The sequence below is a fragment of the Paraburkholderia sp. GAS199 genome, from assembly GCF_050436585.1.
Taxonomy (GTDB): domain Bacteria; phylum Pseudomonadota; class Gammaproteobacteria; order Burkholderiales; family Burkholderiaceae; genus Paraburkholderia.
Genome location: NZ_JBNDMM010000012.1, coordinates 57,319 through 114,989, shown reverse-complemented (window position 1 = coordinate 114,989; position 57,671 = coordinate 57,319). Strand labels below are relative to the sequence as shown.

Sequence of the window (57,671 nt, the reverse complement as noted above, 5' to 3'; positions counted from 1 at the left end):
TGCTGGCGGATATCCTGAAGACTGTCGGCGCGCGCGGCAACGAGGTCGAGATCCATACGCTCGACGATTACACCTATACCGTGCCCGTCTCCGACTGCGATCGCTATGGCGTGATCGTGGCCTACAGCATGAACGGCCGGCGCCTGAAGATCAGCGACTTCGGGCCGCTGTTTCTCATCTATCCGCGCGACGCGTTCCCTGACGAACTCAGCGGCGCGTCGAGCGATTCGAAATTCGTATGGCAGATCAAGGCCCTCATCGTCAAATAGCGCGCCATCCGTGGCGTCGCGCGTTGTACGTGCTGATCTGGCTGACGGCGCTCGCCGCGCCGGTCGGGGCGATCGGCTATCTGCTCTACGCCAACCTGCTCAATCCACGTGCGACCGGCGAGTTGACCGGCACCTACGACGGCTTTTACTGGGACGCCGCGCAGTTGCAGATTGCCTACGCGCGTTTCGAGAACCAGCTGCTGCTGTATCAGTCCGGTGTGGACGACGACTACCCGCGTCTCACCTTGCGTTTCCAGTTGCTGCAATCGAAGCTGAACGTCATGGCCGGTTCGACGCGCCGCCTGACCACGCAGATCGCACTGCTGCAACGCCAGATCGACGAGATCGATACGCTGAATCATCTGCTCGGCGACGTGGAGCCCGAAGTCGGCGCCTTGCCGGCCAATCCGCGCCGCGCCGCGCAGATCGTCGCGCAATTGCGCCAGCACTGGAACGAGGTCAACGATCTGGCGCTGAGCCGCCGCCTGACCGACGTGGCCGATCGCGAAGCCATGAACCGCGACTTCATCGATAAGCGCCGCATGCTGTTCGCCGGTGGTCTGATGCTGCTGCTACTGTCCGCGGCCGCGACCACGCTGCTGGTGTTCAACGGCCGGCGCCGCACGCGTCTGATGCGTCAGCAGCACGCCGCGCTGGAAGCCGAGCATCAGGCGAGCCGCGCGGCGCGCGAGGCAAGTCTCGCCAAGGACGCGTTTCTCGGCATGATCAGCCACGAATTGCGCACGCCATTGCACGCCATCGTGTCGTCGATCGAACTGCTGGGTTTCAACTTTCAGTCCGAGGCCGACCGCAAGGTGATCCAGCGGCTCGACACCGCCGCGCGGCATCTCGAAGCGCAAATGAAGGACCTCACCGACTACGCGCGCCTTGGCGCCGGCAAGCTCGAATTGCGCCACGAACAGTTCGAGCCGCGCGATCTGCTCGCCTCGATCGTGGACGAACACGCCATGTCGGCGGCGGCGCGCGGCCTGGCACTGGAGAGCGAGGTCAGCGGCGTGAGCGGTCCGGTCGAGTCGGACCCGCATCGCATCCGCCAGATCGTCAATAACCTCGTGACCAACGCGATCCGCTACACCGAAACCGGCACCGTGCGGGTGGCGTTGCGGCAGGAGCCGGCGCTGCTGGTGTTCGTCGTCAGCGATACCGGGCCCGGTGTGCCGCGCGGACAGATTCCGCTGATCTTCCAGGAGTTCACGCAACTGGATTCGTCGCGCACGCGACGCTTTGAGGGCGCGGGCATGGGCCTCGCCATCGTGCAGGGACTCGTCAAGCTGTTCGGCGGCACGGTCGACGTCGCGAGCAAGGTGGGCGAGGGCACCACGTTTACGGTGACCATTCCGGTGGCCGCCGTCGCGGTCGCGGCGACGCCGGATGTCGCGGTGCGGGCCGGCGCGGGTGACGTGCGCCCCAGCGTGCTGATCGTCGACGACAATCCGCTGATGCGCGAGTCGCTCGGCGAAATGGTCGCGCACATGGAGTTCGATGCGCACGCAGTCTCCAACGCCGACGACGCGCTCGCCTGGCTCGACACGCGGCGTTGCGACGTGGTGCTGCTCGATCTGCACATGCCCGAGCGCGACGGCTACGCGTTTCTCGCGGACTTCGCCGCGCGTCGCGGTCCATCGGCAGGTGTGCCGGTGATCGTGGTCAGCGCTTATGCGCCCGAGGCGGGCGCGGAGGGAATGGCCGGAGCCGGAGAAGAGGATCGCGCACCGCCGTTCTTCGAGGCGCTTCTGAAGCCGGTGCATTACGAGGACTTGCGCCATGCGCTGCAGCGCGCGCTGGCTTCGCGGCACATGGCGTGACGCGCCATGCCGGATCAGGCGAAGTGCAGAAACGGTGGGCATCGGACCGAGCACGCACCTTTTCATGCAGCCTGAAGATTTTGCCGGCTTGCTCAATGCAGGCTCGGCAGGCTCGGCAGGGTTGGCGCTTACGGCCGGTTCAGCCGTTTGGACAGATCGGCGACCAGAATCGCCATGCGCGCGGGCTTTTCGTAGCACGCGACGTCGTAATTGCGGATCACCTGGCTGATTTCCGACTCGCTGGCCTTGCCGGTGAGCAACTCGCCGGTGAGCACGAAAATCGGCGCATCCGGATTCTCCGACGCGCGCACCGCGCGGATCGCCGCCGCCGAGGTTTGCGAGCCGAATAGCCAGTCGATCACCACGCCGTCGAACACCTGGCTTTGCAACTGCTCCGCGAAGGCCGCGAGGCCGTAGATCGCCACCGCGGCAAAACCGCTGCGCTCCAGATAGTCGCGCAGGTTGTCGGCCGAGGCCTGATCGTCGTCGACCACCGCAATGGTCGGTTTGTCGGTTTCGGGGCGACGCGGATAAATTTCGATCTTATGGACTTCGTAAGCGCTCTGATACAGCGCGCCGTCGTGACGCGCCACGCGCCATTGGCCGAGTTTCGAATACGCCACGAATTCCGGACGGCTGCCCGGTTCGAGCGCCGCGCCGACCCAGGCCGTGCAGGGCAACTCGAGCGCGCCGACGCTGAACACGGCTTCCTGGGCGATCGCGCCGACCATGCCCGGATCGAGCGACTGCGCGCCGAACAGCTGCGCGGCCGGCTCGCCGAACACTTCGGCAACCTTTTTGATCTGCGAGAGAGTCCAGGGACTATTGCCGCGCAGCTTGCGGTGCCCCTGCGAAAAACTGAGGTCGAGGATGCGGCACAGCTCGGTGGTTTGCTGGCGTTTGCCGATGCCGTGCCGGCTCATCAACTCGCGCACGCGCTCGGCGACTGCGATGGAGTCGGGTGAGTTCGTTTCGTTCGCCATACTGCGTGAAAATCCGCCTCTTGAAGATGCTGGTGGGGCCGCGATACGGTGTGCGGCAACGCCGCCGCGCCCGTCCGCCGGGCACGGACGGCGGCTGCGGGGGACAGCCAATGTACCGTAAAACCTATCGCGGTCTGTATTTTTATGTGACCGCTTCCAAGCCCGCCGGTGCAAGGAAAATGCAGGCTATCGAAGCGGTGAATCAACCTTTGTCGCACAATTTGTATGCATTTTGCATCGGGTCTATTTTACCGATTAATTCCCAGTTAGCTGTAAGAAATATATCAGGCGGGCTGAGGCAGCCGATACTCTTTGACTCGTGCATTGCCGCCATTCGCGCCGCCTTTTCGGGCGGGGCGGGGGCGAGGTGGTGCTCACAGCGGCGGCATCTTCTCGAGCCTGGCCGCCGAGCTTTGCAGTCCTGCGAAAATCCGCTCGGCCACCCTGGCGGGAAAGCGCTCGGGCAGTTCGGACGAGACCTGCGCAATGACCGACGGCGTGCGCTCGATGAGCCGCTGGATCAGCGGTTCGGCGTCCGCGCCGTGGGAGCACTTGAGCGCCATCGCGTTGAAGTGGCGACGCTGGACGTCGCGGAACGCATCGTGTTTGCTGCGCGACCACATGCCCATGGCCAGCTTCGCCTTGAACCACGACCACTGGTTCGGGCCGTTGCCTTCCACCGGCCAGATCGACATCACGTCGTACAGCGGCGTAAGGCGGTACTGACCACCGGCGAGCAGGCGAATGCTGAAGTTTTTGGCGTGGCCGTCGGGTGCCGCGAGCATCCAGAACAGGATCTGGCTCGCCAGCAGCGTTTCGATGTCTTCACGCGCCGCCACCGACTGCTGAAGAATCCGCGCGAGATCGACCACACCCGGGCCGCCTTCGTTTTCGTATTTGCGATGCGAGGGCACGCCGTAGACCTGGCAAAAGTCTTCCTGCGGCAGGCGCAGCCACCATTGCCCGCTCGAATGCAATTGCCGGTCGAAGCGCGCTACGCTCAACACGCGTGCCTTGCCGAACGTGAGCATTTCGGACTCGGCGACCGGCAGCCCATAAGCGCGCAGAATTCGCAGACACAGCCATTCGTTTTCGACCGACGTGCTGAGGTCGGCCAGCCGGTTGCCGACCAGCCCGAGTGGCAACTTGAGGATGTGCGTGGTGGGCGTGGCGCCGTGCGGCCGATGCCACTTGCCGTCGTGCCACAGGAGCGCGGTTTTCTCCTGCGCGCCGGCGAGCGAAATGCGGAAGTTGTCCGCATCGAGGTCCGTCTGATCGCGCGCCCCGAGCGCCGACGAGCCCGCTGTGCGCGCCAGCATGGCTTCGATCTCGCTCTCTGACACAGGCGTACCGTCGATCCGGTCTACGCCATCGGGCGTCTCGTCTTCCGCGAGGAGTTGCACGGCGCCGACGCAATCGCGACCGATGGCTTGCAGAAGGTCGAACGCCTCGAGCGTGTCCGTTCGATAGCGCTGGGCAATGCGTTTTCTGATTGCTTCGCTGTCCGGCAACAGGTTGTCGAAATAATTGAGCACCCGCGACCCTTTGTGCGCCATGTTGCTCGGCGTGAACGGCAGCGAGAGCGAGAGCGGACGAGCGGCCGGCGAGCCAAGCCACGCGGGATCGTACGAGAATTCCATTGGCCCGCGCGTGGGTGTGCGCCAGACGCCGATGCGTTCGCCGTTGGCCCATACCGACAACGCCCGCGAGTGAGTAAGTCGGCCCATGCTCACCACTCGACTGAAGGTGCCGGCGGCGCGGCGACCGGCTGATGTTTGTCGAGCACGTGCAATTGCAGCCTGTATATGCCGCAGAGCGCGAGTAGTTGCGCGAGCGTGAGCGCAGAGGCGTCGGTCTCGAGCGCCGAGATGCGGCTTTGGCTGATCCCGAGGCGCGCGGCGGCTTCCGCCTGGGTGAAGCCCGCCTGGCGCCGCCCGGCCGTCAGGAGTTGAGCCATCTGGTCTGGTGTCGCGACGAGGTGGAGCATGATAAATATCCGTGAGACGAATAAAATCACTTTATTCGTGTGGCGAATATTTGTCAAATATGCGTGAGACGAATAAAAGCCAAATATCTGTCTGGCGAATAAACGCCAAATATTCGTGTAACGAATATTTGTACTGAAACTCGCCGCGCCACACCTTCCACCGGCCCAGCATTGCGGTGCGCCGGCCCGCCTGCGAAGATGACGGCCACGCTTAAAACCCGTCCGTCCAAAGAGCCGATGACCACGACTTACCCGCTGCACGCAAGCTTCACCTCCGCCGATCAGGTCTTCCCCCGCCACGCCGATGTCGTGATTGCCGGCGCCGGCATCATGGGCTGCGCGGCGGCCTACTATCTCGCCCGCCGCGGTCTCTCGGTGGTCGTGCTCGACAAGTCGCGCATCGCCGGCCAGCAGTCGTCGCGCGCCTGGGGTTTCGTGCGTCAGCAGGGGCGCGAGGCCGCCGAAGTGCCGCTGATGATGGCGGGCATCGGCCTGTGGAAAGAGCTGGAGCGCGAGCTGAACTTCGATCTGGAATGGCGCCAGGGCGGCTGCCTTTACGTGGCGTCCAAAGAAGAAGACTGGGCGTCGTTCCAGCAATGGATGGACGTCGCGCGCCAGCACGGGCTCGACACGCGCACGCTCGATCGCCGGCAGATCGACACCGTGGTGACCGGCATGCAAGGTCCGGCGCTCGGCGGCCTCTACACGCCGAGCGACGGTCAGGCCGAACCTCGTCGCGCCGCCGCCGCGTTTGCTGCGCGGGCAGCGGAAGCCGGCGCGCTGTTTTTCGAAGGCTGCGGCGTGGTGGGCGTGGAGCGGGCGGGCGGTGCGATTGCCGGCGTCGTCACCGAGCGCGGCAGCATTCGCACGTCGCGCTTCATTTGCGCGGCCGGCGCAAGCAGCTGGCGTTTGCTGAAAACGCTCGGGCTGGAGTTGCCGCAACAGGCGGTACGCGGCACCTGCATGCGCACCAACGCGCTGCCGCGCATCACGGCCTCGACCTTCTGGGGACACGGCCTCGGCGTGCGGCAACGCGCCAACGGCACGATCAATCTCGCCGACGACATGCAGGTCGACGTCGACATGACGCTCGGTCATTTCCGCGCACTCAAATGGTTTCTGCCGGAATTGTGGGCGCAGCGCGAGAAGTTCAGCTTTCATCTGAACGGCGCCTGTCTGGGCGATCTGCGTGCGCGTCTGCCGGGCGGCGTGTCGCAGGCGGAGCGCGTGCTGCATCCGCGCGACCCGCATCCGCAGCCAAACGTAAGCCACGCGCCGCGCGCGTTGAAGAAGCTGCGCGCGCTCTTTCCCGCGTTGAAGGATGCGCAGGTGGTCGAATCGTGGGCCGGTCTGATCGACGTGTTGCCCGACGGCATTCCGGTGATCGACGCGCCGGCACAGGTCAGCGGTCTGACCATCGCCACCGGCTTTTGCGGCCACGGTTTCGCGATGGGACCGATCGTCGGCAAGCTGCTCGCCGAGCTGAACGATGGCGGCACACCGTCGCTCGATCTCTCCGCGTTCCGGCTGCAGCGTTTCTTCGACGGCACGATGCAGCGGCCGCGCAGCATGCTCTGACGCATGCGCGCAGCTTCCCGTCCCGAGTCAGCTTTCACGCAATCCATGAGCGAACCGATCTTGCGCCACGCCGACGTGCCGTACTACACGCAATGGGGCAGTCCCGACTGGGTGCGCCCGATCGTCGAGGAGCGGCGCGATCCGTGCGACGATCCCGCGTGGCAGCGCAGCGGCTTTACCGATCCCGAGCGCTATCGCTTCTGGGCCAAACGCCTGTGCGGACTCACTTGCCTCGAGTCCGTGCTGGACTACTGGCGCATCGCTCACGCGTCGCGCGCGGCCTTGCTCGACGAAGCGTTGCAGCACGGTGTCTACCGGCTGCGCGAGGACGGCGGCGTCGACGGCCTGATTTATCGGCCGTTCGCGCAGTGGGTCGGCGCGGCCTTCGGTATCGACGTCGACGTTCTGCCGCAGGCGACGCTTGAAGAACTCGCGACGCGTATCGACCACGACACGTTCGTCATCGCCTCGGTGAGTCCGGAGATCCGCTATCCGGATCGTCCCAACGAGCGCCGTGGCGGTCATCTGGTGCTGCTGCACGGGCGCGATCGGGAAGGCGTATGGTTTCACAATCCGTCGGGTATCGCGCCGCATCAGGCGGATGCGTATCTGCCGCTCGCCACCATGGCGCGCTTTTACGCGGGACGCGGCATGGTCCTTACGCGGACGGCGCGCTGACGGGCCGCGCGCCGGTGAAGGCCGACGCGCTGATCGGGCCCGTTTTCTGCTGGGTGCTGTGCTGTCATACCGACCTTAGCGATACGGGAATCGAACATGAAACAGACATACTTCCTGCTTGCCGCCAGCGTCATCACGCTCGGCGCGCTCAATTCGTTCAGCTCGGCGAACGCGGCCACCGAGGACGAACAGGCGCACGCCTGCCGCGGCGACGCGATGCATTTCTGTTCCGCGGAGATTCCGAACAAGGAAAAAATCAAGGCGTGCATGAAGCAGCACATGGACGAGTTGAGTCCGGGCTGCCGCGCGATGTTCAAGGACGGCAAGAAGGGCGACGCGAAAAGCAATTCGCAATGAGCGGCGGGGCGTCGCGCGGCTGACTTGCCCAGTGCAGGGTTTATCGACAGTTGGCGGTGCGCCTGTTTTGACGCAAGGCGCAGTTGTGGCACGCTTGCGTCATCGGGTCTGAAGAATCTGCCGAGGTTCGGCAGGAATCCGCAGACCCGCCGTGCGTGACTCATCAACGATAAACCTCGCCAGGAGTTGAACGAAACGCCTATGACGCCGCTTACGACCCCGCTTACGACGCCGCCCACCGTCCGCCCGACCACGCCTGTTTTCGACGCCGCCGCCACCGCGCGTCTGATTCCGTACGCAACGCTGGTCGACGCGCTGCGACGCGCGAGCGTCGACTACGCGGAGCAGCGCATCGTCAGTCCCGAACGACTTGTCGTGCCGCTCAACGCAGGCGGCATCATGCTGTCGATGCCGGCCACCGCGCCCGATCTGGCGATCCACAAGCTGGTCAACGTGTGCGCGAGCAACGGCGCGCGCGATCTGCCGACGATCCACGGTCAGGTCATGGCGTTCGACGCCGACACGGGCGAGACGCTGTTCATCCTCGACGGACCGACGGTCACGGGACGCCGCACGGCGGCGATGTCGATGTTGGGCGTCAGCACTTTCAGCACGTTCGCCGGCGCCGCGCCGCGCGAATTCCTGCTGATCGGCACCGGAACACAGGCCGCCAATCATCTGGAAGCGATCGGCGAGTTGTATCCCGAGGCGCGCGTCTGGGTGAAGGGGCGCACGCCCGCGCGGGCGGAAGCGTTCTGCGCCGCGCATCGCGGCAAGCTGGCCGGCTTGCGTCCGCTGATGGCTGAGGCCGCGAGCGTGCCCGACGCGGTCGACGTGGTGATCGCGCTCACCACCAGCCGGCAGGCGGTCTACGACGAGCCTGCGCGGGCCGGACGCCTCGTCATCGGCGTCGGCGCGTTCACGCCGCACATGGTCGAAATCGGCACGCAGACGCTCGCGGGCAGTGCGCTTTTCGTCGACGACGAAGCGGGCGCGAAGCACGAAGCCGGCGACTTCATTCAGGCCGGCGTGGACTGGTCGCAGGTTCGCGGCATTGCCGCGGTGCTAAAACAGACGGCCGCGTTGCCTGACGGCCAGCCGGTGGTGTTCAAAAGCGTCGGTTGCGCCGCATGGGATCTCGCAGCGTGCCGCGTCGCGCGGGAAGCGTTGTCGGCCGGCTGATTTCGCCCGTGCCGTCAGACGGCCGGAATGGCCCGCGGGAGCGCGGCGGCAAGGGCCGCGCGCGGGCCGGGTTGGCATATTGCGCCAACCTGAGGCACATGTTGCCGTGCAAACAATCTCAAAACGTTGCACCATAGGCGTTTGCCAGAAAAAAGTGCCGTTCATCCGGCACCGATACTGGCTTCCGCCCCAGGCTCTCCGCCTGTTCATCACGACGCTGCGACCGCGCTATGACGACCCAACACGCATCTGCCACTCCCGACCTGCCGCTCGACATGATCATTTTCGGCGGCACCGGCGACCTGTCGTTCCGCAAATTGCTGCCGGCGCTTTACATGGCGCATCTGCACTGCAATCTGCCGCCGGACACCCGCATTCTCACGATTGGCCGCAAGCCGTGGTCGCGTGAGGAGTACATCAACGAATTCATGGAGTTGAAGGCCAAGCCCTTCATCGAAAAGAAGGCGTTCGACGCCGCCGCCTGGGACAAATTCCTTGCGCTGTTCGAGTACGTGCGGATGGACGTCGACTCGGTGGAAGACTATCAGCGTCTGAAGGAAGTCTCGCGCCCCGACGTGCGCCGCGTGTTCTATCTGGCGACCTCGCCGGACCTGTTCACCAACATCTGCGAGAACCTCTCGGCCGCCGGTCTGGTGGACGGCAATTCGCGTGTCGTGCTGGAAAAGCCGCTCGGTCACGATCTGGCTTCCGCGCAGGAAATCAACACGCAGGTCGGCAAGCATTTCAGCGAAGCGCAGATCTACCGCATCGACCACTACCTCGGCAAGGAAACGGTGCAGAACCTGATGGTGCTGCGCTTCGGCAATCCGATTTTCGGACCGCTGTGGCAGGCTCCGTACATCAAGAGCGTGCAGATCACGGTCGCGGAAACCGTCGGCGTGGGCACGCGCGCGGGTTTCTACGACAAGACTGGCGCCTTGCGCGACATGGTGCAGAACCACCTGCTGCAACTGCTGTGCATCGTCGCCATGGAACCGCCGGTTTCGCTCGATCCGGATGCGGTGCGCGATGAAAAGCTGAAGGTGCTGCGCTCGCTGCGTCCCATGACACCCGAAGATATCGTGCGCGACACCGTGCGCGGTCAGTACACGGCAGGCGCGGTGAGCGGCGAGGCCGTCAAGGGCTACCTCGAAGAAGAGAACGTGCCGGCCAACAGCCGCGCGGAAACCTTCGTCGCACTGCGCGCGCATATCAACAACTGGCGCTGGGCGCACGTGCCGTTCTTCCTGCGCACCGGCAAGCGCATGCAGAAGAAAGTGTCGGAGATCGTGATCGAGTTTTCCGATCTGCCGTTCTCGATCATTCCGAGCGGTGGACGCAATTACGGCAACCGTCTCGTGATCCAGTTGCAGCCGGAAGAGTCGATCCAGTTGCAGGTGCTCGCCAAGGAACCGGGCAGCGGCATGCACATGTTGCCGGTGAATCTGAACCTCGACCTGCAGCAGGCCTTCACGGAGCGTCGCGCGGAAGCTTACGAGCGTCTGCTGATCGACGTGATTCGCGGACGCCTCACGCACTTCATGCGCCGCGACGAACTCGAAGCGGCGTGGGCGTGGGCCGAGCCGATTCTGGAAGGCTGGGCCAAGTCGGGCGACAAGCCGCGCGGCTATTCCGCGGGCACGTTCGGACCGGCGGCATCCACGGCACTGATGGCGCGTGAAAACGCGGTGTGGGCCGAAGAGTCGCAGTGATCCGCGGGCGTCGACAAGCCGCTTCGCCATGAAAAAAGCCCGCGTTTTCGCGGGCTTTTTTACTTTTTGCAACTGGTTGCTCTGCGTCGCGCGGCGTTTTCGCGCGGCGTTTTTCTCTGCGCCGAAGCTGGGCGCGATTACGGCAACGAGATGGTCAACGTGGCGGATTGCGGGCCGAGTTTGACCACCTGCGAATACGGCGCGAGCGTGCGCAAGGTTTGATCGCGCAGATACGTGTTCAGCCCGAGGAAGGCCAGCAGTCCAACCAGCGCGAACACTGCGCCGATCGACCACAGCGGCACCTCGCGTTTCAGACGGTGCGCGACCTGATCGGGCAGCGGCCAGTGCGGCGCGAACGGTGCCCGTTTGCCTTTCAGATGCGCGATTTCGTCGCCGATACGAGCCGTGAGATACGCGAGCTTTTCCGGTCCTTCGAGCAGATACTTGCCCTGAAAACCGAGCAGCAGGCACATGTGAAACACCTCCAGCGACTGCAGGCGCGCCGCGCCCTGCGCACGGCATTCCTCCAGATACTGAAAGAACTTTTCGCCCGCCAGCTGTTCGCCGAACAGCACTAGTTGCAGCGGACGGCGCTCCCATTCGCCGCGTATCCGGAACGTGGACGACAACACCGATTCGTCGATGGCCGCGCAGAACGCAAACTTGGACGCGTACACGTCTTCCGCCGACGCATTCAGCTTTTTCGCGCCGCGTTCGAAGTCGCCGAGAAACTGCTGGATACGCTGACTGAATTCCTGCGCGTCGCCGGGCTCGCGGCCGTTCTTCAGCAGGAACAGCATGAAAAAGCCGTCGTACAGCAGATCGAGCAGCGAGCGGACCTGATAGCTCGGCTCGACCATCGGTGCGGGTGCTGCGGCAGGCGTGCTGCCGCCAAACAGGGAAGGCGCGTAGCTCATGATGTGACGGCGATCAGTTCGAGTTGAAGATCGTTGATGCCCGACGGCGCGTAAATCATGGCCGACTGGGCCTGCAACATGCGCTCGTACAGCGCGCCACGCGCTTCGCACGAGAAGTAGCACGCGCCGGGTCGCACCGGAATGGCGGGCGGCACCTGCGGCGTGTAGACGAGGCGCACGCCCGGCATGGCCGAGAGCACCAGTTTGTCGACGTCGTCCGGCGCGCCGACCTTGAAGCGCGCGGGCACCGCTTCGACCAGTTCCGCCGTGGGCATGTCGGCCGACACGGCGATGTAGAACAGCGTTTTGTCGTCGATCTTGCCGGAGTCGAGACGACCCGCGTGGAACGACGGCCGCACTTCTTCGAGCGAGATCGCGAAGTAGCGCGTGGAGATGACGGTTTCGAGCAGATCGCGCAGGATCGTGTCGAGGCGCGCGAAACCCGGACCCGGATCGTCGTGCCGGTAGGCCGGCAGATCGGAAAGCGCATAGCCCTTCGAAAAGGTCATCAACTGACCGGCCAGGCGCAGCAATTCCTGGAACAGCCGCTCCGGATGCAAGGCCGAATGCTGGTACAGATGCGCGAGCGCGGCGAACGCGGCGCTTGCCGTATGCAGCAGCCAGAACGAGGCGATGTCGCCCGAGCGGAACTCGATGATGTTCTTGGTCGGCTCGCGGTGAAAACCATAGAGCGCGTTGACTTTGGCCTGCAGGGCGTCGATCAGTTGACGCAGCCGCTGATGCAGGATTGCCGAAGCGTCGATGGCGAGGCAGGGCGGCACGAAGGTGTCGTCGAGTTCGAAACCGGAGGTGGCCGTGCGGCGCACGCGCACGAGCGGCACCGACAGCAGCTGGTCGCGCGGCTCGCTATGCGCGATGAGCTTGACGCTGGTTTTGAGGAACGTGATGTCGGCTTCGGCGGCGTCGGTGAAATGGTCGGCCACCGGCGTCTGCGCGCTCACGTAACGCGAGGCGAAATTCGCGTCGCTTTCCTGCGAGTAATTCGCGCCGGTTTCGCGCAGCGGATGCAGCGCGAGATAGAACGTGAACTCGTTGACGCCGTCGGGCAACGTATCGAGCGCGACCGGCGGCGGCAGGTCGTCTGCCTGCGGCGCGGAATAGAGTGCGCCGTCGGGAAACACCAGCGAAAGCTCGCTCACGCGCAGCACGTTGCTGCCGAGCGCATCGCGGTCTATGCGTACCGAGCGCACGCCCCAGTTGTACGGCTGGATCGCCTGGATCGATTCGAACAGGCGCGCCTCGTGATAGGCGTCCTGACGCTGAAAATGCTGCGGCCTCAGAAACAGGCCTTCCCCCCAGAGCACTTTTGCGGAATAACTCATCTCAAACCTGTTATATGCGTTCAGCGTGTGGCATGCCCGGAATAAAACGATTCAGGGCGCCGCATTGTTAATTCTTTAAATATTGTTAAATCGTATCTGGTGCGCATCTTTAGCCGCAACTCACCGTGGAAAGCATATTCAGCGGTTGCGCCGGCAATCCCTGTTCGGGCGGGATCACCGTGCCGTTGGTCACCGTCATTGCACAGTTATGCAGGCCAATCATTATGCCGGATTTCTCCGACTTCGCCGGATCGAAAGCAAATTTCCAGCGTTGCATTGCCGGATCGCGGAATAGGGCGACAATACCGAATGCCTGCGCTTCACGCGAGACTTTTTCGGTAACAACGTAACGTTGACCAGGGATCAGCGTGACTTCGCGCACACCCAGCAAATCCCCGCCGAGTATGGTTTTCTCCTTCGCCGGATCGGTAAATGAATCGAATGGCGCCTGCTGGAATGAAGTGGGGTCTTTCAGCACATAAAGCCGCACCACCAGTGCCAATGGACGTTTGTCATTGGCGGCATTCAGATTCGGCGCGGCATATAAGGTGAGCCCGACATTGAGCGGCGGCTTTTGCGCATCCGGCAGATCGGGTTTGCCGAGCCCGGTTGCCTGCAAAGCCGCGTTGGCCGCCGCGCCCAGCATGGGCACGGCGGCCGCGCAGCCGCCCAGAGCCGCGCAGACAGCTGCACCGCTAATCAATAGCGATGCATAACGAATAATGTGCCCGTTCATATACACCGATCGGCTCGACGCCGTCCCCCGTCAATACGCCCATAACGAATTCAAGGCAGCAAACCCGCGTTAAAGCTTTAGCAACGTAACGCCACAGGCTGCCGCTTAATGCAAACCGCATTGCATTGCCGCTACTGATCAATGCTTTACGGCACATATGGAAAGTTTTTCCGTTTTTCTGATTGTCGCTAATAAAACAGGAAACAATTTCTACATGTTTCGTTTAAATGAACCGCATACATTTTTTTCGTGCAATGCTTCTTCACACGAAAGTTGAATTATCGAAAATTGGCCTGTACTATACCCGCGCAGTTCAGGCAAAGCAAAACTCCGGTTTCTCCACGAATTAAAAAAATCGCACGTCGGTGAAAAACGATGAATGAGCGTCTGTTAGTTAAACTATCTGGGGTTGTGTTGGCGTGCGGCGTGATTGCCGGATGCGCGACACAGAGTAACAATACAGTGGCTACGCCCGAGGCTTTTAATAAGCAACTCGCGGACGCCGATACCGTCGCCAAGGGCGGAGATCAGGATCGCGCAATCGCGCTTTATCAGCAGCTTTCCAAAACCGATCCGACGCGCGAAGAGCCGTGGTCGCGCATTGCGCAGATCCAGTTCACGCAGGGTCACTACGGTCAGGCTATCGTGGCCGCGCAGGAAGCGCTGCAGCGCGACCAGACCGACCGTCAGGCGAAGAGCGTGCTGGCGGTCGCCGGTTTGCGCGTCGCCACGCAATCGCTCGGCGAATTGCGTCAGGACGCCTCGCTCGCGGGCGACGCGAAGTCGGACGCCCAGGCGCTGGCCAAACAGTTGCGCGACACGCTAGGCGAAGCCACCTTGTTCCCGCCCGACCCGAGCGACAAACCCGCGCCCAAGAAAAAGCGCGTGGTTCGCCACGTCACGAAGGCCAAGCCCGCCGACGCACCGGAGGCCGCCGCGCCGGCCGCGCCGTCGCCAACGGCCGCTGCCCCGGCCGCTCCCGCAGCACCGGCCGCGCCTGCGCCCGCAGCGCCCGCCAAGGCCGCGCAAAGCGGTGGTGCGTCCGACCCGTTCAGTGCGCTGCGCTGAGCCAACGTGTAATCCACACGCCTGATCCATCTGCACCGGGAGCCGACCATGGCGAAAAAAGAAAGTATCCAGAAACGCTTGCAAAAAGTGCGGCCGCCGCGCGTTCAACTCACTTACGAAGTCGAACGCGGCGATGCGATCGAGGTCAAGGAGTTGCCGTTCGTGGTCGGCGTGGTGGCCGATCTGGCGGGGCAGTCCGAGGTGGAACAGCCGAAGCTGCGCGATCGCAAGTTCGTCAACATCGACCGCGACAACTTCGACGACGTGATGAAGGCGATCGAGCCGCGCGCGGCGTTTCAGGTCGAGAACCGGTTGAGCGAGGCGGGCGGCAAGTTCGCTGTGGATCTGCGGTTCAAGTCGATGGCCGACTTCAATCCGGACGAAGTGGTCGCGCAGATCGAACCGCTCGCGCGTCTGCTCGAAGCGCGTTCCAAGCTCGCGGATCTGCGCAACAAGCTCGCCGGCAACGACAAGCTCGAAGACCTGCTGAGCGAAGTGCTCAACAACACGCAGCAGTTGCAAACGCTGGCAAAAGACCAGGGCGCCACTGACCAGCACGGCGGCTCGCCGGATCACGACAAGCAGGGCGAATAAGCACGGGGTGTGAGATGAACCAGCAAACGGCAGCAGCCCACCTTGCCATCGCGCAAGAAGGTACGCAATCCACGCTGCTCGACGAGATCGTCGAGAAGAGCCGCGTGGCGAAGTCCGATTCCGAACATGCGCGCGCGAAAGACCTGATCGGCGAACTCGTGCATCAGGTGCTCGACGGCACGGTGGTGGTGTCCGACAACCTGTCGGCCACGATCGACGCACGCGTGGCCGAACTCGACCGCCTGATCTCCGCGCAACTTAGCGCGGTGATGCACGCACCCGAATTCCAGCGCATGGAAAGCACGTGGCGCGGTCTGGATTACCTGTGCAAGGAAAGCAATACGGGCGCCACGGTCAAGATCAAGGCGCTGCACGCGCCCAAGCGCGACCTGGTGCGCGACTTCAAGACCGCGATCGAATTCGACCAGAGCGCGCTCTTCAAGAAGGTCTACGAAGAAGAGTTCGGCACGTTCGGCGGCTCGCCGTTCGGCACGATCATCGGTGACTTCGAAGTGACGCGTCAGCCCGAAGACGTGTACTTCATCGAACAGATGTCGCACGTGGCCGCGGCCGCGCACGCGCCGTTCATCGCGTCGGCCTCGCCGGAACTGCTGGGCCTCGAAAGTTTCGCCGATCTCGGCAAGCCGCGCGATCTGGGCAAAGTGTTCGACACCGTCGAATACGCGAAGTGGAAGTCGTTCCGCGACGCGGAAGATTCGCGCTATGTCGGCCTGACCTTGCCGCGTTTTCTGGGCCGTCTGCCGTTCAATCCGAAAGACGGCGCCACGGCGGAGGGCTTCAATTTCGTCGAAGACGTGGACGGCACCGATCACAGCAAGTACCTGTGGTGTAACGCGGCCTGGGCTTTTGCCGCCCGCCTGACCGCCGCATTCGACGACTTCGGCTGGTGCGCCGCGATTCGCGGCGTGGAAGGCGGTGGGCTGGTCGAAGATCTGCCCACGCACACCTTCAAGACCGACGACGGCGAAGTGGCGCTCAAATGCCCGACCGAAATCGCCATCACCGACCGCCGCGAAAAAGAACTCAGCGACCTCGGTTTCATTCCGCTCGTGCACTGCAAGAACTCGGACTACGCCGCGTTCTTCGCCGCGCAGTCGGTGCAGAAGCCCAAGAAATACAGCACCGACAGCGCGAATGCGAACGCCGTGCTGTCCGCGCAACTGCAGTACATCTTCTCGGTATCGCGCGTGGCGCACTACCTGAAGGCGATGATGCGCGACAAGATCGGCAGCTTCGCGTCGGCGCAGAACGTCGAAGTGTTCCTGAACCGCTGGATCTCGCAGTACGTGCTGCTGGACGACAACGCTACTCAGGAGCAGAAAGCGCAGTTTCCGCTGCGTGAGGCGTCCATCCAGGTGTCGGAGATTCCGGGCAAGCCGGGTGCGTACCGTTCGGTCGCTTTCCTGCGTCCGCACTTCCAGCTGGACGAACTGTCGATCTCTCTGCGGCTCGTCGCCGATCTGCCTAAGCCGGCCAATTCCTGATACTAGTCAGAAAAGCCCGCGCTGGCCGCGCGGGTTAGCTGTTAATAACCACCTCTTTGGGGAGTCGATGAGTTATGAAGGACATCTATTTAAAATTCGGCAATCCGGCGATCAAAGGCGAGTCTGCCGATAAAGATCACGCTGGCTGGATCGAAATCGATTCGTGGAGCCACTCGATCACGCAACCGCGTTCGGCCACGGCTTCCACGGCGGGCGGTCATACGTCCGAGCGTTGCGAACACGCTGACATGCTGTTCACCAAAGATATCGACGTGGTGAGCCCGCTGATCTATCAACACGCGTCGGGCGGCACCACGTTCGACGAAGTCACGATCGACTTCATGCGTTCCGACGGCGAAGGCAATCGCATCAAGTACCTGGAAGTGAAGCTCAAGTACGTGATCATTTCCAGCGCAACGCCGAGCGTGGTGGGCGAAGGTCTGCCGACCGAACAGTTCTCGCTGAAGTATGCCGCCGTGCAGTGGAAGTACACGCAGCAGAAAATCGGCGGCAACCAGGGCGGCAACGCGCAAGGCGCGTGGAGCCTCACGAAGAACGACAAGACCTACGCGGTCTGATGCCTTCGCGCACGCGGCCGGCAACGCGCAGTCATTGCGCGAAGGCCGGTCGCGTGCGCCTGGCATCGAGCCCGTTCTTCGGACGCTGATGAAACGATTCGAACCCAGCTTTCTCGACAAGCTGTTCGACGACGAACCTCATCTGCCGGCTTCCCCGGCGATGCGGCAATTGTCGCTGGAAGAGCTGAAAGGCACCGTCGCGCGCGACGTCGAGGCCATCCTGAACACCCGGATCGCCTTGACCGAGCACGAACTGGCGGCGCTGCCCGAATGCCAGCGGTCGGTCCTCACGTACGGTCTGAACGACTTCGCGGGCCTGAGCCTCGCCAGTCACTACGACCGCACGTTCATCTGCAAGTCGATCCAGCAGGCCATCGCGCGGCACGAGCCGCGATTGCAGCAGGTGGCGGTCACGCTCGAACTGAACGAGCAGTCCACCAATGCGCTGAATTTTGCGATTCAGGCCTTGCTGGTGGTGCATCCGGCGGAAGAGCCGGTGAGTTTCGACGCCATGCTGCAGCCGTCCACGCTGCAGTATTCGGTCACGCGCGCACGCGCGAAGCTTTAGCAGCAAACGTAGTTCAGTACCGCTTCGCCGCTGCCGTCACGCGCAACGGTGGCGAGCGATCAGGCGGCGTGGTGTCAGGTCCGGGGATAGATCGATGGAAGAATTGCTGCCGTATTACGAGCGCGAACTGTCATTTTTGCGGCGCTATTCGCGCGATTTCGCCGAACGCTACCCGAAAATCGCGGCACGTCTGGCCATGTCCGGCGAGCATTGCGAAGATCCGCACGTGGAGCGGATGATCGAATCGTTCGCGCTGCTCGGTGCGCGCATCAACAAGAAACTCGACGACGACTACCCCGAATTCACCGAAGCACTGCTCGAAGTGCTTTACCCGCACTACCTGCGGCCGTTTCCTTCCTGCTCGATTGCGCAACTGGGTACGTCGGCGGCGCTCAGTCACCTGACCGAACCGGTCCGCGTGGAGCGGGGCACCGAACTGAAGTCGCGCCCCATTCGCGGCGTGCAATGCCGTTTTCGCACCGCGTACGACGTCACGCTCGCGCCGGTGCGAATTTCCGAGGCGAAATACACGTCGGTAGCCACGGCGCCGAGCGCGACCGTGCTGCCTGGCAATGCGACGGCCGTGGTGTCCATCACGTTCGAATCGACCGCCGCGCAACTCGATCTGTCGGCGTTGAAGGTCGATACGTTGCGCGCGCATCTGCACGGCGAGCAGTCGTTCATCGCGGCGCTGGCCGATTGCCTGTTCGTCAACGGCATGGCCGCTTATGTGGAAGCGGACCGCCGCGGCGTGTGGAAGCCGTTGCGCGAACTTGCCGTAACGCAGGCCGGTTTCGACGAAGACGACGCGCTGATCGACTATCCCGCCAAATCGCACCCGGCCTATCGGCTATTGACCGAGTATTTCGCGTTCCCGGAAAAATTCAATTTCGCCGATTTCGATCTGGCGGCGATGACGCGCGCCAGCGGTCGATGCCAGCGTCTCACCTTGCATATCGTGCTCAAGGACGTGCGCAGCGATTCGCATGTCGCGCGGCTGCTCGATTCGTTGTCCGCGCATCACTTCCGGTTGTTCTGTACACCGGTGGTCAATCTGTTCGAACAGCACGGCGAGCCGATCCGCGTCAGCCATCAGGCGATTTCCTATCCGGTCATTGCAGAAGCGCGCCGCGCCTTCGCCTACGAGGTCTATTCGATCGACTCGGTGAAGCTCGTCAGGCAGCAGGCGCACGACGAGTCCGTGATCGAATTCCGGCCGTTCTATTCGCTGCATCACGGTGAGGCGGCACGCGCGGGTCACTACTGGTTCGCGCGGCGCAACGACTGGGTGGCGCAAAAGAGCCCCGGCTACGAAACCGAAATTTCGATCGTCGATATCGACTTCGAACCCGCCGCGCCGCAGACGGACACGCTGAGTCTCGATCTGACCTGCACCAATCGCGATCTGCCGTCCGGTCTCGCGGTCGGGCTGGAAGGCGGCGATCTGTTTCTCGAAGGCGGCTCGCTCACCGGCAGCATTTCAATGCTGCGACGGCCCACGCCGAGCGTCCGGTTCGAGCGCGGGCGCGCTTCGCACTGGCGGCTGATCTCGCATCTCGCGCTCAACCATGTTTCGCTCGCGAATAGCGGCCTTGCGGCGCTCAAGGAAATGCTGGTGCTCTACGATTTGCGGCGCACGGCGGTCTCGGCGCGGCATATCGACGGACTGGTCGGCATCGAGCAGCGCGCCGCGGTGCAATGGCTACCAGGCAAACCGTTCGCCACGTTCGTGCGCGGCATCGAGATTCGCCTGACGATCGACGAAGAACATTTCGTCGGCACGAGTCTCGCCTCGTTCGTGCGCGTGATCGATACCTTCTTTGGGCTGTATGTGCATCTGAACAGCTTTGTGCAACTGGTCGTGGTGTCGAAGCGCACCGGCGAGGAGATTCTGCGATGCAAACCGCGAAGCGGCGAATCGATCCTGGCGTAGTCGAGCAGCTTCTCGACGAGCCGCATCGCTTCGAATTTTTTCAGGCGGTGCGGATACTCGAGAAGTGGTTCGCGCAACAGGCGCCGGCACATCCGGACCGCACGGGCCGCACCGGCGATATCGTCGCGCAGCGCATTGCCTTTCGCAATTCGCTGTCGATTTCGTTTCCGCCGAGCGAGATTCACGGCGCGCAGTCTTATGGCGCGGACGGCGCGGCGCTCACCGACAAACCACAGCGCAGTGCCGCGCTCGAAGACGGCTCGCTCGACAAAATCGATATTACGCCGGCGTTTTTCGGCTTGCTCGGCGGGCAGGGCGCTTTGCCTTTGCACTACACGGAACAGATCGTCGCGCGTGAACAGATCAAGCGCGACCGCGCCGCGCGTGAGTTCTTCGACGTGTTTTCGAATCGCGCGACGGCCCTGTTCTATGCCGCGTGGAAAAAGTACCGCCTGCCGTTCCATTACGAACTCGATCGCGACGAACGTTATCTGCCGCTGCTGCTGGCGCTCGCCGGCGTGGCCGACGATGACACGCGCACGAGTCTGCAAAGCGGCGAGGGCGCGCTCTTTGACGAAGCCATCGCGGGCTATGCGCTCGCCGCGCGGCATCGGCCGGTGTCCGCGGCCTATTTGCAGCGCACGCTCTCGGAGTACTTCAAGGTGCGCGTGCGCGTCGAGCAGTTCGTCGGCAAATGGTACGACGTGCCGCGCGATCAGCTCACCGTGCTCGGCGGCGTCAACGCGACACTCGGCGCCACCGCGCTCGCGGGTGAACGCGTCTGGCAGCGCGACATGCGGGCGCGTCTCGTGATCGGTCCGCTGAACAAGGCGGACTACGAAGCGTTCCTGCCGGGCGCGGACCGCGCGGTGGCGCTCGAACGCATGCTGACCTTGCTGGCGGGCGTGACGCTCGAATACGAAGTGTCGCTGGTGCTGCGCCGCGAAGAGGTCGGGCCGAGCTTGCTGAGTCAGGGCGCGCGGCTCGGCTGGGACGCTTTCCTCTGCACGAAACCGGCCGCGCGCGATCGCGCCGACGCCCGTTACGAACTGCACGTGATTCACTGACCATAACGATAAAACCCGGACCCGGATCGCACGACATGAGCACGTCCCTCAATACCCTGATCGCCAAACTGAATCCCACCTGCCGTCAGGCGGCTTTGCTCGCGGCGAACAACTGTCTCGCGCGCGGTCACTACGAGGTCGACCTCGAACATCTGCTGCTGGCGCTGCTCGACGAACTGGCGAGTGACGTGGCGGTCGTGTTGCGCGCCAGCAGGATCGACGCCCATGCGCTGCGAGCCGATATCGAGCGCGAATTGCAGCGCCTGAAAACCGGCAACACGCGCACGCCGGTGTTTTCGAAGCACCTGATCGAGTTGCTCGAACAGGCGTGGCTGATTGCGTCGCTCGATTCGCAGATCGGACGCATCCGTTCGGGGCATCTGCTGCTTGCGTTGCTGACGGCGCCCGATCTGGCGCAATTCGCCGAGCGCATGTCCTCGCGTCTGCGCGATGTGCGCGTGACGGACCTGAAGCACAAGTTCGACGAACTGACCGAAGGCTCGCGCGAAACCGAACGCAGCAACGGCAGCAACGGTGACGCGGCCGGCAATGCGGGCGCCGAAGAAAACACCGGCGCGCTCGATGCGGCGCGCGGCGCGCCATCGGCGACACCCGCGCTCGACACCTATACCAGCAATCTCACGCAACGCGCGCGCGAGGGCAAGATCGATCCGGTGATCGGCCGTGAAGGCGAAATTCGCCAGACCATCGACATCCTGATGCGGCGCCGCCAGAACAATCCGATCATGACGGGCGAGGCTGGTGTCGGCAAAACCGCCGTGGTCGAAGGACTCGCCTTGCGCATCGCGGCCGACGACGTGCCCGCGCCGCTGAAAGGCGTGGCCCTGCATGTGCTCGACATGGGACTGTTGCAGGCCGGCGCGAGCGTCAAGGGCGAATTCGAGAATCGCCTGAAGAACGTCATCGACGAGGTGAAGAAGAGTCCGCACCCGATCATTCTGTTCATCGACGAAGCGCATACGATCATCGGCGCGGGTGGTCAGGCGGGTCAGAACGACGCGGCCAATCTGTTGAAGCCGGCGCTGGCGCGCGGTGAGTTGCGCACCATTGCAGCCACCACGTGGAGTGAATACAAGAAGTACTTCGAGAAAGACGCGGCGCTCGCGCGGCGCTTTCAGGTGGTGAAGATCGAGGAGCCCAATGAAGCGCTGGCCGCCGCCATGTTGCGCGGCATGGCTGCGTTGATGGAAAAGCATTTCAACGTGCGCGTGCTGGACGACGCGATCACCGAGGCCGTGCGTCTGTCGCATCGCTATATCAGCGGACGGCAACTGCCGGACAAGGCGATCAGCGTACTGGACACCGCCTGCGCGAAGGTCGCGCTCGCGCACAGCTCGACGCCCGCTGCCATCGACGACACGAAAAAGCGGCTCGAACGTATCGACGCCGAAATCGCCGCGCTCGAACGCGAAGTCGCGAGTGGCGCCTTGCACGACGAACGCCTTGCGGCGTTGCGTGAGCTACGCGAGGAAGACCTGAACGATCTCGCCGAAGACGAAGCCCGCTACGACCGCGAGCGCGCACTGGTGACGGAGATCGTCGGCTTGCGCGCGGACATCGACGCGGCGCGCGTGAACAGCGCCGACGTCGATCCGGCTGCGCAAACCCGCAAGGCCGATCAGGCGCGCGAAACGCTCGGCGCACGCGTGGCCGAATTGCAGGCATTGCAGGGTGCTCAACCCATGGTGCCCTTGCAGGTGGACGGCCATGTGGTGGCGGAAATCGTCGCCTCGTGGACCGGCATTCCGCTTGGCCGCATGGTGAAGGACGAGCTTCAGACCGTATTGAATCTGCAGCCTTTGCTCGCCGCGCGTGTGATCGGACAGGATCATGCGCTCGACGCCATCGCGCAGCGCGTACGCACCGCCAGTGCCAGCCTCGAAGATCCGAACAAACCGCGCGGCGTGTTTATGTTCGTCGGGCCGTCGGGCGTCGGTAAAACCGAAACCGCGCTCGCGCTCGCCGACGTGCTGTATGGCGGCGAACGCAAGATGGTCACGATCAACATGAGCGAATATCAGGAAGCGCACAGCGTCTCGGGCCTGAAGGGTTCGCCGCCGGGTTATGTCGGCTACGGCGAGGGCGGTGTGCTGACCGAAGCGGTGCGGCGCAATCCGTATTCGGTGGTGCTGCTCGACGAGGTGGAAAAAGCGCATCCGGACGTGCTGGAAATGTTCTTTCAGGTCTTCGACAAAGGCACGATGGACGACGCCGAGGGTCGCGAGATCGATTTCCGCAATACGCTCATCATTCTCACCTCGAACGTCGGCTCGCAGGCGGTCATGCAGGCCTGTCTCAACAAAGGCGCCGAAGAATTGCCCGACGCCGATGCGCTCGCGGAAACCTTGCGTCCGCAACTGTACAAAGCGTTCAAGCCCGCGTTCCTCGGCCGTATGAAAGTGGTGCCGTACTACCCGATTTCCGACGACGTGCTCGCCGAGATCATCGAGCTCAAGCTGGAGCGCATTCGCCGGCGCATCGAGTCGAATCACAAGGCGGTGTTCGAGTGGGACGAGTCGCTGGTGGACGCCGTGCTCGCGCGCTGCACCGAAGTGGATTCCGGCGCACGCAACGTTGACCACATTCTGAACGGCAGCCTGCTGCCCGAAGTCGCACAGCAGGTGCTGGAGCGCATGGCGAACGGCGCCGCCATCGAACGCATTGCCGTGCGCGCGACGGACGCGGGCGAATTCGATTACACGGTAGTGTGAGCGTCGCCGTGCACGTCGTATGCACCTTGTTTTAATGCCGTATTTTTCTGCTTGCCAACATGTCGACCGATCTGAACACGCTGCTCGCGCCGCTCAATGAAACCTCGCCCTGCGGCGAAGATTTGCTGTTTTCCGCCGACTTCGACGCGATCCAGCACGCACGCCGTTTCGACGACCCGTCGCTCGACCAGGGAGAATGGGTCACCGAAATCAAGGAGGCCGACTGGCCGTTCGTGGTGGAGCGCACCAGCAGTCTGCTGAAAACGCAGACCAAGGACTTGCGCCTCGCGGTCTGGCTGACCGAAGCGCTCGCCATCGAAGAAGGCGTGACCGGGCTCACGCAAGGTTATGCCCTGCTGGCCGGCTTGTGCGAACGTTACTGGGAACAGGTGCATCCGTTGCCGGAAGGCGACGACACCGAGTATCGGCTCGGCAACGTCGCGTGGCTGGTCGGGCGCACCGGCGACCTGCTGCGCGCGATGCCGCTCACGTCGGCGCAGGGCAATGCGTACAGCACGATCGACTGGGACGTGGCGACGCACGTCGCGCAAGCGGTCAAGCGCGATCCCGATCACGCGAACGACATCGCGCGCGGCAAGCCGTCGATCGAGCAGATCGAGGCGTCGAAGCGCGCCACGGCGCCGGCTTTCTATTCGACCTTGCTGGCCGATCTGAAAGCGTTCGAAGTGGCGATGCTCGCGCTGGAACAGGAACTCGACCGCCGCGCGGCCGACTCCGCGCCGAGTTTCCGTCAGGTGAAAGACGCCTACGAAAGCGTGTTTCGTCTCGCCGAACGTTTCGCGCGCGAACTCGGCGTGAGTGCCGAGGCCGCGCCGCCCAAAGCAGTCCATGCAGTCAAGCCGGACGAACCCGAACGCGCCGAGCCGACCTTCAGGACATCACCGCAACGCGAGGAACCCGTGTTGACGACACTTGCACCCAGCAGCACGATTGCCGGAATCCAGAGCCGAGCGCAGGCGGTGGCGCAGTTGCGCGCGGTGGCGACGTTTTTCCGCACCACCGAGCCGCACAATCCGGCGGCGTATCTCGCCGACAAAGCCGCGGAGTGCGCGGATATGCCCTTGCATCAGTGGCTTTCTTCGGTCGTGAAAGACGACGGATCGCTCGCGCATATCCGTGAATTGCTGGGGGTGAAGCCGGAGGAGAACAGCTAACGTCGCGAATCGACCTGGACGTTGGAAGAAGAAAGCCTGGCTTCACCGAGAAGCCAGGCTTTTTTCATGAGCCCGCGCGGAACTCGATGCGCCGGTTGCGCGCGCGTCCGTCGCTCGTATCGTTCGACGCAATCGGTTGATCCGGGCCGACGCCGGTCGTCGTCATCTGTTCGGGCGAAATGCCTTTTGCGACCAGATAGCCTTTGACCGCGTCCGCGCGCGCCTGGCTCAGGGCGATGTTCGAACTGCGGTTGCCGGAGTTATCCGTGTGCCCGATGATCGCGACGGTTTTCGTGGTCATCTTCGACATCGCCGCCGCCATCTGGTCGAGAATCGTGCGGCCTTGCGGCGTGAGCGTCGCGCTGCCGGTTTCGAATTCGATGGTGCGATTGGCGAGCGTCTGGTCGAGCAGCCCCTGTTCGGACGCGCTCACTCGCAGCCCGTTTCTGATCGTGTAAGTGGGATTCAGCGCATTGGCCATATCGCTCGCGAGTTGCTGACGCTGCGACTCGTTGTGCACTTCGCCCTTCACGTCGATCTGCGTGCCGTCGATTTTCAACTGCCCCTTGCTGATCTGTTTGAGTTGCGGGCCGATCAGTTTCTGGACATTGGCCGACCAGTTCGGCGGCGTCGCCACATCGGCCACTTCGATCTGATCGACGACGTTGGCCGCGCCGTACGTGTCGCGCAGACGCGCCAGAACGGCCGCCTTGGTCGCTTCGTCGGGCACCTTGCCGCCCGCTACCACCTGACCCGGCGTGGCGTTGACGGGCGGCGGCGCCGCGCTGACCGCGCCGGTGCCCGCGCCGGTCGTGCCGCTCGCGAGGCCGGCCGTGGTGACGGCGGGGCCGGGCGGCGGGCTCGCCGGCGCGCTGGTAGCACCCGGAAGCGCCGTGGTGCGGATCGACATGCCGCTATTGTCGATGGGCGTGACGCGCGCCGGGCCGTCGTTGTCGGCGTGAGCCAGCGGGCTGAGCACCGGGCTCAGCGCGAAAGCGGCCAGCAGGGCGGCGAGGCGCGTGGATCGGTTCGTCGGCATCGTGTCAGGCTCCCGTGAAGGCTTCGCGGAACGTGTCGATGCTGACGCGCAGCGACAGTTGCGGTTGGTCGAGGTAGCTGACGAGCTTGCTGATGCCATGATCGTTCTGTGCGTGTTCGTCGATCCATTCGGGATCGTCGATGTCGATGTTGTGCGCCGCGTACGCCTGCGGATCGACCACGCTGTGCAACGTTCGCGCCGAGGCGCCGTTGAAGCCGATGACGAGCCGCTCGCGTTCCGCAATCGTGCCGATGAAGATGGCCAGTTCGAAGTCGGCCTGCGAGACGAACGGCGCGATCAGTTCGAGCCAGAATGCGGCCACCAGGGTGCGATAAAACGGATCGTTCGGCAGCGGCAAGGTGAGACCGCGTTCCAGATGCGAGGAGCCGCTTTGCATCACCGGACGCAGCAGCGAACCGAGCGCCAGCATCGCGCCGCGCAACCGCACCGGATGGCCGCTTGCCAGCAGCATCTGTTCGAGGCCGGCGAGCGTCTGGTGCTCGACGAAATCGTTGAAGGTGCCGTCGTGCGGATTGCCCGGGCCGCCGCCGATCTCGATCGGCACCTGCATGTCGCCGAGCGCCTGCAAGGCGCCCGACGGTTCGCTCGCGCCGAGCAAAGGCTTCATCTGCGCCGCCACGCGCGACCACAGCCGCGCGAACGCGAGCGGGCTGCGTGCGAGGAAGGTCAGCGGCTTCTCGACTTCGAGCGCGGTGGCGGCAAGAAACGGAAAGCGCCGTGACGACTGGTCCTGACTCACCATCATGTGGCCGGCGATCGCCAGCTTGCTGCGCGAACCGAGGAACGCGAAGTGCATCGGCTTGGCATTTTCGTAGACGATCTTCCAGCGCGGGTCGTCGGTGAGCAGTTCCATCGCCTCGGCGATCCAGCGGTCGAGCGTCGCCAGCAACTGCGGGTTATGCGCGCTTTTGACGAAGTCGCCGCGCGACGGAATCTTGCCGAAGTAGGCGATCTGCGCCTGCACGGTCTGCGTCATTGCGCACTCCCTGAGTTCGTATTCACGGCGGTGGCAGCGGCCGGTCGCGTGGTTGCCTGGTTGGGCGAAGTAGGCGAGGGCAAGGAGCCCGCTGCCGTCGCATTGACGGAGTTCGCCGCCGCGCTCACGTCCGCCACCGAAGATGGCAGCCGCAGGCCGCGCAGGCTCTGCTGTTGCGGCGCGTCGCCGCCGCTGCCGCCCGAGGCCTGCGAGGTGCTGATGATGCGCATGCTGACCGCCACGGTGATGTTGCCCTGCGTCCACGACAGATCGAAGGTGCCGTCGGGGCGACGCTTGCGTTGCGCCGAGTTGATCAGCTTCTCCAGACCGTAGCGGCCCGGTTCGTTGACCAGTTGCAGGGTGCGTCCGTCGAAGGTGGTGGCATTGAGCGTAGCGCCCGGCGAGCCCGACGGGTTCGGCCACACGAAGTTGGTCCACTGCGGCGGCGTATTGCGGTAACGCATCTGCTGACCGTCGATCGCGAGCGTGTATTCGGTCGTGCCGCTGCTCGGCTGCGGCAGGATCTGGAACACAGTCTGCGGTTCGGCCGCCCCCGCTGCCGAGCCCGACGAACTCGCCGCACCGCCGGCAAGCGGCGCCACCCAGCGCGCGAAGCCATTGGTGAAGTCGGGCGTGAGCGCGAGGCCCATGTCGCCCCACGTGCGCGCCGTGAGCGTATCGCCGCGGCGCACGGCGAGCGGCCCGAGCGTGGTGCCGACGAACTTGGCGATCGAACCGTCCGGCCCGAACACCTGCGCGATCTCGCCTGCGCCGGCTTCGACCTTCGCGTCGCCGGCGAACGGATACTTGCTGGCGAGCGAGCCCTGGAAGTTCTGGTAGACCTGCGCGTTCCACACCTTGTTGACTTCGACGCTGGCCGGCTGGATCACCACGGCATACGCCGCCATCAGCGGGCGCACCAGCAGCGGCCGCAATGCCTTGCGTTGCGAATCGGTGAGGCCGGTGAGCATCTGTTCGTCGACGTACTTCAGCGAGTCGGCGAGTTCGGAGCCGCTGCCGTCGAGCGTCTGCTGCATCAGCTGACGCGCGCCCGGTCCCGGATCGCCCTGATTCCTGATGACGTTAAAGCGCGTACGGACTTTCGACAGCGTGTCCATATAGCCCTTGAGCATCGAACCGTTCTCGCCCGTGACGACGATGCGCCCCAACGCCGAGAACTCCTGGCCGATCGGCCCCATCGGCATCTCGATCGGATTGCCGTTGATGTCGATATTCGCGTTCAGCTGGCCGGTCGGCGCGCGCGAGAACCACTGCTTCACCCAGCTCGTCACGCCGGTCTGCGCGCGCTTGAGATTCGCGTTGAAGAGCGACGGGTTGTCCCAGGAAGTCTGGTCGTACGCGGTTTCGAGCACCTTGCGGATCGGCGAGTCCTGCGGATCGCCCAGACGGTTCATCGCATCCACGGCCTGACCGAAACTGCCGAAGTTCTGCACGGCGATGCCCTGCATGAACTTCTGCCAGTGCATCGCGTACTCGGTCTTGTACATCGAGACGAGCGCCTTCTGGATCTGCTCGGGACTGCCTTCGAGCGTCAGGTCGTCGTGCGCGGAGGTGTTGAGCACCCAGTCCTTCGCCTGCAACTCCTTGGTGGCGGCGTCGCGGATGGCGGGCTGCACGTACTGGAACCACGCTTCACGCGTGAAGGTGCCGGGAATCGCGTAGCTGCCTGCCACCAGCGCCGTATTGTTCTCGCCGACGATGCGCGCGATGGTCATGGGCGCGAAACGGGTGGACGCACGCGCCTTGATCTCTTCGTACACGCGCTGACGTGCCGGCATGCCGCGCACCACGCGGCGCAGATTTTCGCGGGTCTGGTCGACGAGGCCGAGGTTCTGGTCGATCATCGGCCAGTTGTCGTCGGACACGCGTGACAGGTAGAACGTGATCATGCGCTCGGCGCTGCGGATCATTTCGTCGCGAGGCATGTTGCCGCGATTGGTTTCGAGCCAGCCGCGCCAGAAGCGCGCGACCTGATCGGTCAGGTGAGCCGTTTCCACGTGACGCTTGTCGCTCAGCATCAGATACGTCTTGAGCGCGTTGTAGGCGTCTTCGACATTGGTGGGCGAGGCGTCGCTATACAGGCCACCCTGGCTCGCCGGCGCCATGGCGCTGCGCGCCGAGACGGGGACCGGCGCGGCGGCGTCCGGATTGCGGTTCAGCGGCGCGAGCTGATCCGGATGCGCGTTGACGTCTTTCATGAACGAGGCGAGATTCTGCGACACCGGATCGAGCAGGATCTGCCGCACGCCCGCGTAGTATTCGGTGAGCAGATGCTGCTCCAGACGATCGCCCTGATACAGGCCGAGCGACACCGCGAGCGGTTTGTCGCGGCGGAACTGTTCGAGCTGGTCGATCCGGTCTTCGAGAATGTCCATGGCCTGCAGGCGCGATTGCAGATCGTTGCGGTTCTGCTGCAGACGCACCACGTTGTCGAGGTCGGCCTTCACGTTCTCGGTGAGCTGTTCGTTGCCGATCGTCGACCAGGTCCAGCCGCCGAGTGCGAGCGCCAGCACGGCGACGAAGCCGAAGAACGTGGCATAGCGCAGGCGCGTTTTCGCGGGACTCGCGAATTGCCGGACCGTTTGACGGTCGGCGAAAATCACTTTCGAGAAAAGATCGCGCAGGAAGAAGCCGTTCTTCGAAAAGGCGCTGTGCGGTTTCGGCAGGCTCTCGGTGGAGAGGCTGAAGCGGTTGGCGATGCGCGTGGCGGCGGCGCTGCTGGTTTCGCCTTCCTGAAGCGCGCTGGTGAAGTAGAAGCCGCGGAAAATCGGCTTGTACTGGAACGGATTGGTTTCGAACAGCGTGGCGAGGAAAGCGCGCAACGCGGGCTTGATGGTCGAAAATTCGAGCGGAAAGCTCAGCTGACCCGGCGAGAGCTTGTTGCCGCGATTCAGCGACATCTGCGCCACGCTGATCTCTTTCAGGCCGTCGTAGAGTTCCTCGAAATGATCGTCGAAGAGGCCGACCACGTCGCGCTTTTCGTCCGGCTCATAGGGCAGGGTGGCGCCCCACACGCGGTCGTATTCGTGACGGTCGCTGCCGCTGAAGAATTCGGTGAAGCCGGTGATCAGGTCGGCCTTGGTGAACATCACGTAGACCGGCGCGAAGACTTCGAGCTTCTCCGTGAGTTCCTGCACGCGCTGGCGCAGATTCTTCGCGAGGTTGATCGCGAATTCCGGCTTGCTGCCGGTCAGCTCCGCAATACTCGCCGTGACGATGATGCCGTTGATCGGCGCTTTAGGACGGAAGCGCTTGAGCAGGCCGAGAAAACCGAGCCATTCGGTGCGGTCTTCGTCGTGTACCGAGTAGCGTCCCGCCGTGTCGAGCAGAATGCCTTCGGTGGTGAAGAACCAGTCGCAATTGCGCGTGCCGCCGATGCCGTGAACCACGGCGTTGTTCTTGTCGGCGAACGGAAACTGGAGGCCCGAGTTCAACACCGCGCTGCTTTTGCCAGCGGCCGGATTGCCGATCACGATGTACCAGGGCAATTCGTAGAGCGCCGAGCCGCCAGACATCTGACCTATCTTCGAGGTCTTGATGGTCTTGACCGCCTCGACGAGCCGCGTGCGCAGCACGTCGAGTTCGGCCTGGCGCGCGGGCGTGGGCGCGACGCCCGGTTCCGCCTGCTTTTCGGCCTGCTGTTCGAGCATTTCGCCGAGCTTGTCGTTGGCGCGGCGCATGCGCAGCTTGCGTACCGCCCAGACCAGCAGCCACAGCACGATGACCGTGCCCAGCACGATGGCCGGCCACATCGGGTCGATCTGCAGGATGTCGGCGCCGATGAACAGTACCGCGGCGAGCGCGAGCAGGCCCACGATCGAGAGCGTGCGTGTGTGGGTCAACACGTTGAGAATGCGTCGCATAAGCCGTTCAGGTCTTGGAAATGGGGGGTATTGCGGGTGGTGTTGCAGCGGGCGAGCGCCACCGGATTCATGAGTCAGGCGCTAACGCCGGCGATCGCGCTTGCGGGGCACGGGTCGAGCGCGCCGGCGGGATCGAATGCCGGGATTACCGGGCAATTGTTAAATCGGAAACCGGCGGCCATGCCGATTACAAAACCGGCAATATTTTTATGCGTGCGGCATTGCCGCTTTTTGCCAGAAAAATTGATTGAACGCCCCATTGCCAACCTCTTTATTGCCCGCTTCGTCTTAATGACCACGCCCCAATACGAAGCCGGGTTTGTGATATTCGACATGCCCCAGATCCATCATTTTCCAGCGACCACCCCACGTCAGTCCGACCTGTTCGGCCGTCTGTCCGTATAGTTGATAACCTCGCATGGCCCAGGGATCTTTTTCTGAAATGACGAGCTTGCCATCGCGCAAAAAAGCGTTGTCGGCGGCAAGGCCGTATTGGTGATAGCTCTGAAACGCCGCGGCATTGGTGACGTTACCCCCCATTTGCGCCAGCCGGTTTTGCCGCTCCGGACTGCGATAACCTTCCAGCAATGCCATTTCATAGCCGTATTGCTCGTGCATGATTTTATAGACGAGTAATAAACGCGTCCGGAAATCGGCGTCGAGTAAATTCCAGTCGCGGCTCGCGTCTTTTAACGCGGGCCGGATCTGCTCCACCTCCTGCGTCGCGAAAACCTCCGGTGGCAGGGGCGGCGGGGGCACGAGCTGCTCGCCATTTAATAATGCTGCAATTTTCTCATCCGGTACACGCGCGGTGTCATCGAATTGGAATAATTGCCTGCCGCGTAATGCCAATGCCACCAATGGCGGCGTCGCAAGAATACCCGTGGTAGTAAAAATCAGCAAGCGTCGCTTTGCCAGTAACTTTTGCATATCGACTACTGTCGATTGCGAAATTTTTGCCGAATTAACTATTTTGCCGCGTGCATGCAATGCGCCTTGCGATGCCCGCCGCATAACGCGGTCGTGAATATCGAGTGCCGCATCTAATAAAGCGGTGCGGGCCGCCGGTAATAGCAGCATTGCTGCGATCACGACAGCGATGGCGAAATAGGCAAGAAGTACTACGGCAATCAAAGTCGACCCCGGAAATTGGAAACAATTGTATTTTGTAATGCTTGCTCTTAGAATCAGGCCTGCTCGGAGAGGAGCCGGAACGTATTATCGCGGCGAAATAATCCAGAATTCAATGAGACAGTGAATGAGTGCGCCGGAAAGTTCAAATTCCAAAACCCCGCCCAGCCTGTTATCCGATAAGGCTAAAGGCGCGGGCGGCAATGGTTCGCGAATTCTTGCGAACCTGGAAGGCCGCGTCGAGCCGCCTGCCGAAAAAACACGCCGGTCGAAAGCGCCGCTCGCCGTGCTTGCCGTGCTGCTGATTGCCGCCGGCGGCTGGGGGGCGTGGCATATGCAGCAGCGCAACCAGGCCGAAGCGCTCGCCTCGGCTGGCACAGACAAACCCGCGGCAGCGGTGGCGGCCGCGAGCGGCAGCCAGCAGATCGCGGCTGCGGTGGCCTCGGCGCCCGTCGCGGTTTCTTCGCAGGCCGCCACCATCATCGCGGACGAAAACGACGGCAAGAGCGCGTCGTCTCCAGCCAGTGCCTCCGCCAGCGGCGACGATGGCAGCCGGCTGTCGCGCGCGCTCGCCGACGGTGCGGAGCCGGGCAGTGCAACGGCGGAAGTGGCGTCCGCTGCGTCGTCGGCGAAAGGCGTGCCGGCGGAAAGCGTCGGCACGGGCAAACACGCGAAGAGCGGCGCAACGGTGGCCGCCAGCACGAAACACGAAACGGCCGCGCACGGCAAGAAAGAGAGCGCGAGCGCACACCATGCGGCGCCGTCCACCGCACTCGCCCAGTCGAAGAAGGCACATGCGGTGAACGATAGCCACAAGGCCTCCAAAGATGATTCGGACGCCGATCTATTAGCCGCACTGGTTGCGCGCACCAAACCGGCCGACACGAAATCTTCCGGCGGCGATGCGGCAACCCGGGTGAGCGCGACGACACCCGTCGCGGCGTCCGGCAATGCAAAGCTCGCGGAGCGCGTGAAAGAGTGCAGCCAGCGTGGTTTCTTCGAAGACCAGTTGTGCCGCTGGCGCGTGTGCGACGGCCATTGGGGCAAAGATCCGTCGTGCCCGGCATCGGCACAGCAGGCGCGGCAACCTTGATGTCGTGTCGTGCCCGGCGAGAGTCGAATATTCGCTGGGCATGACAACTTGATTTCATTCGCTTTACGTTTATGATGGGTTTCCTTATTTGAACGACAGTTTAAAAAGGAGACATCTGTGAAGCGTATTTTCGTGACGTTGACCTGTGTGACCACATTCGCGGCGCTCACCACGCTCTCTGCCTGCGGCGGCAGCGATCTCACCCCACCCGCCGATCCACCCAAAGTCATTATCGATAGCGACTACAACACCTTGAGCGACGACGGTCAGCTCGGTGTGATGGCCGCCCAACTCCAGGCGCAGGGCTCGCTCAAAGTACTCGGCATTACCGTGGTGTCGGGCAACCAGTGGTTGAAGCAGGGCGTGGCCGATGCATTGAAATCGGTCGAGCGTCTTGGTGTCGAAAATCAGATTGGCGTATATGCGGGCGCGAATTACGCGCTGTCGCACGACTACGCCACCATCCAGGCCGAACTTAAACAGTTCCCCGGCGGCGACGGTTATCTCGGCGCGTGGAATACGCCCGAGCCGCAATCGGATAGCGACCTCGTCGCGCCGCCCGATGGTTTTGCTACGCATACCAAAGTACAGAGCAAAAGCGCGGTCGATTTCATCGTCGATTCCGTGAAAGAGAATCCGGGGCAGGTGACCATTCTTGCAATCGGCCCGCTGACCAATATCGCGCTCGCCACGCGTCAGCACCCGGAAATCGTGCCGCTCATCAAGCAGATTATTTATATGGGCGGCGCCATCGACGTACCTGGCAATACCACGCCAACGGCCGAATTCAACTGGTGGTTCGATCCGGAAGCGGCGAAAGCGGTGCTGCATTTGCCGGTCAAACAGGTTGTGATTCCGCTCGACGTGACGGACACCGTGCAAATGGACAAGGCGCTATACGACCGCGTGGCGCACGATCCGAACAGGCAGACCATCATCACGCAATTGTTCAAGACGTTGAACGGCTATGGATTCGACGGCAAGAATGGATTCGAAACGAACCCGAACTACACCACGAATATCTGGGACACACTCACGCTCGCTTATCTGATGCATCCTTCGTATGCAACGCAGACCGTGGACGAGTGGGTGGACGTGGATATGAGCTTCGGCGCCAACGATGGCAAGGCAACGGGTTATACGAGTTCGCCGCCGGCTGGCTTGCAGAAAATGACGGTCGTCAAACGCTTCGATAATCCGTCCTTCTTTAACTTCTACGTCGATCTGTTGACGCGGCCCGTGCCGGTGAAATTGCCCGGCTAGGCAGGCGCGCGCCTGCGTCCCGCTCAGGCGGGATGCAGGCCGCGCAACAACTGCCGTACGCGCGACATGTCCTGGTCGACGTGCTCGGCCTGCTCGAACAGCTCCGCGAGCCAGTCCACGAAAGCGCGCACCCGCGGCGACACCCGGCGATTTTTCACATAGGCGACCGACACCGGCATCGGCACGGGTTTCCATTGCGGCAGGACTTCACGCAACTGGCCCGAGTCGAGATAGGGCTGCGCGGCGATGCGAGCCGGCTGGATCATTCCGAGCCCTTGCAAGCCGCAGGTGAGATAGGCCTGTTCGTCGCTCACCTTGACGAAGCCGTTCACCTTGACCTTGTGCGCTTCGCCGTCCACTTCGAAATCGAAATCCACTTCGCGGCCGCTATCCGGCGACATGCAATTGACGGCCAGGTGGTCTTCCAGATCGCGCAGACTGACCGGCGTTCCCATACGGGCAAGGTAAGCGGGGCTCGCGCAAGTGACGTGTTCGAGCGTACCCAGTTGCCGCGCGATCAGATTCGAGTCGGGCAATTCGCCGAGCTGGATGCTGCAATCCACCGCCTGCGCGACCAGATCGACGGTACGGTTGCTCACGCCGATCGCCAGATCGAGATTCGGATAGCGCGCGTGAAAGTCGTCGAGCGCGGGCAACACGAGCGCGCTCGCCACGGCGCCGGGCATTTCGATTCGCAGACGGCCGGTGAGGTTTTCGGTTGCACTGCGCAGACTCGCTTCCATTTCGTCGATATCCGCGAGGATTTGCGCGCTGCGCTCGTAGTAGGCCGCTCCTTCGGCGGTGACGCTGAGGCGCCGTGTCGTGCGGATCAGCAGGCTCGTGCCGAGCAGGGCTTCCAGGTTCTGAACGATCGTGGTCGCAGTCGCACGAGGAATGTTGAGAGACTCCGCGCCGCGGGTGAAGCTGTTCATATCCACGATACGGATGAAGGTACGCATGGCGGTGATTCTGTCGATCATTGCTTTCACTCCAAAGGGGCGGGTTTTGGCCGGCTGGCCGTTGGGATTTTTTTCTGCTGTAGTGCGGTTGTTTTTTTTATTAGTGGTTGTTGTTGATGCTGGCAGCAGGCTCTTTTTTCTGTATGCCTGCGGTGGTGGTGTTTTTTTTCTTATTGGTTTATTAGTGTTGCCCCTGTGCGGGGCAGCACCTACTTTTCTTTGCAGCGGCAAAGAAAAGTAGGCAAAAGAAAGCCGCTTTGAACCGCTAATGCTATTCGTTATCAGCGGCGCTTCTTTGCCGCAGTGGCCCCGGAGCGTCCGGGCCTTCGCGCACTCCGCGTGAGTGACAAGGCCGTCATCAGTTCCGGCGGCGCTCCGCGCGCCGAGCGGCACATAAGGGGAAACCGAAGGTTTCCATTGAGCTTCTCGCCGAGGCGAAGCCGACGGCTGGCACATCGAAAAATCGAAGTGACTGTTTGAATGAAGTACCGCTCCGGCGCGTAGCGTCGCCGGAACGGATGACTGCTGTACCACTACGAATTACGATCCACGGCCGGCCCTATCGGCTGCCACTCCGTGTGGTTATGAGAGGTGCCCGCTTAGGGTTAGCGGTGTGAGCGGCTTTCTTTGCTTACCTTTCTTTGCCGCAGCAAAGAAAGTAAGTGCCGCCCCGCACAGGGGCAACACTAATAAACCATAAACAAAAGAAACGCAGCCGCCGCAGGCAAAAAAGCCCCACCGCAGGACAACCAAAAAACCCCAATCAGAAAAGAAAAACCCTCTCCGAAGGAGACCCTTACTTCCTGATGGAATCCAGATCAATAACAAACCGATATTTCACGTCGCTCTTGAGCATGCGCTCATAAGCCTCATTAATATCCTGCATCGGAATAATTTCGATATCCGAAGTGATGCCATGCTTGCCGCAGAAATCCAGCATTTCCTGCGTTTCCGCAATGCCGCCAATCAGCGAACCTGCCAGGCGGCGGCGCTTGAAGATCAGGTTGAACACCTGCGGCGACGGGTGATCGTGTTCCGGTGCGCCGACCAGCGCCATCGTGCCGTCACGCTTGAGCAGCAGCAGGAACGGATTCAGATCGTGTTGCGCAGCCACGGTATTGACGATCAGGTCGAAGCTGTTCGCGTGCGCTTCCATTTCCTGCGCATTCTTCGAAATCACGACTTCATGTGCGCCAAGGCGCTTCGCGTCTTCGATCTTCGACGGCGACGTGGTGAACAGCACGACGTGCGCACCCATCGCGCGCGCCAGCTTCACACCCATGTGACCCAGGCCGCCGAGGCCGACGACGCCGACTTTCTTGCCGGGACCGGCGCCCCACGTGCGCAGCGGCGAATACGTGGTAATGCCCGCGCACAGCAACGGCGCGACGCCTGCGGGATCGAGGTTCTCCGGCACGCGCAGGGTGAACGCTTCGTCGACCACCAGTTGCGTCGAATAACCGCCGTAGGTCATCGAACCGTCTACACGGTCGACGCCGTTATACGTGCCGACAAAGCCGTTCTCGCAATACTGTTCGAGATCTTCCTTGCAACTCTCGCACGTGCGGCACGAATCGACCAGACAGCCCACGCCGACCACATCGCCCACCTTGTACTTCGTGACGCCGGGACCGACGGCAGTGACGCGGCCGACGATTTCGTGACCCGGCACCACCGGAAAAACCGTGTTCTTCCATTCGTTGCGCGCCTGGTGCAGATCGGAATGGCACACGCCGCAAAACAGCACTTCCATCTGCACGTCATGATCGCGCAATTCGCGGCGCTGGATTTCGAACGGGGCGAGCGGCGCTTTCGCGTCGGTCGCTGCATAGGCATAAGTCGTGCTCATGGATAGCTCCAGCAAAGAGGGGGACGTCACAAGGTGCCGACGATTGACGACAGGTGTCGCCGATGCGGCTACCTTGCAGGAACCGGGATCACGGCGCCGGCGGTGGGCGTCGAATTCCTCACGCTGAGAAATCGGCGGCCAGGCCCGGCGCAGCGCGGAACAGGATGATCCGGCAGGGTTCCCATGTTAGGTTCGGCAGACGAGACCGGGAATACCTGAATGTCTTGAAGGTTTGCCTAAAACTCCTGGCGAGCGGCGCGATAGGCTGTTTGATGCTAAATTTCAAGCACTATTCTCTTGTGCGTCACTATAACGTCATGTCAGTTCATTCTACCCAGTCAAACCCGTCGGCGCAGCGAGACCACGCCGACACCGCGCAGCAGCGCCTCGTCGACCTGTTCGACGCGCTGGCGCCGAACCCCGGTTTCACGCGTTCGAGTCTGGAAGGTGTCAGCCTGATGCGGGCGAACTCGCCCATGCCGCGCATGCCGGTAATGTACGAGCCGAGCATCGTGATCGTGTGTCAGGGACGCAAGCGCGGCTATCTCGGCGACCAGGTGTTCCAGTACGACGCGCAGCAATATCTCGTGCTGTCCGTGCCTTTGCCATTCGAGTGCGAAACGGAGGCGACACCGGAAGAGCCGTTTCTCGCCATCTCGGTGCGGGTCGATCTGACCATGGTGGCGGAGTTGCTGATGGCGCTGAACGAAACGCAGGGCGCGGCCCAGAACGATCCCGTGGGAATTTATTCGACGCCGCTGGACCCGGCATTGTCGAATGCCGTGCAGCGTCTGATGGAAGCGCTGGCGTCGCCGCTCGACGCGCGTATTCTCGCGCCGGGCGTGGTGCGCGAAATCTGTTATCGCGTGTTGACGGGCGAGCAGGGCGACGCGATTCGCGCGGCGCTCACGCATCAGAATCATTTTGGCCGCATCGCCAAGGCATTGCGCCGCATTCACGCGGATTATCACGGCGCGCTCGACGTCGATACGCTCGCCTCGGAATCCGGCATGAGCCTCGCGGTGTTTCATGCGCAGTTCAAGGCCGTGACGGCGACCTCGCCGATGCAATACGTGAAGACCACGCGTTTGCATCACGCGCGGCTGTTGATGGTGCAGGACGGTTTGAATGCGGGCGCGGCAGCGGCGCGCGTCGGGTATGAAAGCGCGTCGCAATTCAGCCGCGAGTTCAAGCGGCTATTCGGTCTGAGTCCGATGGACGAGGTCAAGCGCATGCGCAGCGTCTACGATTCGCCGCCGCCGCAAGTGCAAAAACCGGTTGCGCGCTACGTGACGGCGGTGTGAGCGGACCTCGATTTTCTTCGCGCCGCGCCGGGCTATAAACCGCTGAACCAGTTATAGCCCTGGTCTTCCCAGTAGCCGCCGGGATTGGTGTTGGTCACGAAAATCGCTGCAATGTGCTTCGGATTTTTAAAGCCGAGCTTGGTCGGCACGCGCAGCTTCAGCGGATAACCGTATTTGGCGGGCAACGGTTCGGTGCCGAAGTCGAGCGTCAGCTGTGTTTGCGGATGCAGCGCGGTCGCCATGTCGAGGCTGGAGTAATAGCGGTCCGCGCATTTGAAACCCACGTAGCGTGCGCTCAGATCGGCGCCGATCCGTTCGAGAAACGTGCGGAACGGCACGCCGCGCCACTGACCGATCGCGCTCCAGCCTTCGATGCAGATGTGACGCGTGATCTGCGAGGCCTGCGGCAACTTGCGCAACTGCTCGAGGTTCCAGGTTCGCTTGTCCGACACGAGCCCCGACACTTCGAGTTCGTATGTCGAGCCGTCGATATCCGGCGCGTCGAACTCCGGATAAAACGCGTTGAAGGGAAACGGATTCGTGATGTCGCGCGCGGTGTACGTGGGCGCGAGCTTGTTGCGGTCGAACAGCCAGCCTTGCACGCGATCGTTCCAGCGCGACATGGCCCACAGTACCTTATCGACGGAATCGTTGTCCTGCAGATTGCAGCCCGAGAGCATCGACAGCGCGCCGATCGACAGCGACGAGCGCAAAAAGAGCCGCCGTTGCAACTGCTCGATTTGCGGTTTGTGATCGGCAAGAACGATGCGCGCGCCGCGCGAGTCCCTGCGTTTTCCTTCGCTCATGCCTTGCTCTCCACATGGGTGGCGCGTCTTGCGCGACCCGTCAACATCGGCAGCAGCGTGCGTGGCACCAGCAGCACCAGCGCGAGATGCACGACGACAAAACCGACCACACCCGCCATCGCGACGAAATGCACGCGCCGCGCGAAATCGAAACCGCCGAATAGTGCGGTGAGCCACGAGAATTGCACCGGTTTCCAGATGGATAATCCCGACGCCACCAGCACGACACCCAGCAGGAGAACGAACAGATAAAGCGCGCGCTGCACCGCGTTGTATTTGCCGGTATCGTGCGGCAGGCGAAATCGCATGGCGAGCGCCGCATCGTGCAGCACGTCGCGCGGATAAACCGGCAGCAGCTTGCGGCGGAAATGCCCGCGGCCGAGGCCGTACGCGAAATACAGCAGACCGTTGCCGCACAGCAGCCACATGGCCGCGAAGTGCCAGGCGATCGATCCGCCCAGCCAGCCGCCGACCGTCGCCCATGCAGGAAACCGGAACGGGAAGAACGGCGACGCGTTATAGATTGCCCATCCGCTCATCACCATGCAGACCATGGCAAACGCGTTGACCCAGTGCGTCATTCGCACGATAAGCGGGTGGACGACGAAGCGCGCTCGTGGATCGGACATGGTGAGAGCTCGGAAACAAGGCTAAAAACGTGGGCTGAAAAATGCGCAGAAAACTGCGCGCGTTACATCGGCGGCGTGACGCCGTGTTCGCCGGCCGAAATGAAGTTGGCCGCCATCGAGCCGTCGGCTTCCTTGTGCGCGAACAGCACCACCTTGGCGCCCGGCACGAGTAACGCGCGGTCGCCCGGTTCGAGCGCGACGATCGGCACGTCCTGCGGAATCACGATCTTCTTCTCGCCGTCCTTGTACTTCACGGTGATCGTGCGGCCATTGCTGACCACCACCGAGCCGACCGTGCCGTTGGTCATCGAGCTGTTGGCGCCCAGATCCCACGGGCGATGGCCTTCACCGGAGCCGCGCATGCTGGCCGGGAAGACGTGCACTTCCAGCGCCTTCAGCGAGCCGTCGGGCTGCGGAATCGCCGCCGTGCCGACGTAGCTGTCCGGCTTGATGGCGTTGACGTCGGCAATCGTGACGCCGCGAATCGGCGTGTCCTTGGCCAGTTTGACGTCCACGTCGCGGCCGTCGCGGGTGTGTACCTTGAGCAGATCGCCCGACAGCGAGGTAACCGTCCCGCGCACGCCGGTCGGCGCGGCATTCTGTGCATGGGCAACGGGGCCGGCCGCGAACAGCGCGCCGGCAACAAGAGCGGGCGCGACCAGGGTGCGCAAAGTTTGGACTGCCTTGCCGGCTCGAACGGAAACGATCTTCATGAGAATGTCTCGGTGGTGGTGAATGCCGCTAGCGTAGACGCGCGATCGGCTCCATCAGGTGACGCGCGGATGACAAAAACGTCATGAACGGCGTGCCGCGCCCACGTAGAATGGTCGGCAGATTTATTTCCAGGGTTCGCGCGACAGCGCCAGGCATCATGAGCATTCTCGTCATCGAAGACGATCCGAAGACCGGCGACTACCTGAAAAAGGGCCTGCGCGAGAGCGGCTATGCGGTCGACCTTGCGCGCACCGGCACGGACGGCCTGCACATGGCGCTCGAAAACAGCTATGAACTGGTGGTGCTCGACGTGATGCTGCCCGGCATCGACGGCTGGGAAATCATGCGTGCGCTGCGCGCGCGGCGCGACCTGCCGGTCATCTTCCTGACCGCGCGCGACCACGTGAGCGATCGCATTCGCGGTCTCGAACTCGGCGCAGACGACTACCTCGTCAAGCCGTTTTCATTCACGGAACTGGTGCTGCGTATCCGCACGCTGTTGCGCCGCGGCGTGATCCGCGAAAGCGACGTGTTCGAAATCGCCGATCTCAAGCTCGACGTGCTGCGCCGCAAGGTCACGCGCGAAGGCGTCGAAATCCTGCTCACGAACAAGGAATTCATGCTGCTGCATCTGCTCGTGCGGCGGCAGGGCGAAGCGCTTTCGCGCACGCAGATCGCCTCGGAAGTGTGGGACATGAATTTCGACAGCGACACCAATGTCGTCGATGTCGCGATCAAGCGCCTGCGCGCCAAGGTCGATCATCCGTTCGAGAAGAAGCTGATCCATACGGTGCGCAGCATCGGCTACACCTTCGGCGACGGCTCATGAAGCTCTGGACGGAGCGCTCGCTGACGGCACGCACCACCGTGCTGTTCGCCAGCATTGCATGCGTGGTGATCGGTACGCTGGGCGCCTATTTCTACCATTCCGCGCAGGTGTCGCTGCGGCTTCGCGCCGACACGGTGCTCACCGGCCGTGTCGAACATTTCAGCCGGATCGTGCACGATCTCTACTCGGTCAGCGAGTTGAAGAACCGGCCGCTGCTGTTCGAGACCATGCTCGGCGCCGAGCAGGACGTGCTGATTTTCCGGCGTCCGGGCGAAACGCCTTTCGTCGACGTGAACCCCGGCAACATCGCGATTCCCACGTTGCCGGCGAACGGCACGGGACGCCTGCCGACGCTCGCCGATATACGCCAGACCCGTCTGCCGGACGGCGTGCCGGTGCACTGGGCCGTTGCCACCGCGAAAGCGCGCGAAGACGGCAGCGAAGTGGAAGTGATCGCCGCACATCCGATGACCCAGGAAATGCAGATGCTGGCGGCGTACCGCGATCGCATTCTGCTGGCCACCTTCGTGGGCATGCTGGCGGCCACGCTGCTCGCGTACTACGTGCTGCGGCGCGCATTGCGGCCGGTGCGCGAGATCGCCACGCGCGCCGCGCAGATCAGCCCGGCGAGCCTGTCGGTGCGGCTCGACAGCGAAGCCGCACCGGTGGAGTTGCGGCAGCTCACCAACGCCTTCAACGCCATGCTCGATCGTCTCGCCGAAGGCTATCAGCGTCTGTCGCAATTCGCCGCCGACCTCGCGCACGAAATCCGCACGCCCGTCGGCGCATTGATCGGGCAAACGCAGGTCACGCTCGCCAGATCGCGCGACGCCGACGAATACCAGCAACTGCTGGAATCGAACCTCGAAGAACTGAACCGCCTGAGCCGCATCGCCGAAAACATTCTGTTTCTGGCGCACGCGGATCACGCCACGCTGACCATCGAACGCGAACCGGTGGATCTGCATGGCGAACTCGTCAGGATTGCGGATTATTTCGAAGGCGTCGCCGACGAACGCGGCATGCGTTTCGACGTGCAGGCGTCGGGCGTGGCGCTGGTCGATCCGCTGCTATGCCGGCGCGCCATCAATAACCTGGTGGTGAATGCGGTGCGCTACGGCGCCGGCGACACGGTCGTGCGCCTGAGCGGCATACAGAACGACGACGGCGCGACAGTGGTGGTGGAGAACGACGGCACGCCGATTGCCTGCGACCAGATCGATCGCCTGTTCGACCGCTTCTATCGAACCGACTCGGCGCGCAGCGCGATCACCGAATCGAACGGGCTGGGGCTCGCCATCGTCAAGGCGATCATGCATCTGCACGGCGGCTCGGCGCACGTGGTCTGCCCGACGCCGGGCGTGGTGCGCTTCGAACTGCGCTTCCCGCGCGCGCCCAAAGCGGTTTGAACGACGCCGCCGGCCGCTATTCGTCGGCCGGGCCCGGCAACGGCTGGTTGGCGTAGTGCGCGCGCTTTTCCTCGTACATCAGCAGGTCGGCGCGCTGCACGCCGGCTTCGAGCCGGTCGCCACGCTGGCAGGTCGCTGCGCCCATCGAGAAGCTCAGTAGCGAGCCGGGATAGAACTGGTTGTTCATCTCCACCAGCTGACGGATCGCGTCCATCATCGCGGCGCCGCCGCGTTCGTCGGTGTCGGGCATCAGGATGGCGAATTCGTCGCCGCCGATGCGCGCGGCGTGGAACGGCGTCTCGGTGGCCTTGGACAGCACTTCGCCCGCGCGGCGCAGCAAGGCGTCTCCGGCAGCATGGCCGAGCTGATCGTTCACGCGTTTCAGGCCGTTCAGGTCGGCCATGATGATCGTGACCGGCCACGGCCCCTTGCGTTCGAGGCGGTTGAGTTCGTCCACGTAAAACGAGCGGTTGCGCAGTTTGGTCAGCACGTCGTGCTTGCCGAGAAACTCCAGATACGCTTCGGCTTTCTTGCGCGCGGTGATGTCCGTGAGCGCGACCAGCACCAGGTCCCAGCTGCTTTCGTGGCCGGGCAGCACCGAGAATTGCAGGTGCACGTGCACCTCGCTGCCGTCGAGCGAGTAGTTGAGCACTTCGCGCTGCTGGAACAGTTTGCCGTCCCACAGGTCGATCAGCTGCTCGCGAAAGTGCGGACGCATGTCGTCACGAAACACGTCCGGCAGCCGGGCGAGCAAGGTCTTCTTGTCTTTGGCGGCGAACATGTCGAGCGTGTGCTGATTCACGTCGAGCACGTGAATTTCCTGCATGCAACGCTCGACGAATTCCGGATGCACGTCGGTAAACACGCGGAAATCGCTGATGCCGGCGGCGCGCGCGTCGTCGAGCAGCCGCTTCACGGCGCTGAAATCTTCCACCCACAGCGACACCGGCGAGTGTTCGAAAAGACCGCGCACGTACTGCTCCGCCAGCGTGATGCGATGGCGCGCGCCTTCCAGTTCGGTAATGTCTTCGACCGACACCAGCACGCGATCCCAGCGCGCTTCGTGACCGGGCAGCACGCTGCCCTTGAGCAGCACGTCGAGGCGGCGGCCGCCGAGCGTGTAATTGACCGTGTGGCTGGTGAAGCGCGTGTTGCCCGCCCACAACTGGCAGAGTTCTTCGAGGTGCGTCTTGAGCATGTCGTCGCGGAACACGGCGGCGAGATTGCCGGTGAGCGCGTCGAAATCCGCCGCCTCGAACTGTTCGAGCGTCTTGCGATTCACCTTGATGACGCGAATGCTGTGCGCGCATTCGGCGACCCGCGCCGGATCTTCCGCGAACCATGCACGCAGATCGGTCACGCCCTGTGCCTGCCACTGCTCGAACAGCGCGCGAACGCCGCTGAAGTCTTCGAGCCAGAGCGAGACGGGCGCGAGTTCGAACATTTCGGAGTCGTCGCCCGAAGAGGCTTGCTTCGGGTCGTCGTTGGCGGGCGCCTGGCCGCGCGGGAGCATATCCAGCATGAGTGTCTCGGGGTCGGAGTTCCGGCTATTCTAAGCGGCTTCGCCGCGTCAGAAACAAAGCCACGAATCTCGGCCTGCCGGCAGGCCGCCCGCAGTCCGTTCGAGTCGCGTATTCAGCATGATAACGGCCCAATCGGGCAGCACTTTAGCGCGCCGCCCGCGCACGGCGGGCCGTCCGCGCCTGCCCGCAGCGCGTGCGCGGCAGCCTTGCTACACTCGTCGTTCGCTGCGGTTTTCCGTCACTGCTGAAAAGATACGCCACGTCATGAAACCCACCTTGTTGATGCTGATTTCACTGGACGACGCCAGCCGCGCCTCGATCAGTACCGTGTTCGAGATCGTCTATGCGCCCGACGCCGGGCAGCGCGCCGCCGCGATCGGCGAACACGGCGGTGCGATCCGCGCCGTGCTGACCAACGGCACGACCGGCATCACGGCGGACGAAATCGACCGCCTGCCGAAGCTCGAACTCATCAGCGCACTGGGCGCCGGTTATGAAAACCTCGCGTTGGAGCATGCCCGCGCGCGCGGGATCGTGCTGGTGAACGGCGCGGGCACCAACGATCATTGCGTGGCCGACCATGCGTTCGCGTTGCTGCTGGCCGTGGTGCGCGACATCCCGCAACTCGACCAGGCCACGCGCACAGGCGCCTGGCGCGACAATCTGCCGAAGCGGCCGAACGTGTCGGGCAAACGGCTCGGCATCGTCGGGCTGGGCAATATCGGCGAGAAAATCGCGCGGCGCGGCACCGGCTTCGAGATGGAGATCGGCTACCACAACCGCAAGCCGCGCGAAGGCTCGGCGCTGCGCTATTTCGACAGCGTGCAGGCGCTCGCGCAATGGTGCGACTTCCTGATGGTGGCCACGCCCGGCGGCGCCGGCACGCGTCACCTGATCGACGCCACGGTGCTCGAAGCGCTCGGGCCGAGCGGCTTCGTGGTCAACGTGTCGCGCGGCAGCGTGCTGGACACCGCAGCGCTCGCGCGTGCGCTCACGGCCGGCACGATAGCCGGTGCGGGTCTGGACGTGTACGAGGGCGAGCCGAAGCCGCCCGCCGACCTGATCGGGCTGCACAACGTCGTGTTGACGCCGCACGTGGGCGGCCGCTCGCCGGAGGCGATCACCGCTTCGGTCGACAACTTCATCGACAACGCGAAGCGGCATTTCGCGGGCGAGGCCGTCCTGACGCCGATCTGAGACGTCCTAACCGCACGCGCCGACGTCGCCGCACGACGTACAGAAGTCGCAGCCGTCCTTGCGAATCACGGCGTTGGCGCCGCACACGCCGCATTTGCGCCCAAGCATGGTCTGCAGGCCGGTGCTGCCGCCGGTCTGCGCCGATAGGGTTTCGTCACTCGTGCTGTCCATGTCGCCGTTGTCCGGATGCGCGCGGATGCCGAACTCCGCTGACAGCGGCTCGATCTTCATCTGGCCGCGCGGCAAGCGCGCCAGCGCGCGCGACGGCACCTGGTTGCCTTCGGCATCGAGAAAGCCGCGCCGATGCAGAATCTGCTGGATCGCGAAAGCCAGCGCCGCGACTTCCGAATCGTGCCAGCGCGGCGAGCGGTGGCCGTCGGGGCGTTGCACGTCGCCCAGCCGAACCTGGCCACGATCCCACGAAACCTTGCGCATGTCCTGCAGATTGCGCGCGACGAAGCCGCCGCGTGCCGCCAGCGACAGCGAGCGCATGGTCGCCGTGATCCATTGCTGCGATTCGTCGCGCTGACCGGTCGGAATGAAGAACTCGATGGGACGCTCGATCGTCACGTCTTCGCCGCCGAGCCGCCCCGTGACCTCGATGAAGGACACGGCCACGTAGAGCGACTTCTTGCCCGCCTGCGTCAGATACTCGACCTTCTCGATGATCGCGGGCAATTCGCCTTTCGGCCGATGGTCGATGGCGATGCGCAGCGGGTCCTGATCGGTCTCCGTGAGCGTGTCGTCCGTTTGCGCGGGCGGCGGGCTCACGCTCAACACCGCGCCGAGTGTTTCGTTCGGCCGATAGGTGGCGAGTCCCTTGAGGCCGCTCTTCCAGGCGTCGAAGTAAAGGCTTTCGAACGACTCGAACGGGTAATCGGCGGGCACGTTGACCGTTTTGGAAATCGACGTGTCGACGTAAGGCTGCACGGCGGCCATCATGTCGAGGTGATCGCGCGCCGACATTTGCAGGGCGCTCACGAAGTAGTCGGGCAGGTTCTTCACGTCGCCGCCGAGTTCGCGATAGAGGCGGTACGCGTAGTCTTCCACGTCGAACGATTCGCGGGCGCCGTCGGCCATCACCTTCATGCGCGTGTAGGTCCACGAGAAAGCCGGCTCGATGCCGTTCGACGCGTTGTCGGCGAAAGCGAGACTGACCGTGCCGGTCGGCGCAATGGAAAGCAGATGGCTGTTGCGGATGCCGTCGCGGCGAATCGCGGTCTTGATGTCGTCGGGCAGACGCGAGGCGAAGGTGCCGGCTTCGAGATAGCGTGCGGCGTCGAAGAGCGGAAAGGCGCCGCGTTCGCGCGCGAGTTCCACCGACGCGCGATACGCTTCATCGCGCATCAGCCGCGCGATGCGCACCGCAAAGTCGCGGCCTTCCTGCGAGTTGTAGCGCAAGCCGAGCATGACGAGCGTGTCGCCGAGACCGGTGAAGCCGACGCCGATACGCCGTTTCGCGCGCGACTCGTCGTATTGCTGTTGTAGCGGCCAGAGCGTGACGTCGAGGACGTTGTCGAGAAAACGCACCTGCGTGCGCGTGCGTTGCGCGAGGCCGTCCCAGTCGAACGACGGCTGGCGTCCCTGGGTTTGCGCGAACGGATCGAGCACGAAACGCGTGAGATTCAGCGGGCCGAGATTGCAGCAGCCGTACGCGGGCAACGGCTGTTCGCCGCACGGATTGGTGGCGCGAATGGTTTCGACGGCGCGCAGATTGTTGTCTTCGTTCATGCGCGAAATGAACACGATGCCGGGTTCGGCCACGTCGTAGGTGGAGCGCATGATGCGATCCCAGATCTCGCGCGCGGGCCGTTCGCTGTACACCCACATGCCGTCCTGGCGTTGCCGCACGTCGCCGGCCGCGCGCATCGCGGGCGATGGTTCGGCGCGATGCACCAGTTGCCAGGTGTCGTTCTCTTCGACCGCGCGCATGAATTCGTCGGTGACGCCCACCGATACGTTGAAGTTGTTCCAGCGTCCTTTCGAATGCTTGGCTTCGATGAATTCGAGCAGGTCGGGATGATTGCAGTCGAGCACGGCCATCTGCGCGCCGCGTCGCGAGCCGGCGCTTTCGACGGTGCGGCACGAAGCGTCGAAGACGTCCATGTAACTGCACGGTCCGGACGCCGCCGAACTGGTGGTGTGAACGCGCGCGCCTTTCGGACGGATAGCCGAGAAGTTATAGCCGACGCCGCCGCCGCGGCGCATGGTTTCGGCCGCCTGCAGCAAGGCGACGTAGATGCCCGGCAAACCCTGTTCGTCGACGCCCTGGATCGCGTCGCCGACCGGTTGCACGAAGCAGTTGATGAGGGTGGCCGCGATACCGGTGCCGGCCGCGCTCATGATGCGCCCGGCGCCGAGTGCGCCGTGGCGGAGGTTGTCGGCGAAGCGCGCTTCCACCGCTTCGCGCAACGCTTCCGGTTCGGCCTGCGCGACGCCGTGCGCCACACGCTGGTAGACGTCGTCGGCGCTTTGCTCGTCGCCTTTCGCGTATTTTTCCAGCAGGACGTCGAGGGAAAACTGCTGCGGCGCGACGAGTTGCTCGGGCACGCGGCTTGCCGGGGTGTCTTCTGCCATGGTTTCGCCTTTTGCTGTGCCGCAGAGCGGGCCGCGGCGCGGTGGAGTCTCGGCGACGCTGCGCCGGAGCGATGACTCACCTTAACGCACGCGGCGGAGGGCTGCAATCGCCTGGGTCGCTCCAGTTGCTTCCATCCGGCTGGCGACGAAGGCTGGCGACGAACGGGCGGCAGACAAAACAAAAACGGCGCCGGACAGAATCCGGCGCCGCTTCAGGCGTCTTGCATGGAAAACCGTTTTACGCTTCGGCGACCGCGTTCAGCAGGTCGGCGCAGATCATGGCAGCCGCGTTGGCCGGCGCGGGGCGCTCGGCGGGTTTGAAGACGGCGTCGCCGCGGCGGATCTTGCGGCGCGATACCGCGCAAGTGCCGGACGTATGCGCCGAGCGCCGACGCCAGCGTTGTTCGCCGTAATGACAGCGTCCCGGCTCGACCCAGCGGATCACCAGCGTCGTGTCGGAGCGCTCGAGAATTTCGATGCGTACGCCATGGGTCCCGTCAAGGGGGATGGACTCTAAGGTCATCGTAGTCGGCTCCGTATTGTGTGGTGTGCCGAATGTAGTCCCGTGCGCGTCAGAAGGCCATTGTGCCGCCGTTGAAAGACTGTTCCCGATTTAGCAATAATGAAACTTGACAATTGTTCGTGTACGAAACGACGGGGCTTCGCGGGAGATCGCCGACCCTTTTTTGCGATAGGGCGATTTTTTGCAACAGAGTGTTGTTCCCAGTGCGACGAGGGCTTTGCGCATAAAGGGCGCCGGCGCTTCCTTTAAGATGTGGTTATTGATGAGCGACCGGACAAGCGACTGGTGACGCCAGTGTAGCGGTTCTGATTTTTTCCGGTCGGCTCGCGCGCATTCGAACCGAAACAGACGAGGTCACATGATTTCACGCCCGCCGGTGCAGTCACCGGAATCGCAGAACCCGCCCGCCGTGTCCGATCGGCGCAAAAAGCAGAAAGCGGCTTCGCTCGTGCTGTATATCGGGCTGGTGCTGCTGGCGTTGTGGGTCGTTCGCGATTTCATCGCGGTGGTGGCGTGGGCGGGTGTCATCGCGATTGCGTTGTGGCCGTTGCTGCGCAAGGTGGAGGGCAACCGCTGGTTCACCGGCCGCACGACGCTGATCGCCGCGGCGCTGACGCTCGCCATCGCGCTGCTGGTGGTGCTGCCGGTCGGCATCGGTATCGCGCAGGCGTTGCGCGAGGCGCACGACCTCTCCGACTGGTTCAACGCCGCGCAGGAAAACGGCGTGCCGATGCCCGATTTTCTGCAGCATCTGCCGCTCGGCGCGCAACAGGTGTCGACGTGGTGGCAGGCCAATCTCGCGCAGCCGCTAAAAGGCTCCGCCGCGATGAAAGGACTGCACAGCACCACGTTCATGACGCTCGGCCGCCACTTCGGCGCGCGCGCGGCGCACGGCGTGATGGTGTTCGCCTTCATGCTGGTCACGCTGTTCGTGATCTTTCAGGCGGGACCGCGTCTATCCGGCGCGCTGACGAAGGGCATGCGGCGCGGCTTCGGCGAAGACGGCGCAAACCTGCTCGAACGGATGGCGGCGGCGGTGCGCGGCACGGTGTCGGGGCTGGTGGTGGTCGGTTTCGGCGAGGGCGTGCTGCTCGGCGTCGTGTACTTCATCTGCGGCTTGCCGCACGTCGCCTTGCTCGCACTGGTCACGGCAATCGCGGCGATGCTGCCGTTCTGCGCGCCGGTCGTGATCGGGCTGTCGGCTTTGTGGCTGTTTTCGCAGGGCTCGGTGGCCGCGGCCATCGGACTCGCGGTGGTCGGCGCGGTAGTGGTGTTCGTCGCGGAACACTTCGTCAGGCCGGTGCTGATCGGCAACTCGACCCGCCTGCCGTTTCTGCTGGTGCTGTTCGGCATTCTCGGCGGCGCGGAGACGTTCGGTTTGCTAGGCCTGTTCATCGGCCCGGCGCTGATGACCGTGCTGATGGTCTTGTGGACCGACCTCGTGGAATAGCGGTGCGCGTGGCTGCGTGAATGGTCACGTGAGTCTCGGCATGAACCTCGGCACGAGCGTCCGCGACCATGCCGACGTGACCGGGCGGCTTAGCGCTCCTGGTCGCGCAGCGGCTGTTTGACGCAGCCGAGTGTGTATTTCAGCGCCGCGGGCAGCAGTGCGCTCCACACGTCCCACGTATGCGCGCCGTCGATGATGCGCAGCGCCGCCGGATTGCCCGCCAGCCGGAGATGCGTATAGAGCAGGGAAGCGTCAGCCTGGATCGCGAGGTCGTCGTCGCCGGCGGCAATGAACATGGGTAGCCGATACGGCCGGCTCATGTAGCGATCCCACTGCGCCGGATAGTTCAGCGCGTGCCAGACACGCGGATCGAACTGACGGTCGCCGAATACGCCCACGCGACGCGCAGCCGACGCGTACGGCGGCTCGTTGGCATAGATCGCGGGACTCAGCAGCAGCGCGCCGCAAAAGAGTTCGGGCTGCGTCAGCGCGTAACGCAGGGCGCCGAAGCCGCCCATCGACACGCCGCCGATCATCCGCCCGCTACGCTGGTTAGCGACCGCATAACGCGCCTCGATCTCCGGCATCAGATCCTCGAAGAACGCCGTTTCCATCCTTTCCTTGCGATCCACGTACCAGTCGGTGCCGCCTTGCGGCATCACGATGGCGACCGGCGGCATTTCCTTGCGCTCGATCAGCGTGTCGGCGGCGCTTTGCAGATGGCCTTGCGTCAGCCAGTCGTTGGCGTCGCCGTTATTGCCGTGCAGAAGATAGAGCACGGGGATGCGCGCGGCGTCGGCGCGGTAGCCGGTAGGCAGATAGATCGTGTAGGACCAGTCGCGGCCCAGTGCATCCGAATGGAAGCTGCGACTCACGACCTTACTGGCCATGGCCGGTGCGCTGACAGCGACGCAAAGCGCAAGGAGTGCGGATTGTAGGAATGAACGCATGTGAAAGTAAGAGGCCGTCGCGCAGATTGCGAGCGGCCGTCATGCTATCAGGATCGGCGGGGAAAATCGGCAGTGGATGAAGCGTGTTGCCGCGTGTTGCAGCGTCGTTCGGCGGGCGGCGGGTCGCGCCGAGCCGGTCATGCGTGGCTCGGTTGCGGCGTGCACGATAGGGTGCGCGCCGCACCGGGCGCCACGCTCATGGCCAGGTTCTGAGGCTCGACGTCGCGAGGCGGGTTGCCAGACGTTTGAGCGGCTCGGACGCCATGGCGACGGCGAACAGCGCGCCCACGGCGACGGCGTCCGCGATCAGGCCGAGCGGATAGTTCAGGTAACCGTCGGTGGCCCAGTACAGCACGGAATCGACCACCAGCGAAATCACCGCGCCGGCGATAAAGCACAGCAAGCCCTTGCGGCCGATTTCGCCCACCCACGGCAGCCGTTGCGCGAGCTTGCGCGCCCAGCCAAGCTGGATCAGATTGGCGACGAGCCATGCGATTGCGAGGAAATTCACGGCGCGCAGGTAGGACAGGTTCTGCTTGAACGACGGATCGAGCGGCGCGTGTTCGATGAACAGCTTGTAATAGCCCGCGCCGGCGACCACGGCGAGCGCGAGCGCGCTCACGAGCCAGCCGAACCGGTGCGCGCTGACACGTTGATAAACCGGCTGGCAACGCGCCAGCACGCCGAGCACGAACAGCAGTTGCCAGGCGAACGGGTTGAAGTCCCAATGCATGTCCGGCGCGGCGGGAAGATAGGCGACGATGGCCGGCGCGCCCGCCCACAATGCGACGCTGCCGGCCAGCAGCAGCCAGGGCTTGCTGCGCGCGAGCGGCAGGATCATCGGCACGAGCAGCGCGAAGAAGGCGTACATCGGCAGCACCGAAGCGAGGTACGGCTGACGGCGGAACAGCAGGATGTCGCGCAGGGCGGCGAGCGGCGCGTCCATCAGGTCGTCGAGGTCGGTGGTGGCGAGATTCGGGCCGTCGATGCTGAAAGCCGTGAGCACGGCGCTGACCAGCAGCATCAACGCGGCGGTGACGAGGAACGCCCGGTAGATTTCCAGCGACCGGCGCAGGAAGCGGCTGCGCGCGGTCGCCTCGCTGCGGCGCTCGGCGAGCGCCGCGTAGGCGGTGGCCGTGGCAAAACCGCCCAGGAACACGAAGACCTCGGCGGCATCGCACAACGCGTAGGCGTGCAGCGTGACGCGCGACAGAATGCTGCCGCCGATGTGATCGACCACGATAATCAGAAGGACCAGCCCGCGAAAAAAATCGAGCTCGACCAGGCGGGATTGCGACTTTTGCATAAAGTAGCGCCAAAAAGCAGCCACGTGCGACGGCGCGCTGGTTCAGCGCGGCAAACGTCTCACGAAGCTTTTGAAATTGGAATGGGGTGCTGCGGCGGGAGGCCTTGCCGTCGAGGTCCGCGTAGCGGGCGTTCGATCCGGCAAGGTCAACCCGAGCCGCTTGGAATCGGACCGCGAGGCGCGATTGCAGGGGGCACTTAAAATGACCTGTCCAGCGACGCGGAGTTCCGCCGCGCCGCCGCGAAAAGCCTGCGATTATATTTCTTTCTGTGACAATTCCGCTCGCAATCACGCAGAGCCGGGCGGGATATAACGGCCGGGCGCTTCAGTCCCGGCGCGGCGGCGCCGTTTACCTCAATATCCGCGGCGGCAAAAGTGGCTGTCGTACGCAGTGGAGATTTCGCAACGTTTTAAGATATCGCACGATCCCGCAATGGACGGGCGGCTAACGGCGTGTGAGGATTTCCTCAAGGCGGGTCGGGGTTCAGCAGTACAGTGAGAGCGTCGGAAGAAACGCGGTCGGATCGAGTTGTCCTGTTACTCGAGTGCAGGGAGATCTTCATGAACAAGCAAGTGTTCGCGCTGGCTGTCTCCACCGCTTTGTCCGCTCCCTCGCTCGCCATGCTGCTCGGTTTGTGTTCGGCATCCGCTTCCGCGCAGACCAGCGTGACGCTCTACGGCGTGATCGACGAAGGCATCAATTACACCAACAACGTGGGCCGCGGCCATGTGTATGAACTGGCGAGCGGTGACGCGCAGGGCAGCCGCTGGGGCCTGAAAGGCGCCGAAGAACTGGGCGGCGGCCTCAAAGCGATCTTCCAGCTCGAAAACGGTTTCGACGTCAGTTCCGGGCGCTTCAACCAGGGCGGCCGCCTGTTCGGCCGTCAGGCATTCGTGGGTCTGAGCGCGGACTCGTTCGGCTCGCTCACCTTCGGCCGGCAATACGATTCGGTGGTCGATTATCTGGCGCAGACCACGGCCAACGGCGCGTGGGGCGGCGAACTGTTCTCCCATCCCTATGACAACGACAACACCGACAACACGTTCCGCCTCGATAACGCGGTGAAATACACCAGCCCGTCGTTGTCCGGCTTCCAGTTTGGTGGCACCTACAGCTTCAGCAACGACACCAATTTCGCCAACAATCGCGCTTACAGCCTCGGCGGACAATACGGCTATGGCGGACTGCTGGTGGCGGCCGCCTATCTGCAAGGCAATAATCCGGGCAATGGCGCCAATGGCGCGATTACCGCGAACGACGCCAGTTTCATTGCCGCGCGCATGCGTGTGTTCGGCGGCGGCATTATCTATAACTTCGGCCAGGCGACGGCAGGTTTCGTTTATACCAACTCGAATTATCTCGATCCGAGCGCCAATGGTTATCTGGGTATTACGCCGCTGGTTCCGCCCGGCGTGCTGTTGAATTCGTTGAAGTATCAGAATTTCGAGGTGAACGGCAAATACCAGATCACGCCGATGCTGTTCGTCGGCGCGCAATATGTGTACACCATGGAAACCTATGACGCGTCCAATGGCGGCGTCAAACCGAAAATCCACTCGTTTGGCTTGATGGCGGATTACAACCTGTCCAAACGGACCGACGTCTATATTCAAGGCGAATATCAGCAGGTCACTGGAGATTCGACTTATTCGATTCTGGACGACGCATTCACGCCCGGGACGCAGTCACCGTCGTCGACATCGAAACAGGTCGTGGTGCGGGCGGCAATCCGTCATAAATTCTGACGGCATCTTTTGGCGGAAATAACAGCGGGATCGGTAAATAAAAAACGCCCGGCATTCGATGAAATGCCGGGCGTTTTTTTGTGCTGTCTGGAAATGCCAGTTCAAGCTAGTTGATGACGTAATTCTGAATCAGGATGCCGATAATCACACCGGCCGGAATGCCGAACGTTCTGCCGCGAATCGTGGCGCCCAGGTCTTCGTCGAGAATGAAACTGCAACGGCGCTCGCGCCAGATGGTTTTATAAGCCAGCGGTCTCGTTTCGACAATGACGAGCGACACCAGCACCGTCACGATGACCTGTTGCAGCGCATGCAGTTTCGCGACGAAGGGTGAAAAATCGCCGGCATTGCAAAGCGCGACCATGACGGCTGCCGCGACCAGCGCGCCGAAGAAGAATCCGGCCATGAATCGGCTGGCTGTACTGAGAGAATCCACTTGAACCCCAAACCACCACCGGCCGCGCAGGCCGATGAAGTAAAAATATGCTGACGGAAAAAGACGGTTCCCTTTGAACGGCGCATGGCGCGCGAGCGGCAAAGCGGTTTCAAAAGGAGGCGTCAGCATATTTTTTTGACGTTCTTCAACATATCGTCCGTTTCCGAACGCCAGACGGGATCAGTCTGAAAAAGACCGATGGCAGAGTGCGCAACCAACGCATCAGGCGCAACTATCGCAAATAAGCCGACACGTTCAGCCCGCAAACAGATTCAGCGCGGCGTACTGCAACAGCATGATCGTCTTCCCATCGACGATCTCGCCGCGCTCGATCATCAAGAGCGCGTCGGCGAGCGGCAACTCCAGCACTTCGATGTCCTCGCCTTCGTCCGCGAGACCGCCGCCCGCGCCGATCTTCGCCTGCGCATCGTATTCGGCGACGAAAAAGTGCAGCTTCTCCGTCACCGAGCCGGGGCTCATGAACGCCTCGAACACCTTGCGCACGTCGTGCACGCGGTAGCCGGTTTCCTCTTCGACCTCCGCGCGAATGCGCGCCTCCGGCGACGCGGCCTCCAGCAACCCCGCGGGCGTTTCGATCAGCATGCCGTGATGACCGTTCACGAATGCGGGCATTCTGAATTGCCGCGTCAGGACGACGGTGCGCGCGCGCAAATCGTAGAGCAGCAGGGTCGCGCCGTTGCCGCGGTCGTAGGTTTCGCGGCTCTGGCGCTGCCAGCTGCCGTCGGCGCGCTGGAAATCGAAGGTGGTCTTTTTCAGCACGTACCAGTCGTCCGACAGAACTTCCACGTCGACGATTCTGACTCGCTCGGCGGTTTCGTTGATGGCTTGCATGCTCACCTCATCGCTGGTGGGAAAGCGGCTGCTGCCGCGTAAGATTATGGTATCGTGCAGATTCGTGCAAAAACAAGTGATTTCGTGCAATCGACGGAAAAACGCCATGCCACACCATCCACGTACAAGGAACTCGCCGTGCTCACGTCGCAAAGAAAGCAGCTGATCCTCGACGCGCTCCAGCGCGACGGACAGGTCATCGCCAAAAATCTGAGTGCCGAGTTCGATGTGTCGGAAGACACCGTGCGTCGTGACCTGCGCGAACTGGCAGCGGAAGGGCGCTTGCAGCGCGTTCATGGCGGCGCGCTGCCGTCGTCGCCCGCGGCCGCGGATCTGGCCGGCCGCGAGCGGATCGAGCCGGCGTCGAAGGCGGCCATCGGGCGGGCGGCGGCCGCCATGATCGCGCCCGGCCAGATCGCCTTCGTGGATGGCGGCACGACGGCCGTGCAACTGGTGCGCCATTTGCCGCTGGATCTGCGCGCCACCATCGTCACGCACAGTCCGGTGGTGGCGGTCGAACTCGCGGCCTATCGCGACATCGAGGTCATCGTGATCGGCGGACGTCTGTTCCGGCATTCGATGGTCAATGTCGGCGCCGCCGCCATCGAAGCCCTGAGCCACATCCGCGCCGATCTGTACTTCATGGGCGTAACCGGCGTGCATCCGCAGGCCGGCCTGAGCACCGGCGATATGGAGGAGGCCTACGTAAAACGTGCGCTCGTCGAACACGCGGCCGAAACCATCGTGCTGGCGTCGGCGGAGAAGCTCAACGCGGCGTCGGCGTACCGGATCGCGGATCTCGCCGCGGTCAGCACGATCGTCGTCGAGCGCGAAACGCCCGCTGCGCTGACCGCGCCGTTCGAAGCGCTGGGCGTGGCCATTTCGCGCGCCTGACGAGGCGCTGCGCCATCAGTGCGCAGTCACTCTGCGTGGCCGGAGAATCCACAAAATCGCTATAAACAGGCGGTATATAGCGATTCATACCCGATCCGTTATTTACGAGATAGCTGACCAAATTTGACTCACGTCAAAGCGAAACAGCGCGATAATCCGGCCCCTTGTCCGCTGCAGGACATGGAAAGGGCAACTCACGGCAGTTCAAGGTAGATCAGATCGACTGGGGCCGCGCCGAAGTCATGGCAGCCGCACGTCGCCGGTAAGCGCGGACGCTTGCAAGGTCCGCGATTCGAACACCTCCCTCGTGGTGACAGATGCTCCGCGGTCGTGCCTCGACCGTCGCGCGCGCGTGCCCGCGAGCGGGCATGACGTCGATCGCCACCTCCCGCTGCCGTCCCGCTGGAAAAGTTTTCCTGCGGGCGGGTTGCCGTCGTGCTCAATAAAGGAGAAGTCCGTGGAGAAGTCCATGGGGAAACTCGACCTGTCGCGTCGTAGTTTTCTGAAGGCCAGCGTAGTTGCGGGTGTGTCGGTGTATATCGCACCGATGGGCAGCCGCGCGTTTGCTGCGTTGTTCGAAGAAAAGATTCTTACGCCGGTTCAGTGGGACGCCGCCAACGGTCAGGCGAAATTCCGTATCGACGGCATCGCCAAGGTGACGGGCTCGAAAGTGTTCGCGCGCGACATCCGCGCCGCCGACATGCCGCACTGGCCGCAACAGCAGGCGCACGCCTTCATCCTGCGCACGACGCAGGCCGACCGCAGCTACGAAGGCTTCGACCTCTCGCTGCTCGGCGACGAACTGCAACCCGATCGCGTCGTCACCGCCGCCGATCTCGCGCGCGACGGTCTGATCTTTCCGGCCTTCTACGGCGACGACATGCTGCTGCCGCCGGGCAAGACGCCGGCCTATCTCGGCCAGGCAGTCGCCATCCTGATCTATCACGATTTCGCGCGCTTCCGTTTCGCGAAAGACAAGCTCAAGTTTCAGGATCGGGTGATTCGCTACGGCGCGCAGACCGGGCCGCTCGAACGCGATCCGTGGGGCACGTTCCGCTTCGTGCGCGTCGGCGGCAAGACGCCGTACGACGACGACACGTTCTCCAGTCTGAAAGACGCGCCGGTTTTCCCGAGCATGATGCGCAAGCATCAACCGGTGTGGCCGGACGGCGTCGAGCACGGCAAGCTCGACGAGCAGGGCATGTTCCATGCCGCGCGCATCCAGCAGGAACTGGATCAGCCGTCGGCGGACTGGCTCGTGATGGCACGCGAGTACAACACGCAGTCGATCGACACGGCCGCGCTCGAACCCGACAACGCCAATTGCTGGTACGACGCCGCGACGCAATCGCTGCACATGGTCGTGCCCACCCAGGCACCGCAGGAGGTGGTGGAAAGCGCCGCGGGCATGGTCGCGAAATGCGCGTTCCCGGTGAAGCATCTGTTCATGCACCCGTGCTACACGGTCGGCTATGGATCGAAAGACCACTTCAACGTGCCGTTCTACGGTCTGGTTTGCGCCA

50 protein-coding genes (2 of these 50 only partly in view) are annotated in these 57,671 nt (G+C 63.2%); 28 read left to right on the top strand and 22 right to left on the bottom strand.

Translation table 11 applies throughout. The features are described 5' to 3' along the window. A protein-coding gene (locus P3T18_RS33905; RefSeq protein ID WP_429304453.1) for a molybdopterin-dependent oxidoreductase crosses the window boundary here: on the top strand, positions 1-269 show its 3' portion. Its footprint begins 265 nt before the window's first position; the window shows 269 of its 534 coding nt (coding positions 266-534); its start codon lies beyond the left edge, outside the window; its stop codon occupies positions 267-269. Further along, positions 239-2,095 carry an ATP-binding response regulator gene (locus P3T18_RS33900; RefSeq protein ID WP_429304347.1) on the top strand — a complete coding sequence of 619 codons (1,857 nt, stop codon included), beginning with the start codon at positions 239-241 and terminating at the stop codon, positions 2,093-2,095. Before P3T18_RS33905 ends, P3T18_RS33900 begins: the two co-directional genes overlap by 31 nt. A 128-nt stretch (positions 2,096-2,223) precedes the next feature. Here the strand turns inward: P3T18_RS33900 and P3T18_RS33895 are convergent, their stop codons facing one another. From P3T18_RS33895 to P3T18_RS33885, 3 genes are all read right to left on the bottom strand, one after another. Continuing rightward, the gene (locus P3T18_RS33895) at positions 2,224-3,078 is read right to left on the bottom strand and encodes a helix-turn-helix domain-containing protein (protein WP_429304346.1); all 855 of its coding nucleotides are present in this window, start codon (positions 3,076-3,078) and stop codon (positions 2,224-2,226) included. A 374-nt stretch (positions 3,079-3,452) separates the two neighbouring features. Continuing rightward, complete coding sequence (locus P3T18_RS33890) at positions 3,453-4,805, bottom strand: type II toxin-antitoxin system HipA family toxin (protein WP_429304345.1); 1,353 nt, start codon at positions 4,803-4,805, stop codon at positions 3,453-3,455. A gap of 2 nt (positions 4,806-4,807) precedes the next feature. Continuing rightward, positions 4,808-5,065 carry a helix-turn-helix domain-containing protein gene (locus tag P3T18_RS33885; RefSeq protein ID WP_429304344.1) on the bottom strand — a complete coding sequence of 86 codons (258 nt, stop codon included), beginning with the start codon at positions 5,063-5,065 and terminating at the stop codon, positions 4,808-4,810. 237 nt (positions 5,066-5,302) lie between these two features. On the opposite strand from P3T18_RS33885, the gene P3T18_RS33880 reads away from it, so the two are divergent. The 5 genes from P3T18_RS33880 to zwf all read left to right on the top strand — a co-directional run bounded on the left by P3T18_RS33880 (position 5,303) and on the right by zwf (position 10,572). After that, positions 5,303-6,643, top strand: coding sequence for an NAD(P)/FAD-dependent oxidoreductase (locus tag P3T18_RS33880; protein WP_429304343.1), 1,341 nt, complete (start codon positions 5,303-5,305; stop codon positions 6,641-6,643). Positions 6,644-6,688: 45 nt separating this feature from the next. Continuing rightward, complete coding sequence (locus P3T18_RS33875; RefSeq protein WP_429304342.1) at positions 6,689-7,321, top strand: C39 family peptidase; 633 nt, start codon at positions 6,689-6,691, stop codon at positions 7,319-7,321. 96 nt (positions 7,322-7,417) lie between these two features. Then, complete coding sequence (locus P3T18_RS33870; RefSeq protein WP_429304341.1) at positions 7,418-7,678, top strand: hypothetical protein; 261 nt, start codon at positions 7,418-7,420, stop codon at positions 7,676-7,678. A gap of 201 nt (positions 7,679-7,879) precedes the next feature. After that, complete coding sequence (lhpI, locus tag P3T18_RS33865) at positions 7,880-8,860, top strand: bifunctional Delta(1)-pyrroline-2-carboxylate/Delta(1)-piperideine-2-carboxylate reductase (RefSeq protein WP_429304340.1); 981 nt, start codon at positions 7,880-7,882, stop codon at positions 8,858-8,860. Positions 8,861-9,090: 230 nt separating this feature from the next. After that, on the top strand, positions 9,091-10,572 hold the full coding sequence (gene zwf / locus P3T18_RS33860) for a glucose-6-phosphate dehydrogenase (protein ID WP_429304339.1): 1,482 nt from the start codon (positions 9,091-9,093) through the stop codon (positions 10,570-10,572). A gap of 137 nt (positions 10,573-10,709) precedes the next feature. Here zwf and P3T18_RS33855 read toward each other — a convergent pair whose 3' ends face one another. From P3T18_RS33855 to tssJ, 3 genes are all read right to left on the bottom strand, one after another. Continuing rightward, entirely contained in the window at positions 10,710-11,489 is a 780-nt protein-coding gene (locus tag P3T18_RS33855) for a DotU family type IV/VI secretion system protein (protein ID WP_429304338.1), read from the bottom strand. After that, a complete protein-coding gene (gene tssK, locus P3T18_RS33850; RefSeq protein WP_429304337.1) occupies positions 11,486-12,832 on the bottom strand; it encodes a type VI secretion system baseplate subunit TssK in 1,347 nt (448 codons plus the stop codon). Before tssK ends, P3T18_RS33855 begins: the two co-directional genes overlap by 4 nt. A 109-nt stretch (positions 12,833-12,941) precedes the next feature. Beyond that, positions 12,942-13,568 (bottom strand): type VI secretion system lipoprotein TssJ, encoded by a 627-nt coding sequence (tssJ, locus tag P3T18_RS33845; protein ID WP_429304336.1) that lies wholly within the window; start codon positions 13,566-13,568, stop codon positions 12,942-12,944. Between the two features lie 375 nt (positions 13,569-13,943). Here tssJ and P3T18_RS33840 point away from each other — a divergent pair, with 375 nt between their 5' ends. The 9 genes from P3T18_RS33840 (at position 13,944) to tssA (ending at position 24,788) form a co-directional block, all read left to right on the top strand. Further along, positions 13,944-14,636: a tetratricopeptide repeat protein gene (locus tag P3T18_RS33840; protein ID WP_429304335.1), complete on the top strand. Its 693-nt coding sequence runs from the start codon at positions 13,944-13,946 to the stop codon at positions 14,634-14,636. Positions 14,637-14,684: 48 nt separating this feature from the next. Beyond that, a complete protein-coding gene (tssB, locus tag P3T18_RS33835) occupies positions 14,685-15,230 on the top strand; it encodes a type VI secretion system contractile sheath small subunit (protein WP_429304334.1) in 546 nt (181 codons plus the stop codon). Between the two features lie 14 nt (positions 15,231-15,244). Next, positions 15,245-16,735 (top strand): type VI secretion system contractile sheath large subunit, encoded by a 1,491-nt coding sequence (gene tssC / locus P3T18_RS33830; protein WP_429304333.1) that lies wholly within the window; start codon positions 15,245-15,247, stop codon positions 16,733-16,735. Between the two features lie 74 nt (positions 16,736-16,809). Continuing rightward, the gene (locus tag P3T18_RS33825) at positions 16,810-17,313 is read left to right on the top strand and encodes an Hcp family type VI secretion system effector (RefSeq protein WP_429304332.1); all 504 of its coding nucleotides are present in this window, start codon (positions 16,810-16,812) and stop codon (positions 17,311-17,313) included. 88 nt (positions 17,314-17,401) lie between these two features. Beyond that, complete coding sequence (gene tssE / locus P3T18_RS33820; RefSeq protein WP_429304331.1) at positions 17,402-17,881, top strand: type VI secretion system baseplate subunit TssE; 480 nt, start codon at positions 17,402-17,404, stop codon at positions 17,879-17,881. Positions 17,882-17,975: 94 nt separating this feature from the next. Further along, positions 17,976-19,814, top strand: coding sequence for a type VI secretion system baseplate subunit TssF (tssF, locus tag P3T18_RS33815; RefSeq protein WP_429304330.1), 1,839 nt, complete (start codon positions 17,976-17,978; stop codon positions 19,812-19,814). Beyond that, positions 19,778-20,881: a type VI secretion system baseplate subunit TssG gene (gene tssG, locus P3T18_RS33810; RefSeq protein WP_429304329.1), complete on the top strand. Its 1,104-nt coding sequence runs from the start codon at positions 19,778-19,780 to the stop codon at positions 20,879-20,881. The genes tssF and tssG overlap by 37 nt, the downstream gene beginning before the upstream one ends. A gap of 35 nt (positions 20,882-20,916) precedes the next feature. Beyond that, a complete protein-coding gene (gene tssH, locus P3T18_RS33805; protein ID WP_429304328.1) occupies positions 20,917-23,613 on the top strand; it encodes a type VI secretion system ATPase TssH in 2,697 nt (898 codons plus the stop codon). Between the two features lie 59 nt (positions 23,614-23,672). Further along, positions 23,673-24,788 (top strand): type VI secretion system protein TssA, encoded by a 1,116-nt coding sequence (gene tssA / locus P3T18_RS33800; RefSeq protein ID WP_429304327.1) that lies wholly within the window; start codon positions 23,673-23,675, stop codon positions 24,786-24,788. Between the two features lie 64 nt (positions 24,789-24,852). Here the strand turns inward: tssA and P3T18_RS33795 are convergent, their stop codons facing one another. Genes P3T18_RS33795 through tssM form a run of 3 tightly spaced genes read right to left on the bottom strand, consistent with a single transcriptional unit; the run spans position 24,853 to position 30,708 of the window. Further along, the gene (locus P3T18_RS33795) at positions 24,853-25,827 is read right to left on the bottom strand and encodes an OmpA family protein (protein ID WP_429304326.1); all 975 of its coding nucleotides are present in this window, start codon (positions 25,825-25,827) and stop codon (positions 24,853-24,855) included. Positions 25,828-25,831: 4 nt separating this feature from the next. Beyond that, on the bottom strand, positions 25,832-26,824 hold the full coding sequence (gene tagF / locus P3T18_RS33790) for a type VI secretion system-associated protein TagF (protein ID WP_429304325.1): 993 nt from the start codon (positions 26,822-26,824) through the stop codon (positions 25,832-25,834). Next, positions 26,821-30,708, bottom strand: a complete 3,888-nt coding sequence (tssM, locus tag P3T18_RS33785) for a type VI secretion system membrane subunit TssM (protein ID WP_429304324.1) — start codon at positions 30,706-30,708, stop codon at positions 26,821-26,823. The genes tagF and tssM overlap by 4 nt, the downstream gene beginning before the upstream one ends. A gap of 14 nt (positions 30,709-30,722) precedes the next feature. On the opposite strand from tssM, the gene P3T18_RS33780 reads away from it, so the two are divergent. After that, positions 30,723-30,959, top strand: coding sequence for a hypothetical protein (locus tag P3T18_RS33780; RefSeq protein ID WP_429304323.1), 237 nt, complete (start codon positions 30,723-30,725; stop codon positions 30,957-30,959). Positions 30,960-30,996: 37 nt separating this feature from the next. Here P3T18_RS33780 and P3T18_RS33775 read toward each other — a convergent pair whose 3' ends face one another. Further along, positions 30,997-31,842, bottom strand: a complete 846-nt coding sequence (locus P3T18_RS33775; protein WP_429304322.1) for a M15 family metallopeptidase — start codon at positions 31,840-31,842, stop codon at positions 30,997-30,999. A 124-nt stretch (positions 31,843-31,966) separates the two neighbouring features. Between P3T18_RS33775 and P3T18_RS33770 the strand changes: the two genes are divergently transcribed. Together P3T18_RS33770 and P3T18_RS33765 are read left to right on the top strand one after the other, a co-directional pair. Then, positions 31,967-32,932 (top strand): hypothetical protein, encoded by a 966-nt coding sequence (locus P3T18_RS33770; protein ID WP_429304321.1) that lies wholly within the window; start codon positions 31,967-31,969, stop codon positions 32,930-32,932. A 117-nt stretch (positions 32,933-33,049) separates the two neighbouring features. Further along, on the top strand, positions 33,050-34,195 hold the full coding sequence (locus P3T18_RS33765; RefSeq protein ID WP_429304320.1) for a nucleoside hydrolase: 1,146 nt from the start codon (positions 33,050-33,052) through the stop codon (positions 34,193-34,195). Between the two features lie 23 nt (positions 34,196-34,218). Here P3T18_RS33765 and P3T18_RS33760 read toward each other — a convergent pair whose 3' ends face one another. Then, the gene (locus P3T18_RS33760; RefSeq protein ID WP_429304319.1) at positions 34,219-35,175 is read right to left on the bottom strand and encodes a LysR family transcriptional regulator; all 957 of its coding nucleotides are present in this window, start codon (positions 35,173-35,175) and stop codon (positions 34,219-34,221) included. On the opposite strand from P3T18_RS33760, the gene P3T18_RS33755 reads away from it, so the two are divergent. Beyond that, positions 35,153-35,395: a hypothetical protein gene (locus P3T18_RS33755; RefSeq protein WP_429304318.1), complete on the top strand. Its 243-nt coding sequence runs from the start codon at positions 35,153-35,155 to the stop codon at positions 35,393-35,395. The two genes, P3T18_RS33760 and P3T18_RS33755, sit on opposite strands and share 23 nt — an antisense overlap. A 555-nt stretch (positions 35,396-35,950) precedes the next feature. On the opposite strand, the gene P3T18_RS33750 is transcribed toward P3T18_RS33755, so the two are convergent. Continuing rightward, positions 35,951-37,003, bottom strand: coding sequence for an NAD(P)-dependent alcohol dehydrogenase (locus tag P3T18_RS33750; protein WP_429304317.1), 1,053 nt, complete (start codon positions 37,001-37,003; stop codon positions 35,951-35,953). A gap of 317 nt (positions 37,004-37,320) precedes the next feature. On the opposite strand from P3T18_RS33750, the gene P3T18_RS33745 reads away from it, so the two are divergent. Further along, positions 37,321-38,307 carry an AraC family transcriptional regulator gene (locus P3T18_RS33745; RefSeq protein ID WP_429304316.1) on the top strand — a complete coding sequence of 329 codons (987 nt, stop codon included), beginning with the start codon at positions 37,321-37,323 and terminating at the stop codon, positions 38,305-38,307. Positions 38,308-38,339: 32 nt separating this feature from the next. Here the strand turns inward: P3T18_RS33745 and P3T18_RS33740 are convergent, their stop codons facing one another. From P3T18_RS33740 to P3T18_RS33730, 3 genes are all read right to left on the bottom strand, one after another. After that, a complete protein-coding gene (locus P3T18_RS33740) occupies positions 38,340-39,113 on the bottom strand; it encodes a molybdopterin-dependent oxidoreductase (protein ID WP_429304315.1) in 774 nt (257 codons plus the stop codon). Beyond that, entirely contained in the window at positions 39,110-39,742 is a 633-nt protein-coding gene (locus tag P3T18_RS33735) for a cytochrome b/b6 domain-containing protein (protein ID WP_429304314.1), read from the bottom strand. The genes P3T18_RS33740 and P3T18_RS33735 overlap by 4 nt, the downstream gene beginning before the upstream one ends. Positions 39,743-39,804: 62 nt before the next feature. Further along, positions 39,805-40,455 (bottom strand): hypothetical protein, encoded by a 651-nt coding sequence (locus P3T18_RS33730; protein ID WP_429304313.1) that lies wholly within the window; start codon positions 40,453-40,455, stop codon positions 39,805-39,807. A 158-nt stretch (positions 40,456-40,613) separates the two neighbouring features. On the opposite strand from P3T18_RS33730, the gene P3T18_RS33725 reads away from it, so the two are divergent. Both P3T18_RS33725 and P3T18_RS33720 read left to right on the top strand, forming a co-directional pair. Continuing rightward, positions 40,614-41,285: a heavy metal response regulator transcription factor gene (locus P3T18_RS33725; protein WP_429304312.1), complete on the top strand. Its 672-nt coding sequence runs from the start codon at positions 40,614-40,616 to the stop codon at positions 41,283-41,285. Then, positions 41,282-42,694 (top strand): heavy metal sensor histidine kinase, encoded by a 1,413-nt coding sequence (locus P3T18_RS33720; protein WP_429304311.1) that lies wholly within the window; start codon positions 41,282-41,284, stop codon positions 42,692-42,694. The genes P3T18_RS33725 and P3T18_RS33720 overlap by 4 nt, the downstream gene beginning before the upstream one ends. A 16-nt stretch (positions 42,695-42,710) precedes the next feature. Here the strand turns inward: P3T18_RS33720 and P3T18_RS33715 are convergent, their stop codons facing one another. Beyond that, positions 42,711-44,216: a diguanylate cyclase domain-containing protein gene (locus P3T18_RS33715; protein WP_429304310.1), complete on the bottom strand. Its 1,506-nt coding sequence runs from the start codon at positions 44,214-44,216 to the stop codon at positions 42,711-42,713. 265 nt (positions 44,217-44,481) lie between these two features. Between P3T18_RS33715 and P3T18_RS33710 the strand changes: the two genes are divergently transcribed. Next, entirely contained in the window at positions 44,482-45,414 is a 933-nt protein-coding gene (locus tag P3T18_RS33710; protein WP_429304309.1) for a 2-hydroxyacid dehydrogenase, read from the top strand. A 6-nt stretch (positions 45,415-45,420) separates the two neighbouring features. Here P3T18_RS33710 and P3T18_RS33705 read toward each other — a convergent pair whose 3' ends face one another. Then, positions 45,421-47,991, bottom strand: coding sequence for an adenosylcobalamin-dependent ribonucleoside-diphosphate reductase (locus P3T18_RS33705; RefSeq protein ID WP_429304308.1), 2,571 nt, complete (start codon positions 47,989-47,991; stop codon positions 45,421-45,423). Positions 47,992-48,229: 238 nt separating this feature from the next. Beyond that, on the bottom strand, positions 48,230-48,514 hold the full coding sequence (locus P3T18_RS33700) for a DUF3331 domain-containing protein (protein WP_429304307.1): 285 nt from the start codon (positions 48,512-48,514) through the stop codon (positions 48,230-48,232). A 358-nt stretch (positions 48,515-48,872) separates the two neighbouring features. Here P3T18_RS33700 and P3T18_RS33695 point away from each other — a divergent pair, with 358 nt between their 5' ends. Beyond that, positions 48,873-49,964: an AI-2E family transporter gene (locus P3T18_RS33695; RefSeq protein WP_429304306.1), complete on the top strand. Its 1,092-nt coding sequence runs from the start codon at positions 48,873-48,875 to the stop codon at positions 49,962-49,964. An 89-nt stretch (positions 49,965-50,053) separates the two neighbouring features. Here the strand turns inward: P3T18_RS33695 and P3T18_RS33690 are convergent, their stop codons facing one another. Both P3T18_RS33690 and P3T18_RS33685 read right to left on the bottom strand, forming a co-directional pair. Next, a complete protein-coding gene (locus P3T18_RS33690; RefSeq protein WP_429304305.1) occupies positions 50,054-50,914 on the bottom strand; it encodes an alpha/beta hydrolase in 861 nt (286 codons plus the stop codon). A 196-nt stretch (positions 50,915-51,110) separates the two neighbouring features. Beyond that, a complete protein-coding gene (locus tag P3T18_RS33685; protein WP_429304304.1) occupies positions 51,111-52,220 on the bottom strand; it encodes an OpgC domain-containing protein in 1,110 nt (369 codons plus the stop codon). 561 nt (positions 52,221-52,781) lie between these two features. On the opposite strand from P3T18_RS33685, the gene P3T18_RS33680 reads away from it, so the two are divergent. Beyond that, positions 52,782-53,966, top strand: a complete 1,185-nt coding sequence (locus P3T18_RS33680; protein WP_429304303.1) for a porin — start codon at positions 52,782-52,784, stop codon at positions 53,964-53,966. 106 nt (positions 53,967-54,072) lie between these two features. On the opposite strand, the gene P3T18_RS33675 is transcribed toward P3T18_RS33680, so the two are convergent. Together P3T18_RS33675 and P3T18_RS33670 are read right to left on the bottom strand one after the other, a co-directional pair. Then, complete coding sequence (locus P3T18_RS33675; protein ID WP_429304302.1) at positions 54,073-54,504, bottom strand: hypothetical protein; 432 nt, start codon at positions 54,502-54,504, stop codon at positions 54,073-54,075. Between the two features lie 153 nt (positions 54,505-54,657). Next, entirely contained in the window at positions 54,658-55,245 is a 588-nt protein-coding gene (locus P3T18_RS33670; RefSeq protein WP_429304452.1) for an NUDIX domain-containing protein, read from the bottom strand. A gap of 147 nt (positions 55,246-55,392) precedes the next feature. Here P3T18_RS33670 and P3T18_RS33665 point away from each other — a divergent pair, with 147 nt between their 5' ends. Further along, positions 55,393-56,148 (top strand): DeoR/GlpR family DNA-binding transcription regulator, encoded by a 756-nt coding sequence (locus tag P3T18_RS33665; RefSeq protein ID WP_429304451.1) that lies wholly within the window; start codon positions 55,393-55,395, stop codon positions 56,146-56,148. Positions 56,149-56,617: 469 nt separating this feature from the next. Further along, on the top strand, positions 56,618-57,671 hold the beginning of the coding sequence (locus P3T18_RS33660) for a xanthine dehydrogenase family protein molybdopterin-binding subunit (protein WP_429304450.1). It continues 1,775 nt past the right edge of the window; the window shows 1,054 of its 2,829 coding nt (coding positions 1-1,054); its start codon is at positions 56,618-56,620; its stop codon lies off the right edge, out of view.

Coding starts and splice junctions, on each gene's coding strand:
- P3T18_RS33900 (WP_429304347.1), top strand. CDS start 239: ATGGCAGATCAAGGCCCTCATCGTCAAATAGCGCGCCATCCGTGGCGT.
- P3T18_RS33895 (WP_429304346.1), bottom strand. CDS start 3,078: ATGGCGAACGAAACGAACTCACCCGACTCCATCGCAGTCGCCGAGCGC.
- P3T18_RS33890 (WP_429304345.1), bottom strand. CDS start 4,805: ATGGGCCGACTTACTCACTCGCGGGCGTTGTCGGTATGGGCCAACGGC.
- P3T18_RS33885 (WP_429304344.1), bottom strand. CDS start 5,065: ATGCTCCACCTCGTCGCGACACCAGACCAGATGGCTCAACTCCTGACG.
- P3T18_RS33880 (WP_429304343.1), top strand. CDS start 5,303: ATGACCACGACTTACCCGCTGCACGCAAGCTTCACCTCCGCCGATCAG.
- P3T18_RS33875 (WP_429304342.1), top strand. CDS start 6,689: ATGAGCGAACCGATCTTGCGCCACGCCGACGTGCCGTACTACACGCAA.
- P3T18_RS33870 (WP_429304341.1), top strand. CDS start 7,418: ATGAAACAGACATACTTCCTGCTTGCCGCCAGCGTCATCACGCTCGGC.
- lhpI (WP_429304340.1), top strand. CDS start 7,880: ATGACGCCGCTTACGACCCCGCTTACGACGCCGCCCACCGTCCGCCCG.
- zwf (WP_429304339.1), top strand. CDS start 9,091: ATGACGACCCAACACGCATCTGCCACTCCCGACCTGCCGCTCGACATG.
- P3T18_RS33855 (WP_429304338.1), bottom strand. CDS start 11,489: ATGAGCTACGCGCCTTCCCTGTTTGGCGGCAGCACGCCTGCCGCAGCA.
- tssK (WP_429304337.1), bottom strand. CDS start 12,832: ATGAGTTATTCCGCAAAAGTGCTCTGGGGGGAAGGCCTGTTTCTGAGG.
- tssJ (WP_429304336.1), bottom strand. CDS start 13,568: ATGAACGGGCACATTATTCGTTATGCATCGCTATTGATTAGCGGTGCA.
- P3T18_RS33840 (WP_429304335.1), top strand. CDS start 13,944: ATGAATGAGCGTCTGTTAGTTAAACTATCTGGGGTTGTGTTGGCGTGC.
- tssB (WP_429304334.1), top strand. CDS start 14,685: ATGGCGAAAAAAGAAAGTATCCAGAAACGCTTGCAAAAAGTGCGGCCG.
- tssC (WP_429304333.1), top strand. CDS start 15,245: ATGAACCAGCAAACGGCAGCAGCCCACCTTGCCATCGCGCAAGAAGGT.
- P3T18_RS33825 (WP_429304332.1), top strand. CDS start 16,810: ATGAAGGACATCTATTTAAAATTCGGCAATCCGGCGATCAAAGGCGAG.
- tssE (WP_429304331.1), top strand. CDS start 17,402: ATGAAACGATTCGAACCCAGCTTTCTCGACAAGCTGTTCGACGACGAA.
- tssF (WP_429304330.1), top strand. CDS start 17,976: ATGGAAGAATTGCTGCCGTATTACGAGCGCGAACTGTCATTTTTGCGG.
- tssG (WP_429304329.1), top strand. CDS start 19,778: ATGCAAACCGCGAAGCGGCGAATCGATCCTGGCGTAGTCGAGCAGCTT.
- tssH (WP_429304328.1), top strand. CDS start 20,917: ATGAGCACGTCCCTCAATACCCTGATCGCCAAACTGAATCCCACCTGC.
- tssA (WP_429304327.1), top strand. CDS start 23,673: ATGTCGACCGATCTGAACACGCTGCTCGCGCCGCTCAATGAAACCTCG.
- P3T18_RS33795 (WP_429304326.1), bottom strand. CDS start 25,827: ATGCCGACGAACCGATCCACGCGCCTCGCCGCCCTGCTGGCCGCTTTC.
- tagF (WP_429304325.1), bottom strand. CDS start 26,824: ATGACGCAGACCGTGCAGGCGCAGATCGCCTACTTCGGCAAGATTCCG.
- tssM (WP_429304324.1), bottom strand. CDS start 30,708: ATGCGACGCATTCTCAACGTGTTGACCCACACACGCACGCTCTCGATC.
- P3T18_RS33770 (WP_429304321.1), top strand. CDS start 31,967: ATGAGTGCGCCGGAAAGTTCAAATTCCAAAACCCCGCCCAGCCTGTTA.
- P3T18_RS33755 (WP_429304318.1), top strand. CDS start 35,153: ATGGCGGTGATTCTGTCGATCATTGCTTTCACTCCAAAGGGGCGGGTT.
- P3T18_RS33760 (WP_429304319.1), bottom strand. CDS start 35,175: ATGATCGACAGAATCACCGCCATGCGTACCTTCATCCGTATCGTGGAT.
- P3T18_RS33750 (WP_429304317.1), bottom strand. CDS start 37,003: ATGAGCACGACTTATGCCTATGCAGCGACCGACGCGAAAGCGCCGCTC.
- P3T18_RS33745 (WP_429304316.1), top strand. CDS start 37,321: ATGTCAGTTCATTCTACCCAGTCAAACCCGTCGGCGCAGCGAGACCAC.
- P3T18_RS33740 (WP_429304315.1), bottom strand. CDS start 39,113: ATGAGCGAAGGAAAACGCAGGGACTCGCGCGGCGCGCGCATCGTTCTT.
- P3T18_RS33735 (WP_429304314.1), bottom strand. CDS start 39,742: ATGTCCGATCCACGAGCGCGCTTCGTCGTCCACCCGCTTATCGTGCGA.
- P3T18_RS33730 (WP_429304313.1), bottom strand. CDS start 40,455: ATGAAGATCGTTTCCGTTCGAGCCGGCAAGGCAGTCCAAACTTTGCGC.
- P3T18_RS33725 (WP_429304312.1), top strand. CDS start 40,614: ATGAGCATTCTCGTCATCGAAGACGATCCGAAGACCGGCGACTACCTG.
- P3T18_RS33720 (WP_429304311.1), top strand. CDS start 41,282: ATGAAGCTCTGGACGGAGCGCTCGCTGACGGCACGCACCACCGTGCTG.
- P3T18_RS33715 (WP_429304310.1), bottom strand. CDS start 44,216: ATGCTGGATATGCTCCCGCGCGGCCAGGCGCCCGCCAACGACGACCCG.
- P3T18_RS33710 (WP_429304309.1), top strand. CDS start 44,482: ATGAAACCCACCTTGTTGATGCTGATTTCACTGGACGACGCCAGCCGC.
- P3T18_RS33705 (WP_429304308.1), bottom strand. CDS start 47,991: ATGGCAGAAGACACCCCGGCAAGCCGCGTGCCCGAGCAACTCGTCGCG.
- P3T18_RS33700 (WP_429304307.1), bottom strand. CDS start 48,514: ATGACCTTAGAGTCCATCCCCCTTGACGGGACCCATGGCGTACGCATC.
- P3T18_RS33695 (WP_429304306.1), top strand. CDS start 48,873: ATGATTTCACGCCCGCCGGTGCAGTCACCGGAATCGCAGAACCCGCCC.
- P3T18_RS33690 (WP_429304305.1), bottom strand. CDS start 50,914: ATGCGTTCATTCCTACAATCCGCACTCCTTGCGCTTTGCGTCGCTGTC.
- P3T18_RS33685 (WP_429304304.1), bottom strand. CDS start 52,220: ATGCAAAAGTCGCAATCCCGCCTGGTCGAGCTCGATTTTTTTCGCGGG.
- P3T18_RS33680 (WP_429304303.1), top strand. CDS start 52,782: ATGAACAAGCAAGTGTTCGCGCTGGCTGTCTCCACCGCTTTGTCCGCT.